Below are 56608 nucleotides of genomic sequence, written 5' to 3'. Positions count from 1 at the left end.
CCGCGCCTTTGCGTGTTCCGTTCCAATAAACACATTTACGTCCAGGCCATCGACGACTCCACCGGCGCCACCATCGCCCAGGCCAGCAGCCTGGACAAGGGTTACGCCAAGCCCGCCGATGAAAAGGGCAAGGTCGGTCAGGCCAAAACGGTGGGTAAACTCATTGCCGAACGGTTGCTGACGCAACAACACAAGGCCGTCGTGTTTGATCGCAATGGCTTTTTGTACCACGGACGGATCAAAGCGGTAGCCGATGCGGCCCGCGAGGCCGGCCTGGAGTTCTAGGGAGAGCGCGAATGCCCGAATTCAATCGTCCGTTCCGCGAAGAAGAGCAAGAATTTATTGATAAGGTGGTGCACATCAGCCGCGTGGCGAAAGTCGTCAAAGGCGGCCGGCGCTTCCACTTCTCGGCCTTGGTCGTCGTCGGCGACGGCAAGGGCCGGGTCGGCGTGGCGATCGGCAAGGCGGCGGAAGTGCCCGAAGCGATCCGCAAAGGCATCGACCGGGCCAAGAAGTCGATGTTCCGCGTCCCCATCGTGGACGGCGGAACCATCCCCTTCCCGGTGGTCGGTGACTTCTCCGCCGCGCACGTGCTGCTCAAGCCGGCCGGCGAAGGCACCGGCGTGATCGCCGGTGGTGCGGTGCGCGCCGTGCTCGAGGCGGCGGGCGTCTCGAACATTTTGACCAAGAGTCTCGGCTCGCGGAACGCCCACAACGTGGTCAAGGCCACGATCGACGGGCTGCAGCGCCTGCGCTGGCCCCAAGAGTACATGCGTTCCCGCGCGAGCCTGGACGACGAACCCAAGACGGAATAGCAGGAGAGCCTCGATGAGCGGCAAACTTCGCATTACGCAAACCGGCAGCGGCATCGCCTGTCCGCCAAAGCAGCGGGTCATCCTGCGGACCCTCGGCCTGGGCAAAATGCACCGGACCGTGGAACTGCCGGACAATCCTTGCGTCCGCGGCATGGTGAAGAAAATCATCCACTTGCTGAAAGTGGAGGAGGTGTCGGCATGACGACCAACCTGAGCAACCTGCATCCCCCCGCCGGGGCGACGAAAAACACCAAGCGTCGCGGCCGCGGCGAGGCGTCGGGTTTGGGCAAAACCGCCGGTAAAGGCAACAAGGGTCAGAACGCCCGCTCCGGCGGCCCCAAGGGCCCGTCGTTCGAAGGCGGCCAGATGCCCTTGATCCGCCGCTTGCCGAAGCGCGGCTTCCGCAACATTTACCGGAAGGAATACACGATCCTGCACCTGCGCGAGCTGGTGGAGAAGTTCCAGGCCGGCGAGGTGGTGGATCCGGAAAGTGTGCAGCAGCGGCAGCTCGTGAAAAAAATCGCAAAAGACGGGATCAAGATTTTGTCGGACGGCGAAATCACCATGGCGTTGACCGTCAAAGCGCATAAAGCCTCGAAAGAAGCCGTAGAGAAAATCCGGGCGGCCGGGGGCACTTTCGAACAACTCCAGTAATGGATTGAGGAGAATTCGGTGTTAGGCGCTTTCTCCAATATTTTCAAAATCCCGGAGCTGAAACGGCGCGTGCTGTTCTCCTTCGCGATGCTGGCCGTGTACCGTATCGGGTGCATGGTGCCGACTCCCGGTATCGACGGGGCGGCGATCTCGCGTTGGTTCGCCGAACGGCAAGGCACGATTTTCGGCATGTTCTCGATGTTCTCCGGGGGAGCCATGGAACACGGTTCCATCTTCTCCCTCGGCATCATGCCGTACATTTCGGCATCGATCATTCTGCAATTGCTCACCGTGGTGATTCCCTACCTGGAACGCCTGAGCAAGGAAGGCGAGCTGGGCCGGCGCAAGATTACCCAATATACGCGGTACGGCACGGTCGTTCTCTCGCTCTTCCAAGGCTATATGATCGCCTACGCGATGGAAAACGGCATGCTGGGCGCCGGCGCGGTCACCAATCCGGGCCTCGCGTTCCGGCTGATGACGATGATCACCATGACGTCGGGCACCGCGTTCATCATGTGGCTCGGCGAGCAAATCAGTGAACGCGGCATTGGCAACGGTATCAGTCTGATCATCTTCGGCGGCATCATCGCGCGCCTGCCCGTGGCGATCGTCCGCCTCGGCCAGCAGGCCTGGGAAGAAAGCCGCGGCGTTCTGAAGATGGTGCCGATCATCGTCGTGATGGTCGCCGTCATGGGCTTCATCATTTACGTCGAGCGCGCCCAGCGCAAAATTCCGATCCAGCACGCCAAGCGGGTGGTCGGACGCAAAATCTACGGCGGCGCGAGCACGTTTTTGCCCTTGCGCATCAACACCGCCGGCGTCATTCCGCCGATCTTCGCCAGCTCGATCCTGATGTTCCCGTCGACGATCCTGCAGTTCTTCGACAATCCGTGGCTGGTCAAACTGCACGAACTGTTGCAGCCGGCCGCGTTGCTCTACAACCTCATCTACGTCGGCTTGATCATCTTCTTCTGCTACTTCTACACCGCGGTTACCTTCAACCCGGTGGACGTGGCCGATAACCTGAAGAAGAGCGGGGCGTACATTCCGGGCCGCCGGCCGGGCAAACCGACCGCCGATTACATCGATCGGATTCTGACCCGGATCACCTTCGGCGGCTCCCTGTACATCTCCGCGATTTGCGTGTTGCCGACGATCCTGATCGCGCAGTTCAACGTGCCGTTTTATTTCGGCGGCACCTCGCTGCTGATCGTCGTCGGCGTGGCCCTGGATACCATTCAGCAGATCGAGTCGCACATGCTGACTCGGCATTACGAAGGTTTCCTGGGCGGTAAGGGCAAATTCAAGGGACGGAGAGGATAATTCCGATGCGGATGATTTTACTCGGTCCGCCGGGAGGCGGCAAAGGCACCCAGGCCAAGGCGTTGACGACTCGGTTCGGCATCCCGCAGATTTCCACCGGCGACATCTTGCGCGCCGCGGTGAAAGCCGGAACCGAAATGGGCAAACAGGCCAAATCCTTCATGGACGCCGGCAAGCTGGTCCCGGACGAGATCATCGTCGGCATCATCCGCGACCGGATTCAAGCGGCCGATTGCCGCAACGGCTATTTGTTCGACGGGTTCCCGCGCACCGTGGCCCAGGCCGAGGCGCTGGACAAGATGCTCGCGGAACGCGGCGAGAAGCTCGATCACGTGATCAGCATCGTCGTTCCCGACGAGGCGCTGGTCGCCCGGCTGACCGGCCGGCTGACCTGCACCAATTGCGGGGCGATGTATCACGTCAAAACCATGCCCCCCAAAGTGGCGGGCGTGTGCGATCGTTGCGGGCACCAGCCCCTGATCATTCGCGATGACGACAAGGAAGAGACGATTCGCCAGCGGCTGGCGACCTATCACAGCCAGACCGCGCCGCTGATCGTCTATTACGAAAAGAAAAACCTGCTCCGTTCGATCGACGGAGTAGGCGCTGTCGACGAAATCGGCAAGCGGATTGCGGCGGTCTTTGAATAGTCAGGTCATTACTCTCAAGACCCCCGACCAGGTGCGGCGCCTGCGCAAGGCCAACCGCATCGTGGCGGAGATTCTGGTGGCTTTGCGGGACGGCGCCGCCGCCGGCATGAGCACGTTGGATCTCGACCGGCAATCGGTGGACTTGTGCAAGCGGCACCAGGTGAAACCGGCCTTTTTGGGTTTGTACGGTTACCCGCGCAGCCTGTGCATTTCGCTCAACGAGGAGATCGTTCACGGAATTCCATCCGCGAAACGGATCTTGAAGGAAGGCGATCTGGTCAGCATCGATTACGGGGTGGTTTTCGAGGGTATGTATGGCGATGCGGCAATCAGCTTCGGCATCGGTCGGATGACCGACCAGGCGCTGTCGTTGATGCGCGTCACGGAAGAGTCCCTCTACCAGGGGATCGCCGAAGCGCACGTCGGCAACCGGGTGGGCGATATTTCGGCCGCCGTTCAGGCGCACGTGGAAACGCACGGATTTTCCGTGGTCCGGGATTTCGTCGGCCACGGAATCGGTGAGGCGCCGCACGAGCCGCCCCAAGTGCCGAATTACGGTCGGCGTGGCGCCGGTCCGCGGCTGAAAGCCGGCATGGTCCTGGCTTTGGAACCGATGGTCACCGCCGGCGATTGGTCGGTAGTGGTGTTGGATGACGGGTGGACGGCGGTAACGGAAGATGGTAGCCTTGCGGCCCATTTTGAACATTCGGTATTAATTACCGAAAATGGGCCCGAGATTTTATCTCAACTGGAGTTGTAAGGAACCGCATGGCGAAAGATGGCGCGATCGAAGTAGAAGGCCGGGTTATTGAACCCCTCCCGAACGCGATGTTTCGGGTCGAGCTGGAAAACGGCCATCAGGTGCTCGCCCACATTTCCGGTAAAATGCGGATGCACTACATCAAGATTTTACCGGGAGACAAGGTGACGGTGGAGCTTTCCCCGTACGATTTGAGCCGGGGCCGCATCACGTACCGGGCCAAATAGGTGAGATCGACGTTGCGGCGCCGCCGGCGGCGGGTGGCCGTTGAGGAGTAAGGTGATGAAAGTTCAGGCTTCGGTGAGAAAACGTTGCAACAAATGCAAGATCGTCAAGCGCAAGGGCGTATTGCGGGTGATTTGCGAAAATCCCAAGCATAAGCAGCGCCAAGGATAGCAGGAGGTTTGCTGTGCCACGTATAGCGGGTGTCGACATCCCCAACGAAAAACGGGTCGTCATTGCGTTGACGTACATTTACGGCATTGGCCGGACGACCGCGGAACGGATCCTTGAGGAAGCCGGAATCGACGAATCGATCCGCGCCGGTAAGTTGTCCGACGCGCAAGTCGCGCAGATCCGTCGCATCATCGATTCCAAGTTGAAGGTGGAAGGCGATTTGCGCAAGGACGTTCAGATGAACGTCAAGCGGCATATGGACCTGGGCACCTACCGCGGCCTGCGTCACCGCCGTGGTCTGCCGGTGCGCGGCCAGCGCACGCACACCAACGCCCGCACGCGCAAAGGGCCGCGCCGTGCGTTAGGTAAGAAGAAGTAATTTCTGGAGGGTTTTCGATGGCATCTCCCAAGCGCGGAGCGAAAAAGAAGCTGAAGAAAAACGTGCCGCAAGGCGTCGCGCACATCAAGAGCACGTTTAATAACACCGTGGTGACGATCACCGATCCGTCCGGCAATACGTTGGCCTGGGCCAGCAGCGGTTCGCAGGGCTTCAAGGGAAGCCGCAAAGGCACGCCGTATTCCGCCCAGATGGCCGCCGAGGACGTGGCGAAACGCGCCATCGAGCACGGCGTCCAACAACTCGCCATCCTCGTCAAGGGGCCGGGGCCCGGCCGCGAAGCCGCCCTGCGTAGTCTGCTGAACAGCGGCTTCAAAGTCATGCTGATTCGCGACGTGACCCCGATACCCCACAACGGCTGCCGGCCCCCGAAGCGTCGGCGCGTTTAAGGAGGACGACCTTGTCAAGATATACCGGACCTGCTTGCCGTCTCTGCCGCCGCGAAGGCGAGAAGCTGATGTTGAAGGGTGAACGCTGCTTTACCGATAAATGCGCCTTCGAACGGCGCAAGGAACAGATCCCGGGCGTGCATTGGCAACGCCGCGGCAAGACCAGCGATTACGGCACCCAGTTGCGTGAAAAACAAAAGGCCAAGCGGATTTACGGCCTGGTGGAGCGTCAATTTCAATTGCATTTCCAGCGCGCCGAACGGATGAAGGGCATCACCGGCGACAACCTGCTGGGCTTGCTCGAACGGCGCCTGGACAACACGGTGTACCGCATGGGCTTCGCCGCCAGCCGCCGCCAGGCGCGGTCGCTGGTTCGCCACGGCCATTTCCAAGTCAACGGTCGCAAAGTCAACATTCCCAGCTATGTCGTCAAACCGGGCGATGTGGTTGCAGTGCGCGAAGGTAGCCGGAAGATCCCGCATATCGCCGAAGCGTTGTCCGCGCTGCCTCGCCGTCCGATCCCGAACTGGCTGGAAATCCGTCCCGAAGCGTTCGAGGGCGAGATCAAGTCGATTCCGAGCCGCGAGGAAATCGGCGGCACGATCAACGAAAAGCTGATCGTCGAATTGTATTCGAAATAACACCGGAATCATCAACCCGAACTGGGAGTTGATACAATGTACCATGTGTGGCGTGATCTCATCCGTCCGAAACGGATCGTCGGCGAAGGCGTAGTCGCGAATTATGGCCGGTTCATCGTCGAGCCGCTGGAGCGGGGCTTCGGCACCACTCTGGGCAACGCGTTGCGGCGCGTGCTGCTCTCCACGTTGCAAGGCTGCGCCATCACCTCCGTGCAGATCGAGGGCGCGGCGCACGAATTCACGACGCTGCCGGGCATCAAGGAAGACATCACCGACATCTGCCTTAACCTCAAGCAGGTCCGCCTGGCGATGCCCACGCCGGAAACCCGGAAGCTGCGGCTCAACGTCAAAGGCGAGAAAAAAGTCACCGCCGGCGATATCAGCGGCGATCCCAACGTCCAGGTGCTTAACGCCAACCAGATCATCGCGACCCTCTCCAAGGGCGCGGTGCTCAACATGGAACTGGAAGTGCGCGCCGGTCGCGGCTACGTGCCGACCGAATACCTGGTCGAGGAAGAAGTGCCCATCGGCACGATCATGCTGGATGCGAACTTCAGCCCGATCGTCCGTTGCAACTATCAGGTGACCAACGCGCGCGTCGGCCGGCGCACGGACTACGACCGGTTGATCCTCGAAATCTGGACCGACGGCTCGATCAAACCGGAAGACGCCATCGCCGTGGCGGCCAAGGTGCTCAAGGAACAGTTCTCCGTCTTCATCAACTTCGACGAGGAAGAAGAAGTCTACGAGGAAATCATCGAGGAAGAAGACGAATCGCTGAACGAAAATCTCAATCGTTCGGTCGAGGAACTGGAGCTGTCGGTGCGCAGCGCCAATTGTCTGAAAAACGCCAACATCCGCTACATCGGCGAGTTGGTGCAGAAGACCGAAGCCGAAATGCTCAAGACGAAGAACTTCGGCCGGAAGTCGCTCAACGAAATCAAGGAAATTTTGTCGGAGATGGGTTTGGCCCTGGGGATGAAAATCCCGAGCTGGCAATATCCGGAAGAACCCGACGAAAAACAGGCGGAATAGCGATAACGAGGAAGGGGAACGATGCGTCACCTCAAACGCGGACGTAAATTCAGCCGGACGTCGGCCCATCGCACGGCGATGTGGCGCAACATGACGACCAGTCTGATTCTTCACGAGCGGATCAAGACGACGGACGAAAAAGCGAAAGAACTGCGTCGCTATGTCGAGCGGATGATTACCCTCGGCAAACGCGCCCGGGCCTTCGGCCTGGCCGGCGACCCGCACGCCGCGGTGAGGCAGTTGCATCTGCGCCGCCAGGCGTTGTCGTTCATTCGCGAAAGCGCGGCCGTCAAGAAGTTGTTCGAGGAACTGGCCGAACGCTTTGCCGAACGGCCCGGCGGTTACACCCGTATCATCAAGGTGGGTTATCGGCGGGGCGACGGCGCCGCGGTGAGCCTCATCGAATTGCTGGGTGCCGCCGAGGAAGGCGAAGCCGAAAAGAAGGGCGCGGCCAAAAAGAAGGCCAAACCCAAGGCCAAGCCCGCCGCGCGCCGCGGCAAGGCCAAGGCCGAAAAAGCCCCGGCCGAGGAAGCGGTAGCCGCGGAAACCGCCGAACCGGCGGCCGTGGAAGCTTCCGCGCCGGAAGAAGCGCCGGCCGAGAAGGAAGAAAAAACCGAATAGCGATTGTTGCGTGGGTTCGTGATAGAATAGCGGGGCAGGGATCTTTCAATCTCTGCCCTGTTTTTATTGGCGAAAGGCACGATCATGAACGAGCAACGAAATAAATCGGCTGGCGCGACGACGCCCTGGTACGCGGATTTTCGGCTCTACTTGCTGGTCTTCGCGGTGTTGGCGCTGTTCATGCTCAAGGCCGTGTTCGGCGGCGGCTACGGTTGCGGTAAAAGCGTCACCGGTAAAAATTCGGTGGCTCCCGATTTTCAGGTCACCGGCCTGGACGGCGCCAAGCTCTCGCTGGCCGATCTCAAGGGCAAGGTCGTTTTCCTGAACTTCTGGGCGACTTGGTGCAAACCGTGCGTCCAGGAATTGCCTAGCATCCAGGACCTGGCCAAGAAATTCGACGGCAATCCCGATTTTCGCGTCGTGGCCGTGTCGTGCGACGAGTCGGAAACCAAGGAAGTAAAGAAATTCGTCGAAGACTTCAATAAATCGCGCGCGGTCGAACCGCTCACTTTTTCGATCTTCCACGATCCGTCCCAAAAAACGGCGCTGGCTTACCAGATCACCGGATTTCCGACCACTTACCTGATCGACCGGCGGGGGATCATCCGGCAGGGTTTCATCGGCCCGCGCAACTGGGACGACAAACACTTCTATTCCATGGTCAACGAGTTGCTGGCCGAAAAACCGGCCGACTAGTCCGCCAACCCGATTTCCGCCACCTGAACGCCGAACCGCCGGGGATGCGGCAAGTCGTCGCCGTCGGCCGGGCTTGCCCCTTCCACCGTCAGCACAACGATCGCCGCTTCGCCGGTGATGTTTTTCGCGACCGGATAGGTCAGTCGATGCCAGCGCCCGTCGCCGGGCACCGGCTGGGCGCCCAGCGCGTCGCCGTCGAGCACGACCGCAAGCCGCCGCGGGGACAAACCGGCCGGCGTCAGCGCGTCCACGAACAGGCGGCCGGCCGCGGGGGCGAGCAGCAAATCCGCCCGCTCGCGGATCCAGCGGGCCGGTCGCCCGGCCGATGTTTCCAGATCCAACCAGCCTTGGCAAAGCTGCCCGCTCGACGAAGCCACGTTCGCGATCGAACGAAGCGTTGACGGTTCGACGGTCGCGCGCGCGCCGTAAACCAGCAGACCGAGGCGCCGCGGGCCGGCGATTCCCAGGTCGAGCGGATTCCAGGTGTCCGTCAATTCCCACTCGATGCGGACCAGGTCCGAGTCCGGTGGTCCAAGCGGCAGGCGCAACGGCCGGCCCCAGAAATCGTGGCGGTCGAACGGGAAGGTGCGATCGCCGACTTTGATCGCGCCGGTGAAATGCGGTGCCTGCGGGTGGGTAATGGCGTCGATTTCCAGGATGACGCCGTTTCCGGGCCGCAGAAAAAACGCGCCGCGGCCGCGCGACCAGCGGAACGATCGCCCGGCGGCGTCCGCTTCGGCCGGATGCCAACCCCAACCCAAAAGGCCGCTTTCGCGCGGGTCCATGGTCAGCGAGGGACCGCATTCCTTGAGCGGCAACGGTTCGCGCCAGCCGAAATAGCGGCAACGCCGGCACGGTAGTGGCGGGTCGCCGGCGGCCATGGCGAGGCGGAAACGCCGGTAGGCGTCGCCGCGCCAGATCGTGGCGAAGTCGGTGTCGCGCCAGTCGGCGAAGTCCAAATCCTCCCACACCATGGCGCACGCGGCGGCGCGGCCGTTGGCCTTGAGAAACGTATGGCGCCAGGGAAAAGCGCAATCCTTGATCAGGCCCGGCCGATAACCGTCGCCGCCTTGGCGCGGCGGATTGCGCAAGTCGAGCTCGATCCGCTGCGTCGCCGCGGTTTGGCGGGCTTCCTCCAGCCGGGCGATGACCAGGTCGTCGGTGAGCGACAAGCCGGCGCCGGCGCAATGCGGGCCCGTGAAAACGTGTTGGACGATGACCCGCTCGGCGCCAAGATCCGCAGCCAGGCGGATGAAGCGCGGCAATTCGTCGAGGTTGTCGCGCAGCGCCGCGAAACTCAACCAGAAACGCGGGTTGGCCGGCGTGCGGCGCTTTGCCAGGTAATCCAGGTTGGCGAGCAGGACGGCGAAATTGCCGCCGCGGCGGATCCGTTCGTAGGTAGGCGCGGTGGCCGCGTCCACGCTGACGCACAGAACGTCGAGCAGGTGTTCGGCCGTCAAGGCGTCGACGATCTCCCTCGTCAGACGGCTACCGTTGGTGGTCGCGTGTACGGCCAGCTTGCGCGCTCGCAACCAGCGCAGGCAAGCGAGCAGGCGCGGGTGGCACAGCATTTCGCCGAAACCGGTCAGTTCGACGCCGGAGGCCGCGGCCAGCGGCTGTCGCAGACGTTCCAGGTCGGCCGGTTCGATGGTCTCGCGTCCGGTGCCGTGCCGGTTTTCGTGCGGCAACGGGCACATGACGCAGCGCAGATCGCAGGCCGCCGTCAACTCGAGCTGCACCGTATCGGGAAACGGCAGATCGGACGCGCCGTGGTGCTCCAGCCAGAGCGGGTGCCGCTCCAGAAAATCCGTCGTCATCGCCGCCACCGCCGGCGCCGGAGCGACGCGCCGCGAAACAGCACGCCCAGGCGCCGCCGATCGCGCTCGCCGGGCTGCCACGTTTTTTCGCAGACGACTTGAACGGCATGCCAGAGGACCGGCGCGGCGAGGGGGACGCGCAGTTCGTGCGGGCCGGGCTTTTCCGGCAGCGTGAAACGACCGCACGATTCCCCGTTGTCGAAAACCGTCAGGGCGCTTCCGGCGGTCGCGGCCACGGTCTGGACGCCGAGGCGCAACTCGTTGCCGGCGCGCGGCAGAACGAAGGAGAACCGCCCGCCGGTCCAACGCGCGCCCGCGCCCAGCGCCGTTTCCGGCGGAAAGAAACCGCGCGCGAGTTGGTCGTCGGTTGTCGATATCCTCGATCGGCAAAGGTCCGGGTCGCCGGTCAGAGCGGCGCTATAGTACAGCAGGCCGAGCGGCCGGCGCGAGCCGCCGACGCCCAACTGGTCCGGCGTGTAGACCGCCGCCGGCTCGATGCCAATCGTCAGGATCTCTTCGGAAAACGGCGGCAACGCGAAGCGCGTCGGCAGATCGATCAGTTCGCGCGGCGTAAAGAGATCGATCGCGACCCCGTTGACGCGCAAGACAAAGGGCAGATCCGGCGCCTGGGGATGGGCGGCGAGACGCAGTTCCAGAAAAGGACGGTTGGTGTTGCGCAGGAAAAACGAACAGGCGCCGCTCGACCAGCGAAAGGCGCCGCCGGTTTCGTCGGTCTCCGGCTCGTAGAATCCCGTGCCGAGTTGGCTCGGCGTCGGATCGCCGAATTCGAGGTGTTCGGAAATTTCGAAGTCATACCGGGGCACGCGCCACGGTTTGGTCGGGCAGGGCCGGCATTCCGCGGGCGTCGCCGTGCCGCCCAGCCGCCCGCGCAATTCGCGGTAGCGGGGTCCGCGCCAGATTTCCTCGATGGTCGATTCCCGCAAGTTGCCCATGATCAGCTTTTCCCAAACCGTCGCGCAGGCTTGAACGGTCAGGTCGGATTTCACGAAAACCCGCTCCCACGGGTAACCGCACTGTTTGACGAGCGGGCGACGGGCGGCGGGCGGCGCGGTGATCTGCACTTTTTCAGCGGCGCCGGCCAGCGGTCGCGCGGCCTGGCTTTGATACCAGAATTCGAGCCGGACTTCGTTGGCGCGCGCCACGGCGGCGGCGGTGGCGAAGACCGGCTGTTCCTCGTCGGCGCCGGCGGTGCTCTGCCCGGTCATCGATTCGTTTTCGTACAAGCCTTGCACGATCACCTTCTCGGCGCCGACCCGTTTGGCCAGCCCGATCACCAGGGGCAGCTCGTTCAGATTTTCACGCGTGGAAATGAAGCTGAGGTGCAGGCGCGGCTTGTCCCGGCCCAGCCAGCGCTTGATCTTATCGAGTAGAAGCAGGTTGCCTAAAACCTTTTCCATATCGCCGCCCACCCGCAACCGGGCGTAGGTCTCGGGATAACCGGCATCCAGCGAAACGCAAATCAAATCGAGCAGCTCTTCGCCGACCAGCGCTTCCAGGATCTCCGCGGTCCACAAGGTCCCGTTGCTGGTGGCGTTGATCGTCAGCCGGTGGCTTTTCAATTGCCGGAGGATGTCCAGCAAACGCGGGTGACAGAAGATTTCGCCGAAGCCGGTCAACTCCGCCTCGTAGGCGTTTTCGAGCAGCGTTTTCAGATGCGTCCGCAGATCGTCCGGTTCGATGCGGCGGGCTTCGGCGCGCCGTTCGCGCGGTTCGCTTTGCAACGGGCAAAAGCGGCAGCGCAGATTGCAGTCGGCGGTGAGTTCCAGTTGCACGACGCGCGGCAAGGGCGGATCGGCTTCGCGTTGCCGCCGGCAAAGGGGGCTGTCTTCGAAAAAGTCGCTCATTTCTCCGGGCCCATCGTCGAAAGAAATTGCCGGAACCAGTGAACGCCTTCGCGCGCGATTCGCCGCCAGGAAACGCCGGTGTGCTGGCGGTAACTGTAAACGTAAAAAACGACGAATAAATAGTGAAACAGCCGGTTGGCGGGCAGCCGCGTGAGGGGCAGGACGATTTTTTCCAGCCACGGCCAGCGCGCCAGGGGATAGAAAAATTTGTGCAGATTGAAAATGCGGCGGCCATCCGGATTGCGCAGCGCATTGTCGGCGAAGGTGTTGAAGCCGACCATTGCGTCGTCGACGCGATCGAGCCGTCCGTCGGCGATCGCCCGTTCGGTGACCGGCAGCCCGGCGTACGGTTGAAAAACGCTGCACCAGGCATCGCGGACGCGAATCCGCTGATTGAGCCGCACGGTTTCCAGCGCGTTCTCCCAGGTTTCGCCGGGCAGCGCGAGGATGTTGGAGGTGAAGAAGTGCAGGTTGTAGCGCCGCAACAGCTCGGCGGTTTCGATGATTTGCCGGTTGGACACGCGCTTGTCCAGCAGGTCGTTACGGCGGTTTTCGTCGCCGGTTTCCACGCCGAACAGCACCGTCCGGCAACCCGTTTCCGCCAGTCGGCGGATCACCGCCTCGCTTTCGCCGGCTCGCAGATAAACCAGGTACGGCAGACGGATTTCGCGTGCATAGCGGTCGAGAATGGCGAACAGCCGCTCTTTGTCGAGGGTGAAAATGTCGTCCTCGAACCGCACCAGCTTCATCGGCCAATGGGCCTTGACCTCATGCAGTTCCATCAGCACCCGGTTGACCCCGTAATGCCGGACGTAACGCGCCTTGTTGGGATAGAGGTTCGCGAACGCCGCGTTGAAACAGAACGAGCAATGAAACGGGCACCCGCGGCCGGTGAAAAAATATTTGACCGGGTTGTCGCGCAGAAAAGAATAGCGGTAATAGCCCTCGCGCCAGGGCAGCGGCAGTTCGTCCAATTCTTCCAGCAGCGGCCGGACCGGATTGGCCACCAGAGCGCCGTCGCGTCCAAAAGCCAGGTTCGGCAGGTCGTCCGCCGCGGCGCCGCGTTCCAGCCGCGCGGCCAGTTCGACGATCGTCGCCTCGCCTTCGCCGCGGCACAGGTAATCGATTTCGGGTCGCCGCGCCAATTCGGGATGCAGGCTCGGATGCGGGCCGCCCGCGAGCGTCACGATCGAAGGATCGGCTCGTTTGACTGCCGCCGCCGCCGTCAGGGCGTATTGCTGCTCGCAGTGGGTGAAGGAAAATCCGACGACCCGCGGGCGCACTTCCGCGACGGCGCGCCGCACCCCGTCCGGAGTCGGTTCGATGCGCACGAAAACCTGATGGCCGGCGGCGCGCAGCGCGGCGCCCAGGTGCATGACGCCGAAATATTCCCGCCAGATGTTTTGTAAAAACAGGATCTTCATTTCGTTCTCGAATTGTTCATCATAGCGCAAAGTCCGGCGGGGCCAAAGGAAAGAAACGACCAATGAACAACGGCTCCTCCAATGAGCTCGAGGCTCAGTTATCGATCGAATGGCGGTGCAGGATTTCGGAGATGGCCGGCGATTGGAAAGCCGTGACGGCGTCGGCCTCGCTCTCGTAATGACAGAACACACAGTCCAGATGGCTGAGGTGGAGGATGTGCCGCATGATGGAATTCAGGCCGACCAATTTGATATCGCCGCAGGGGTACTTGAGCGATTCTTTCAAGGCGGAGGTGAGCACCCGCAGCAGGTTGGAATCGAACGAATTGAGCTGCGAAAAGTTGAACACCAGCCGCCCTTCGGCGATCTTGATCAGAGCCAATATTTCCTTCTCGAAACATTCGGGTTGGTGGGTGAAGAGATCTCTTTCGATCATCCGAATGATCAGTATGTTGTCTGGGTTTTCCTGGGTTGTGTACTTCATGGCGACCTCCTAGTGCATACGCCAAAATAATTAGCAAGTGGCATGCCAATTCGTAAGTAATTGATAATAATGAACTATTTTATTTTGCGGGGGTTTCGCACGCGCGGCCGGCGGGCGCTGGTGCGACAAAAGGCGCGCCTTTGTCGCAAATCCGCGCATTTATTATTGCAGGCACGCACTCGACTTTGCTTTATCCCTTCCCGGGTGCTGCCGACTTTAATCATATGAGACGGAGAGCGCTCGACGGATCTTGTGCATTCGATTCGCCGAGACGGAAGGTAGTGGTTGATGGCGATGAAAAACGACATTCTGGTCGTTGACGACGATTCCCAGATCCGGTCCGCATTGCTGCGGCTGTTTCGAAAAAGCGGCCATGAGATCGTCGCGGCCGAAAGCGGCGAGGCCGCGGTCAAGCTGCTGGAAAAACAGCCGTTCGATCTGCTGATTTCCGATTTGCGGATGCCCGGCATGGACGGCATCGCCCTGTTGCGCAAAGCCAAGCAATGGGATCCGGAAATCGACGTCATTATCCTGACCGGTTCCAATTCGGTGGCGGACGCGGTTCGCGCCATCAAATACGGGGCCTACGATTACCTCGAAAAACCCGTGCAGGGCGAGCGATTGCTGGCGATCGTCACCCATATTTTCGAGCGGCGGCAGTTGAAGCAGCAGGCGCGTGTCCTCGAGGCCTGGGAGAAGCAGAATTACCTTTACCACGGCATGGTCGGCAAAAGCCGGCCGATGCAGTTGGTCTTTCAAGCCGTCCAGCGCATGGCGCGTTACGACAGCCCGGTGCTCGTCGTCGGCGAAACCGGAACGGGCAAGGACCTGGTCGCCAAGGCGATCCACCAAATCAGTCCGCGGGCGGCGGGACCGTTCGTGGCCGTAAACGGTGCCGGACTGATCGACAGCCTGTTCGAGAGTCAGTTGTTCGGCCATCGCAAGGGTTCGTTCACCGGCGCGCTCAAGGATCAAATCGGTTTGATGGAAGCGGCGAACGGCGGCTCGTTGTTCATCGACGAGGTCGGCGATTTGTCGCTGGCGAGCCAGGCCAAACTGTTGCGCGCCCTGGAGACCGGCGAGATTTTGCCGGTAGGCGATACCCGCTCGCGCCAGGTCGACATCCGCCTGATCGCGGCCACCAATCGCAACCTGGCGCGGGACATGAAAGACGGCCGCTTTCGCGAGGATCTGTATTACCGCCTGCGCGGTTTTTTCATCCCGCTGCCGCCCCTGCGCGAACGCGAGGAGGATATCGCGCTGTTGGCCAAGTACTTCTTCCGGCAGACGGTTCGGGAAAACGGCCTGTCGGTGGAGGGCTTCGAGCCGCGCATCTACGAGGTTTTCGAGGCGTATTCCTGGCCGGGGAACGTGCGCGAGTTGAAGCAAGCCGTCACGGCCGCGGCGATCATGGCGTCGGACAAGCTGATCGTTATCGGCGATCTGACGCCGGAACTTCAAACCTTTGCCGGCTCCCTTCAGGAACCGCGTGTGCCGAGCGCGCCCGCGCCGATCACCGACCGGACGCAACCGGTCGTCCCGGTGGCGCCGGACCCGCGGCCGACGCTGTCCGCCGGCGACCTGTCGATCGCGCACTTCAACAAGGAACACGTCAAGCAGGTGCTGCAACTGGCGAAGGGCCGCAAAGGCAAGGCGGCGGTCCTGCTCGGCGTTTCCCGTCACACGCTCTACCGGATGTTGAAAAAATACGATTTGTAACCGTCGGCGATCGTCGCCCGAAGGCAAAATATCCGGCCGTCCATACCCTTGACAAGCGAAAGCCGGTCAATACAATCTTCGTTCTCTTGGTAGAGTAGCCCAGCTGGTTAGAGCGAGCGGCTCATAACCGCTAGGTCGAGGGTTCGAATCCCTCCTCTACCACCAAATTTCCGGCCGGTGTCATACCGGCCTTTTTTTTCGCCCGCGTCTGCCGTAAGTATCCATTACACACCTTTGCCGGAGCGGCGATGACCGAACCATCATTCGCGGGGCTGGCCTTGCCGAGGTTGCAAGAGCTGTTGGCGCGGATCGAGCGGACGCGCCTGGGCGTTCTCGGCGATTTCTGCCTGGACGTGTATTGGTTTCTCGATCCGAGCGCGGCGGAGCTTTCCCTGGAAACGGGTCTGCCCACGCAACCCGTGGCCGAACAGCGCTGCGAATTGGGCGGCGCAGGCAACGTGGTCAACAACTTGCGGGCCATCGGCTGCCGGCGCATCGAAGCCTTCGGCGTCGGCGGCGCGGACCCGTGGGGCCGCGAATTGCGCCGGCTGCTCGCCGAAGCCGGCACCGTCACGGACGGTTTGCTCGAGGAAGCGCGGCAGTGGGCCACACCGGCCTACATCAAGCCGCACCGCAACGACGAGGAAACCAACCGCCTGGATTTCGGCAACTTCAACCGGCTGCCGGACGAGACCGCCGCCCGGCTGATCGCGGCGCTCGCCGCCCGCCTGGACGAACTCGATCTGGTGGTGGTCAACGAGCAGGTCGCGCAGGGGATCCATACCGAACGCCTGCGGCGCGAACTCGCCGCGTTGATGCGGGCGCGGCCCGACAAACGGTTCATCGTCGACAGCCGGCATCACAGCGAGGCCTACCCGGACGCGTGGCTGAAGATCAACGATCGCGAGGCGGCGCACTTGATCGGCGCGGCGTATCCGGAGGGAGCGCGGATTCGGCTCGAGGACACGAAACGCGCGGCGGGCGAGTTGTTCGCGCGGCATCGCCGGCCGGTGTTCGTCACGCGCGGGCCGCGCGGCCTGGTGGTCGGCGACGAAACCGGGCTCGGCGAAATTCCCGGCATTCAGATTTTCGGGAAGGTGGACCCGGTCGGCGCTGGCGATTCGCTGCTGGCCGGCGTGGCCGCCGCGACGGCGGCTGGCGCGACGGTGCTCGAGGCGGCGACCTTCGGCAACCTCGTGGCGTCGGTCACCGTGCAGAAGTGGCGGCAGACCGGCACGGCGACGCCGGCGGAAATTCTGGCGGCCGGCGCCGATCCCGACTACGTTTATCGGCCCGAACTGGCGGAGGACATCCGGCGGGTTCGCTATCTGCCGGGGACGGAATTCGAGGTGGTCGGCGACCGCCGGCCCCCGGCGCGTGTCACGCATGTGATCTTCGACCACGACGGCACGATCTCGACCTTGCGCGAAGGTTGGGAACGGATCATGGAGCCGATGATGATCCGGGCGATTCTCGGCCCGCGTTACGAATCGGCCGACGATTCGCTCTATCATCGGGTCGTCGACCGCGTCCGCGATTTCATCGACAAATCGACCGGCATCCAGACGCTGGCCCAGATGCAGGGCCTGGCGCGCATGGTGCGCGAATTCGGCTGCGTGCCGGAAGCCGACGTGCTCGACGAACACGGCTACAAGAAAATCTACAACGACGCGCTGCTGGCGGTGGTGCGGCGGCGCATCGCCAAGTTCGACGCGGCGGAGCTTTCGCTGGCCGACTACACGGTGAAAAACGCCGTCCGCCTGCTGGAGGCCTTGCGCCGCGCCGGCGTCCGGCTCTACCTGGCCAGCGGTACGGACGAACAGGACGTCGTCGCGGAGGCCGAAGCGTTGGGTTACGCCGGCTTGTTCGCGGGCGCGATCTACGGCGCGGTCGGCGACGTGCGTCACGAGGCCAAGCGGTTGGTCATCGAACGGATCCTCGGCGAAATCGGCGATCCGGCGGGGCTGGTGGCGATCGGCGACGGGCCGGTGGAAATCCGTGAAACCCACAAGCGCGGGGGTTACGCGATCGGCGTCGCCACCGACGAACTGCGGCGCTTCGGCCTGAACGAGGCGAAACGAGCCCGCCTGGTGCGGGCCGGGGCCGACCTGATCATTCCCGATTATTCGCAACTGCCCGCGCTGCTCCGATTTCTCAACGTGGCGGAGTAAGGAGAAAGAACGTGCCGTACCCGCAATTCGATCGCTCGCTGGTGAAAATGAAACCGCTCGCCGAGCGGCGCAACAAGGTACTCATCCCCCGCGACGCCGTCACGCTCGATCGGCCGCCCGAGCTGTCGCCTGTCGCGCGTGAATTGGTCGGCGAGTCGGTAACGCGCATTCGCCGGGCCCTGGCGAACGGCCGGCCGGTGATGCTGTCGTTCGGCGCGCATACGATTAAAAACGGCCTGGCGCCGGTGCTCAACGAATTGCTGGAGCGGCGCTGGGTCACGCACCTGGCCACGAACGGGGCCGGCGTCATTCACGATTGGGAAATCGCTTTCCAGGGCGCGACCAGCGAGGACGTGCGCGGCGGCGTGTCGCGCGGCGAATTCGGCAACTGGCGCGAAACGGGTCTGTATCTGAACCTGGCGCTGGCGGTCGGCGCTTACGAGGGCATGGGCTACGGCGAATCGGTCGGCGCGCTGATCCACCACGAAGGCCTGTCGGTTCCGGCCGCCGAACAGTTGGCAACGGAAGCGCGGGCCCGGCTGCTGGACGATCCGGAGCGGGCGGCGGCGGCGCTGGATTTGCTGCAAATCGTGCGCCGGCTCGATCTCGCGCCGGGCCGCTGGGAGATTCCGCATCCCTTCCGTTCCTGGAGCGTGCAGGCCAAGGCCTTCGCGGCGGGGATTCCGTTCACCGGCCATCCGATGATCGGTCACGACATTATCTACAACCATCCGGCGAATCTGGGCGCCGCGATCGGCCGGACGGCGCAGCGCGATTTCTTGACCTTCGCCGCGGCGGTCGGCCGGATCGACGGCGGCGTCTACCTGTCGATCGGCAGCGCGGTAATGAGCCCGATGATTTTCGAAAAGTCGATGTCGATGGCCTACAACTTGGCCCGGCAGACCAGCGCGCCGTTCGGCGATCACTTCATCGCGGTGGTCGATCTGGCGCCTTCGCGCTGGGATTGGTCGCAAGGCGAACCGCCGGAAAACAATCCGGACTATTACCTGCGATACAACAAGAGTTTTTCGCGCCTGGGCGGGGAAATGCGCTATGCCCAGGCCGACAACCGCGATTTTCTGCTGGCGCTGATGCAAGGGTTGAACGCCGCCGGCGAGTAGCGGCCCGCGTTTTTTCATCCGGCGGGAAATCCCGCTTGGCGCGAAGCCGACTTCATCCTATACAATAGCCCGCATGGAAACGCACCGTTTCGCCGTGACCGCCGCGCTGGCCGGCCGGCGCCTGGACAACGCCCTGGCGCTGCTGTTGCCCGAGCTGTCGCGCAGCCGCGCGGCGCAGTTGATCAAGGATGGGTGCGTGACCGTCGACGGCCACGCCGCCAAACCCGCCGCCGCGCTACGCGAGGGGCAATGGATCGAGGCGGCGATCGCGCCGCGACCGACCATGGATCTGGTGCCGCAGGAACTGGCCCTCGATATCGTTTACGAGGACGAACATCTGCTGGTGGTGAACAAGGCGGCCGGCATGGTAGTGCATCCGGCGGCGGGAAATCCGGACGGCACCCTGGTGAACGCCTTGCTGTTTCACGTTCCCGAACTGGCCGATCAAAAGGTGGACGACCGGCCGGGCATCGTGCACCGGCTCGACAAAGGCACCAGCGGTCTGCTGGTGATCGGCAAAACCGGCCCCGCCACGCATTCACTGCAACGGCAGTTCGCCGGCCGCACGGTTACGAAAAAATACCTGGCGGTCGTCATCGGCGAACCTAAAACGAAAGAAGGGCGGATCGATCTGGCGATCGGCCGTCACGTCACCGAACGAAAAAAGATCAGCAGCCGCACGGCGAAGGCGCGTCCGGCGACGACCCTGTACCGGGTCGAGGCGAGCCGGGGCGGCGTCAGTCTGCTCACCTGCACCCTGTTGACTGGGCGCACGCACCAAATCCGCGTGCATTGTTCCGAAAGCGGCTGGCCGCTGGCCGGCGACGAAACCTACGGTGGTGGGCGCGTCGTCAAACACATCGCCGACGAGGATTTGCGGGCGGCGTGCCGGGCTCTGCAACGACCGGCGCTGCACGCGCGCCACCTGGAATTCGACCATCCGGCGACCGGAGCGCGGCTGGCGTTCACCGCGCCGGTCCCCATGGATTTGCAGCCGTTGTTGAATCTGATGGGATATCCACATGACTGAATTGTTGTCATGGAAAAGCGCCTTGCTGGAAGCCGCCGGCTTGACCGGCGTGTTTTACGGCCGCGTGGGCGGCGCCAGCTCGGGTGAATTGTCGTCGCTGAATCTGGGCGCTCAGGTGGGCGACTCCCCAGCGGCCCTGGCCGAAAACGAGCGGCGCGTGCTGGCCGATCTGCGGGCAGTCGGCCTGTATCTGCCGCAGCAGATTCACGGCGACCAAGTGTGTCGCGTGCGTCATCCGGTGGCGGGCGTGGTGCGCGGCGAGCCAGGCGACGCGGTGATTACCGACGAGGTCGGCCTGGCGATCGGCGTTTTGACCGCCGATTGCGTGCCGATTCTTTTCGGTTCGCGGGACGGTGGCGCGATCGGGGTCATTCATGCCGGTTGGCGCGGGTTGCGGGCCGGGTTGATCGGCCGGGCGATCGAACGGTTTACCGGCGCTTTCCGTTACCAACCGCGGGACATCGTGGCGGCGATCGGCCCGGCGATCGGTCCGCGAGCCTATGAAGTGGATCGCGCGCTGGCCGCCGAATTTCTCCGCGAACGACCCGAATTGGGCGGGGTGATCTGGCCGGACAGGCGCCGAAAACCGCATCTCGATTTGCGCCTGATGGCGCTAAACGATCTGCTTGGCGCGGGCTTGGAGTCCGAGGCGGTGGAGATAGTCGGTCCAACTACCGAAGATGAAAGGTTTTTTTCGCACCGGCGGTCGGGCGGACGCGCCGGACGGCAACTTTCCGCCGTGCTTCGCAACTCTTGACGGCACTACGAAAAAGTGCTTGACAAAATCCGCGAGCGATTACAATAATTCGCCATACAAGCCTGAAGTGTGCTTTTCCGATTAAGCTTGAACCCCTGATTGATTGATAAGCGAAACAGAAAAAACGGTTGATTCGCTCCTAGGCATCAGCTTCAAGCAAAGGCTTCAATAATTTGGTCTTGAATACCCAGGCCAATTACCATTGATCGCGGCGATGCCGGTGAAAGCTTTCGCCGAGTATTCGCAGGTAACAGCAAACGGAGTGACCAATGGCTGACGATCTGTTCGAAGATGGTCCGGATCTCGAGGAAAACCTGAAAGAGAAGATTGAGCCGCCGGCCGACGAAGCCGGTCCCAGCGAAAAAGAGGAAAAGGGCAAGGGTGAATCCTCGAGCAAGAAAGAGGAAATCAACCTCAAGACGCTCAAAAAGAAGAAGATCAACGAGCTGCTGAAACTCGCCCGGGAGCTGAACGTCGAGGGCGCCACGGGCATGCGCAAGCAAGACCTGATTTTCGCCTTGCTGCAAGCGCATACCGAGCGCAACGGCCTGATCTACGGCGAAGGCGTGCTCGAGATCCTACCGGACGGCTTCGGCTTCCTGCGCGCGCCCGACTACAACTATCTGCCCGGCCCCGACGATATTTACGTCAGCCCCAGCCAGATCCGGCGCTTCAACCTGCGCACCGGCGACACCATTGCCGGACAGATCCGGCCGCCGAAAGAGGGCGAACGCTATTTCGCGCTGCTCAAAGTCGAGGCGATGAACCACGAAGACCCCGACCAGGCGCGCAACAAAATCCTCTTCGACAACCTGACGCCCCTGTATCCGATGGAGCAGGTCCACCTCGAAACCGAGGCCGACAACTACTCCATGCGGATCATGGACCTCTTGTGCCCCATCGGCAAAGGCCAGCGCGGTTTGATCGTGTCGCCGCCCAAAGCCGGCAAAACGATGTTGCTGCAGGCGATCGCCAATTCGTTGGCGCGCAACCACAAGGAAGTCATTCTGATCGTGCTGCTCATCGACGAGCGCCCGGAAGAAGTGACCGACATGATGCGCAGCGTCCGCGGCGAAGTGATCTCCTCCACCTTCGACGAACCGGCGACCCGCCACGTGCAGGTGGCCGAAATGGTGCTGGAAAAGGCCAAGCGGCTGGTCGAGCACAAGCGCGATGTCGTCATTCTGCTCGATTCGATCACCCGCCTGGCGCGCGCCTACAACACCGTGGTGCCGCATTCCGGCAAGATCCTCTCCGGCGGCGTGGACGCTAACGCCCTGCACAAACCCAAGCGGTTCTTCGGCGCGGCGCGCAACATCGAGGAAGGCGGCAGCCTGACGGTCATCGCGACGGCCCTGGTCGATACCGGCAGCCGGATGGACGAAGTGATTTACGAGGAATTCAAGGGCACCGGAAACATGGAAATCCACCTGGATCGCAAGTTGGCCGACCGCCGCATTTTCCCGGCGATCGACATCAACCGCAGCGGCACCCGCAAGGAAGAGCTGCTGCTCGCGCAATCCACCTTGCAGCGGGTGTGGGTGCTCCGGCGCGTGTTGAGCCCGCTCAACACGATCGACAGCATGGAATTCCTGCTCGACAAGATGCAGGGCACCAAGTCGAACGCCGACTTCATGGAGCTGATGAATCAATAGCCCGGTGTAAGTCCTCCCGGCAAAAAGGATTTTCCCGCCCCGGCCCACGCCGGGGCTTTTTCAACGGGGTTGCAAAACCCGGACAAAACATGATATAGGGCTGCTTCGTTCGTGCGCCGTACAACGCCGGCGCCGGCTGGAAGGAGAGAGATCATGAAAGAGGGTATTCATCCGAAATACACGGAAACCAAGGTGAAGTGCGCCTGCGGCAACGAATTCATCACCAATTCGACCCGCGGCCCCGAGCTGAACATCGACATCTGCAACATGTGCCATCCGTTTTTCACCGGCAAGCAGAAGCTGATCGATACCGCCGGCCGCGTCGAACGGTTCAAGCAGAAGTACAAGGACTCGTACAAGTCCCAAAATCAATAGCGTCGCGACTTCATCGATCCGCGTGCCGGTTTGTGCGGCACGCGGGTTTTGTTTAATCAGCGTAGGGAGCGGCCGACATGGGAGCCAAGCAACCGGAGCCGATGCGCGCGGGCGGACAAGCGCTGTTGGAAGGCATCATGATGCGTTCGCCCAACAGCATGGCGGTGGTCTGCCGCCGCGAGGACGGCCGGATCGTTCTCAAGGAAGACCGCTGGATCAGCCTGTGGGACCGCTGGAAGTTTCTGCGCAAGCCGTTTCTGCGCGGCGCGATCGTGATGATCGAATCGATGTGGAACGGCATCGGCGCGCTGAGTTTCTCCGCGAAAATCTACGCCGAGGGCGAAGAGCTCAAGGAGCAGCAAAAGAAAACCGCGGCCGCCGGCGCGGCGGAGCCGCCCGCCGAGAAAGCCGCGCCGGAACCCGAAAAACCGCTCAGCAATCTGTCGATCGCCCTGACCGTGACGTTTTCGCTGGCCATGGCCATGGCGATGTTCGTCGTGCTGCCGCATTTGGCGACGGTTTACCTGGGCGTCCTGCTGGGCCGGGAACTGACCGTCGATATGGTCTCGTTCCACCTCGTGGACGGCGTAATCAAAATGGCGGTCTTTCTGCTCTACATCTGGGGCATCAGCTTTCTCAAGGACATCCGCCGCACGTTCATGTACCACGGCGCCGAACACATGGCGATCGCGACCTTCGACCAGGGCCAGGAATTGACGCTGGCGAACGTGCGGCCGCAATCGACGCTGCATCCGCGCTGCGGCACCAGCTTCCTGATCGTCGTGCTCTTGTCGAGCATTCTGCTGTTTTCGCTGCTCTTCCCGTTCATGCCGAAATTGGCGGAGTTGCCCAAGATCGTTCGCCATTTGGTGTACATCGCCATCAAGCTGCCGCTCCTCTTGCCGATCTCCGGCGTTTCCTACGAGTTGATCCGGCTGGCGGCCAAGTACCCGCGCAATCCGCTGCTCCACGCCGCCGTCTGGCCCGGACTGATGACGCAGAAAATCACCACCCGCCGGCCGACCGACGACATGCTGGAAATTTCGATTCTCAGCCTGAAAAAATGCCTCTGGCGCGAAAAGCAACTGCAGGACGGCGCGCCGGTGGGCGAGAGCAGCGAAATCGTTTTTGACGATTTTTCCGCGGCGGTCGCCGATCTCGGAACGCCCGAATTGTTTTTCCGCGGCGGTTCGTGCGAAATCCAATAGCCGGCCGGCCGGCCGGCCGGAATGAGGGACGAACCCGATGTTCACTAAATTGAACGAGGTTGAGGAACGCTACGAGGAACTCAACCGGCTGGTCGCCGACCCGGAAGTCTACGGCAATCAAGCCAAGTACGCGCAGCTCAACAAAGAACGGGTCGAACTCGAAAAAATCGTCACGGTTTACCGCCTCTATAAAAAAACCACCGCGAATCTCGCGGGCGCGCGCGAAATCCTCGAACAGGAAACGGACGAGGAGTTGCGCGAAATGGCAAAATCAGAGTTGGAACCGCTCGAACAGGAAGTCGAGAAACTCACCGCCGACCTGAAAATTCTCCTGCTGCCCAAAGACCCGTACGACGAAAAGAACATCCTGCTGGAAATCCGCGCCGGCACGGGCGGCGAGGAAGCGGCGCTCTTTGCCGGGGAACTCTTCCGCCTCTACAGCCGTTACGCGGAAGAGCAGGGCTGGAAAATCGAAGAGCTGTCGTCGCACGCCACCGGCCTGGGTGGCATCAAGGAAATCATCTGCCAGGTCAGCGGCGAAAAAGTGTACAGCCGCCTGAAGTTCGAATCGGGCGTACACCGCGTGCAGCGCGTGCCGGAAACCGAGGCGCAGGGGCGCATTCACACCAGCGCGGTCACGGTGGCGGTTTTGCCGGAGCCGGACGAGGTGGAAGTCTCCGTGCCGGAAAAGGATTTGCGCATCGACGTCATGCGGGCCGGGGGGCCGGGCGGACAGAGCGTCAACACCACCGACAGCGCGGTGCGCGTGACGCACCTGCCGACCGGGCTGGTCGTCATCTGCCAGGACGAAAAATCGCAGCATAAAAACAAGGCGAAGGCCCTGATGATTCTGAAGGCGCGCCTGCTCGATAAAATGCGCGCCGAACAGGACGCGAAAATGTCCGCCGAGCGCCGCTCGCAGGTCGGTAGCGGCGATCGCTCCGAGCGCATCCGCACGTACAATTTTCCGCAGAACCGCCTGACCGATCACCGCATCAACCTGACCCTCTACAATCTCGATCGCATCATGGAAGGCAGTCTGAATCCCGTGATCGATCCGTTGATCGCCCACTTCCAAGCCGAAGCGCTCAAAGGCGCCGCAAAAGCTTGACAGCGACCGCACTAAAAAAGGTATAGTGACCTTCAACCCCGAGGTATGGGGATAGAAGGAGATTCGTCGTGAAAAAAGAAACCAACGAAAAACTGTATCGCATTCGTCACAGCCTCTCCCACGTGCTGGCCACCGCGGTGAAGGAACTCTATCCGCAGGCCCGACTCGGCATCGGCCCGCCGGTCGATACCGGTTTTTATTACGATTTCGTCTTTCCCGAGCCGATCACCGCGGAGGAACTGCCGAAGATCGAAAAGAAGATGAAGCACCTGGTGAAGCAGAACATCGCCTTCCAACGCTTTGAGCTGCCCGGCGAGGAAGCCCTGCAAAAACTGGAGAGCGGCAACGAACCGTACAAGGTGGAAATGTGCCGCGAGTACATCGCCGCGGGCGAAGCCATCAGCTTCTACCAGTCGGGCGCGTTCACCGATATGTGCGAGGGCCCGCACGTCGAAAACACGAACCAGATCGATCCGCAGTCCTTCGAACTCGATACGATCGCCGGCGCTTATTGGCGGGGCGACGAAAACAACATCATGATGACCCGCATCTACGGGTTGGCCTTTGAAACCCGCGAGGAACTGGAACTGTTCAAGAAGCGGCGGGCGCTCGCCCAGGAACGGGATCACCGCAAACTGGGCAAGGAACTGCAGATCTACACCATCGCCGAGGAAGTGGGCAAAGGCTTGCCGCTCTGGCTGCCGAACGGCGGCATCCTGCGGCGCGAACTGGAGAAATTGGCGTACGAGGCGGAATTCAAGCAGGGCTACAGCTTCGTCAACACCCCGCACCTGGCCAACGCCGCGTTGTACCGGACGTCGGGGCACCTGGCGCACTACAAAGACTCGATGTACCCGCCGATGATCCTCGACGACGAAGAATACTACATGAAGCCGATGAACTGTCCGCACCATCACATGATCTATCGGCAGGTGGCTCGCTCGTATCGCGACCTGCCGCTGCGGTTGACGGAATACGGCAGTGTTTACCGGTTTGAAAAATCCGGCGAGCTGGCGGGACTGCTGCGGGTGCGCGGCATGACGATGAACGACGCGCACCTGTACGTCGACGAGGAAAGACTGCTCGAGGAACTGATCAAGGTCATGGAGCTGCACAAGTACTATTACAACTTGTTCGGCATGGACAACTATTGGGTGCGGCTGTCGATCCACGACATCAACAAGGACAAGTTCGTCGACAACATCGAATTGTGGGAACGGACCATCGCCATCATGCGGGAAATGCTCAAGCAGATCGGTCTGCCCTACGAGGAAGTGGCCGGCGAAGCGGCTTTCTACGGTCCGAAGGTCGATTTCCAGGTCAGCAACGTGATCGGCCGCGAGGAAACGGCTTCGACCAACCAACTCGATTTCACCAGCGCCTTCCGATTCGATCTGAAGTACGTCGACCGCGACGGCCAGGAAAAACGCCCCTATATCATCCACCGCGCGCCGTTGGGCACGCACGAGCGGTTCATCAGCTTTTTGATCGAGCATTACGGCGGCGCCTTCCCCACCTGGCTGGCGCCGGTGCAGGTGCGGCTGGTGCCCGTGGCGCCGGATTTGTACGAGTACGCCCATCGGCTGGAAGCCGAACTGCACGAACGCCTGGTGCGCGTGCAGGTCGACGATTCGAGCGACTCGTTCAATAAAAAAATCCGCAACGCCGCCACCGAAAAAGTGCCGAACGTGCTGGTGCTCGGGGCGCGTGAAAAAGAGGCGGAAGCGGTCACCCATCGCCGGTACGGCATCAAGGAACAGCAGACCCTGCCGTTCCGCGAGTTCGCCGCCTGGCTGGACGACGAAATCCGCTTGCGCCGCAATTCGCGGCCGCTCAATCCGCTGGATAAATTGTAAGGCAGGCGAAAGCGGGAGGCGCGACGGCGATGGACCTGTTGACCTATGCCCATCAAGGCGCGGATTTGCGAATCCGCTTCTTTGCCGCGAACGAAGCCCGGATTTTGCAGGCGGCGGCCTGGCTGGAAACCGCGCTCACCGGCGGAGGCAAGGTGCTGGCTTTCGGCAACGGCGGCAGCGCCGCGGATGCCCAGCACCTGGCCGGCGAATTGGTCGGTCGGTTTCGGGACAATCGGGCGCCCTTGGCCGCCGTCGCGCTTTCGACCGATCCTTCGGTCGTCACCTGCATCGCCAACGACTACGGCTACGAGGAAATCTTCGCCCGGCAGATCGAGGCGCTGGCCAAGCCGGGCGATATCGCCTGGGCGATCTCGACCAGCGGCAATTCACCGAACGTGCTGGCCGGGGCGCGCGTCGCCAAAGCCAAGGGCCTGAAAGTCATCGGCCTGTTGGGCCGCGACGGCGGCCGCCTCGCGGAACTTTGCGACCTGCCGCTCGTGGTCGGCGTCAAGGAAACCTACCTGGTGCAGGAAGTGCATACGGCGATCATGCACGCCGTCTGCGCGCTATTGGAAGAAAACTTCGCGCGGCGCGGCTGATTCTACTTTTCGATGATCGGGTAAATGTTCAGCAGCCACTGATCGAGATTGTTGTGCCCCGGTTGCGGCGCGAACGGCCCACCGGTGTATTTGTCGTCGTGCATCATGATGAGTTGGTAGGTGTCGTAGGTTTTGACGTAACTTACGGTTACGCCGAGGCCATAGCCGGAATAGACGAATTCCAACCCCGCTTCCGGGCGCGCAAAGGCCGTCCAACCGTCGCCATAACCCAGAAAGCCGGGGCCGTTGACCTGATCGTACCATTGGCCGGCGCCGGCGGTGAAACGCGCCACCGGCCGGACGATCCCGCCGAGAATCCCGTTGTAGCGATAAGCCAGAGTCGAACTGAATTGCCCGGTGCTCAGATCGCCGCCGAAGTTGAGCCGATCCTGCCAACTGGTCAGACCGCCGGTCAGCAGCAGGTCGTGTTCGCCGGTCAGGAAGGTGCCTTGGAAAGCCGACCACTGCACGTTGCCGCCGTGTTGGGCGAACGAATCGACCGCCCACGGGGAATTGACCAGTACCGGATTGCTCAGGGTGAATTGCGCGTCCTGCTCGGTCGCCAGCGGCTCGGGGGAATCGTCGTCCTGCGCAAACGCGAAAAACGGCTGTCCAAGGAAGAAACAGCAGACAATCACTATCCAACCGGCAATCGATCGCTTGGCCATCGGCATACCCTTCCGCGTTCAACATACTCCATTCGCGGCCGGATCGGAAGCGGTCGGCTCAAGCCAGAATGTACCGGGCCACCGTATTGGCGAATTCCAGGGCGTCGATGGGTTTGGTGATGTACCCGTTGCACCCGGCGGCCAGGGCCTTCTCCTTATCGCCGAGCATGGCATGCGCGGTCATGGCCACGATCGGGATGTGGTTGGTCTCGGGCTCTGCCTTCAAAACGCGCGTCGCGGAAAGACCGTCCATTCCCGGCAGGGCGATGTCCATCAGAATCAAATCCGGCCGGTTTTGCTTCGCCAGCCGAATCCCTTCCTCGGCCGTTCCGGCTTGGAGCACGGCAAATCCGGCAAACTGCAATAATTCGGTTGCCAGCAGCATGTTGAGTTCGTTGTCTTCGATGAGTAAAACTTGTTTGCCCGGCATGGCGGCTTCCCCCCCGGCGGTATCACACTCTCGCTTTTTTTATCTCGCTGATTTTATCCAATTCATCCAACAAACGGTCCCGCCCGGCCTTGGTGCTGATGTTCTGAACGTGGCGGCTGATCCGGCGCTTGTCCGCGACGGTCAATTCCTCCATCGTGTAAATCATGACCGGTATCTCTTTGGTGTTCTCATCATCTCTTAATTGTCCGGCGATTTCCAATCCTTTCATCATGGGTGGCGCCAATTCCATGATGATGAAATCGGGATGCCTTTCCCTAGCCAGCCGGATGCCGGTGCCGCCGTCCGCGGCATGGATGATCTGCATCCGATACGGTTGCAACAGACTGACGATGTGATTCACGATTTGCGGGTTGTGATCGATGATCAACAGGGATTGATTCTTGCGATGGCGTCCTTCGCGAAAACTGTTGATGATCCGGACGAACTGTTCGCGATCGACCGGTTTGACCAGCCAATCGATGGCGCCCAGGGTATAAGCGCGCTGCTGCCGCTCGGAAATCGAAACGATGACCACCGGAATGTCCTTGACCTCGGGCAACGATTTGAGCTTGGCCAGCACCTGCAGGCCGTCCTTGTTGGGCAGAAAAATATCCAGCGTGATCGCCATCGGCCGTAGCCGGCGGGCCAGTTCGAGCGCCTGGTTGCCGTCGAAGGCACGGGCCACGGCGTAGCCGGCATCCTCGAGATATTCGGCCAGCAGATCGCTCGCCGGACGGTTGTCCTCGACGACGAGAATCAGGGGGCGCGAACCGTCGGCCGCCTCGGGCGACAGTTCGTAGGTCGCCGGCTCCAGAACGACCTCCTCGATCTCGTCCAGCTTGACGACCGGCGGCGGCAGCAAAGGTATCGAGAACGTGAAAATGCTTCCCTTGCCTTCGCCGTCGCTGCTGACTTGAATCTGGCCGCCGTGCAGTTCGACCAGCTTTTTGGTCACCGCCAGGCCCAATCCCGTGCCGCGTTGATCGCGAACCGTGGCGTTTTTGACCTGTTCGAATTCCTCGAAAATCCGCGCCTGATCCTCGCGCCGGATGCCGATGCCGGTATCGATCACGCTGACGATCAGGTCCGTGCCCCGCTGTGCGGCGCGCAAGGTGATTTCGCCGCCGTCCGGGGTGAATTTCACCGCGTTGGAGAGCAGGTTGTACAGAATTTGTTTGATCTTTCTTTCGTCGGCGAAAATCCGCAGGGCGACGATCTCCGGCTGGAAATCCAGATTGAGGGTAATGTGATGTTTCAGCACACGTTCGCGGAACATGACCATGGCGCTTTCCATCAGCTCGGCAAGGCTGACGACGCCGCGTTGTAGTTCCATTTTGCCGGCCTCGACCTTCGAGAGGTCGAGAATATCGTCGATCAACCGCAGCAAATGTTGCCCGGCTTTTTTGATGTTGTGGGAATACCAGCGTTGTTTTTCCGACAATTTCCCGCCCATTTCGGCTTCCATGATTTCCGAAAAACCGATGATCGAGTTGAGCGGCGTGCGCAATTCGTGGCTCATGTTGGCTAAAAATTCGCTCTTGGCGCGGCTGGCCGATTCCGCCGTTTCCTTGGCGTGCAACACCTCGGTTTCCTGCTCTTTTCGCGCGGAAATGTCGCGGGCGATCGCCTGGAATCCGGTTCGCCGCCCTTCGTTGAGCAGCAATTGGACGTTTTGGGCGATCCAGATTCGCCGGCCGTTTTTCGTCAGGCAAGAAAATTCAAAATAGGTGTTGGTGATTTTTTCGCGGCCCTGGCGCAGGTAAAAATCCCGGACTTTTTCTTTCTCGTCCGGATGGACCAAAGTCAGATAGCCGCGGCCGAGTATCTCGGATTTGTCGAAACCGAACAGCCGCTCGGTCATCGGATTGACGTAGGTAAACCGGCCGTCGGCGTCGGTGCGGTAGATCACGTCGGTGCTGTACTCGACGAGCTGGCGGTAGCGCTCCTCGCTTTCCCGGAACGCCTGTTCGTTTTTCTTGCGGTCGGTGATGTCGCGGGCGATGCTGAGGACGGCGGGCTGCCCGTGATAGTCGAATAGTTGGGCATTGACTTCGACGGCGATCGCCCGCCCGTCGCGGCACCGATGTTCGGTGACGAAAACGGCCGTGCCGGTCTGGCGGACCAGTTCCAGGCGCTCCGGTATTTCCGTGGCGAAAGCGGACGCGTTGAGGTCGGCGATGTTCAGGCGCAGCAATTCCTCCCGCGGGTAACCCAAACGCTCGCAGGCGACGCGGTTGACTTCCAGGATTTGTCCCGCCAGGTCGTAAAAGAAAATGGCGTCGCCGGCGTTGTCGAAAAGGGCACGATAGAGATGTTCCGATTCGCGGAGCGCGTTTTCCGTTTCCTGCAATTGGGTGATGTCGAACAAAATGGCGATACAATTGGCCTGATCGCCATGCAGGTCCTTGGAGCGCGTCAGGATCACCGAAAAGTAATGTTGTTGCCGGCCGAGGAGAACCGAAACGGTCGACATGCCGGTGTCGCGCTCGCTTTGCCGGAATTCATCCACCAGCGGGCGCAGCCACGGCCAGAGCTCGCCGACTCCCCGGCCGATCGTAGATCTTTCAACCGGCTCCGGCGATTCATTTTTCGGGCCGGCCGCCCGGGTGCGCTCGCGTCGTTTTTTTTCTTTGACCGGCAAGGCGGCGTATTTGATCAACTCGGTCGCGGCTTGATTCAGGCTTTCGATCCGATTTCCGGCGTCGATCAGCAGAATCGGGTGGGGCAGGCTTTCGAATAAGGCCGAGTACTTGCTTTTTTCGCCGGCCAGTTGCCGGTTGACGGTTTGCAGCTCGCGCAGTTTTTCTTCCTCCGAATGCTGTACCCATTCGGAAACGAATCCCAATTCGATGTGATCGAAGCAACGCTTCACGAAATAGCGATACCGCTCTTCCGTTTCCCGGGGAAAATCGGCCTGGCGCATCAGATCCAGGTAGCTTTGCCGGACGTACATGAACATCCCGAGAAACATACGCAATTCCACGCCCCGTTCGCGATGCTTTCGCGCTTCGCGAATGCCGATCGCGGCGATTCCCTGGTTGTTCGATTGGTCGGGGCCGAATTCGGGCGCTTCTTCCGAAAGCGCGACTGCCTCCAGAATGGCGCCGGTGATGCTTTGCACCAATTGCCGCCAGGCCATAGGAAGGCTGGGCATAGAGGAAAAATAATGTTGCTGCTTGGCGTATTGAATGATGTGCTCGATCAGCCAATTTTCATGGCTGATCAACAACTCGGACATCGCTTTCATGGCCGCCCCCCGCTCCCAAACGGTCCGGCTGATCGCGACGCTGTAGAAACCTTAGATGTTACTGAAAAAAACATAACACGCCTGAGCGAGGAAATCCAAGGAAAATGAACGTATTTATTTTAACAATTTCAATGGTAGAACTCTATGAAATGAAAAGAAATTTAGGGGACAGCCGGGGCCGGAAGCCGGTGTTTGGCGGCCAATTCGAGCGTATTGCGAATAAATCCGGGGCTGGTGCCGCCGATGACCAGGCGCGCGTTCATTTGTGGGGTGACTTCTGAAAATGGCCGGATCGGTACGTTGAAAAGCTGGTCGACCCCTCCGAATAGACCGTCGTCCGGTTCGTAGATCGCCTCGACCTTCAATCCGGCATTGCGGGCGGCGCGAATCAAGCCGGGAATTTCCTTGCCGGCGCGCAGGAAGGCGATTTGCGTCGTACCGGCGGTATGCAATTCGTAAAAAGCCCGCGCGGTGTCGCGGTGCGGCAGGATGAAATCCAAGGCCCGCTCCGGCAAAGGATGCGGCTGGGCTTGTCCCCGCAGAATTTTTTCCGGCAAGGATTCCATGGCCCGCCGAAATCCGGTCTGCGCCTCGCGCTTCGCGGCAAAAACACTGTAGCGATATACGGTCCAGGCGATGAACGACACCGCTTCGTCCCAGGGATAGAACCGGGTCGCCAGATAGGCGTTGTTGGCGGTCAGCTTTTCGACCATGTAATCGTAGGAGGCTCGCGCCGCGGGCTCATGCCAGACGGCCGCGCCATCCAGGTATTCCACCCGCAGATCGGCGGCGAGCACCCGATAGGCCAGATCGTATTCCTCGACGTAGGTTTCGTATTCGTTCGGATACCCGCCCAGGTCCAGAAAGATGCGGCGCCGCATGGCCGCCCCGCAACCGATATGAACGTGCCGGCTGCCGCCTTCTTCCCAGACGCCGTTCGGCAGGCGGACCGGGCAGGCGGCGATGCCGAGCGATGGGTCGCGCAAGGCCGCGATCAGTTTTTCCAGCGTGCCGGGCGCCGGGCCGCTGTCGTCGTCGAGCAGGACGATAATGGGCGATTCGGCATGACGGACGCCGTCGTTGCGGCCGGCCGTGCCGTGGTTTTTCGATTGGGTGATCACCTTGACCTGAGGATAATCGGCGGCCAGCCGCTGGGGCGTGCCGTCGACGCTGGCGTTGTCGATCACGATGATTTCGACGGCGGGTCCGTCGGTCGCGGCGATGCGCGATAGCGTATCAAGCAGGCGCAGGGCCCGATCGCGGGTCGGAATGATCAAGGCGCAATCCGCCGCTCCCGACACGAACCGCATGCGCGTTCCTTTCCTGACTGCTTGAGTAAAAAATTAGCATGCCGGGGCGGTAAAAGCCAGAACCGCCGCGCCGCATTACCCGAGGCTGAACGAATTCGATTGGGCGACAACCCGGTTCCGGCCCAGCTTTTTGGCTTCATACAGGGCCAGGTCGGCGGATTCGATCATCAGGCTCGGTTCGGGGATTTGCCGGTCGAAGTCAGCGACGCCGAACGTCGCGGAAAGGGAGCAGGTCCGGCCGTCGGGAAGGTTGAACACTTCCTGGGCGAATTGTTCGCGAATGCGCTCCAGCACCAGTTGCGCGGAACCGGCATCGGTGTTCGGGAACAGGATGACGAATTCGTCGCCCCCGTAGCGGCCGGCAATGTCTTCCCGGCGGATTTGCAGCGAAATGATTTGCGCAAAACGCCGCAACACTTCGTCGCCGACGACGTGGCCGTAGGTATCGTTGATTTTTTTAAAATGATCGAGGTCACAGAGGCAGAGGCTGACGTCGTAACCGTAACGCAGCGAGCCGTTGAGCATTTCGGCCAGCCGGGAAATGAAATGCCGGCGATTGTACAGGCCGGTCAGCGGGTCGTGAATCGCCAGGAATTCCAGCTTGGACTGCGCCCGGTCTCTTTCCAGGATGATCCGGTTGATTTGCATCACCATCCACAAACCGATGACGAAGGTGAGCAAGGTGGCCAGGGCCTTGTTGCGGATCATGTCGCTTTCGTTGCGTAACACGCTGACCGAAGAAACCGTGGTCAGACTTTCGATTTCCGACAACATGTGGGTCAGGGCTTTCTGCAGCTCGTTCTTTTCGGCGGTCGCCAGCGCATAGCGCTTTTCGGTCTCCGGTCGGTCGTCGCGGTCGATGGCGTCGATCATCCTTCCGGCTTCCTGCTCGAATTGCAAATGCTTCTTTTCCAGGACGTTCAACAGGGTCAACAGGCGCGAGTGCCGGCGGCTGCCGCGGTAGCTTTCCACCGTCAGAATCGAGCGCTTCAGGCGATTGCGGCTGGAATTGACGGTAAAGCGGAAAGCCTTGCCGGACTGCTTCAAATCCTCGCGGAGCTGCGCCAGCAATTGATGCTCGTCGCCGGGAGTCAGGCTAAAGGAAAGGCCGTGCGCCTTTTCCAGCAGCAGCGACGATTCCAAGTTGGTGAGCGTGATCTGCGTGATCACCGTGGACATCGGCAGATCGTTGTCGGCGACGAGTTGGAACTCGGTTTTGATCTGCTCGATTTGATAGATGGAATAGATACCGTTCACCAGGACGAGCAAGGCGATGGAAGTCACCATGATGAATATTTTCGTCCGGCTGGGAATCTCGCGCAGCATTTCAATCTCCAGGCAGTGGACGAATCAAAGTTCCGCGGTTTTTTCCTGACGCGCCAGCCGCCGTTTGACGATTTTCCAGGAGTCGGTGGTCAAAAAGCTCTCGTCGAGATTGGCGGCCATCTCCCGCAGAAGAGCGGCCGGGATCGTGTAGCTCAGGACTTCCGGCGGAACGGTCGGCCGGGCGGAGATGTCGAACATTCCCAAGACCGCTCGCGGATGCGGCCGCGCGGCTTCGGCGATTGGCCAGGCGACCAGATGGCCGCAGCCGGAGGCGAAGTGAACCGCCGTATTCGATTCGTTCTCGGGATTGGCGAAATCGGCCAGGATGACCAGGGCCGATAGAATGTCGGGCGGCACCAGAAAAATCACCGCCAGGGGTTCCGTTCCGGCGGGAATTTGCTCGAGCGGCTGAAAGATGCAATAGGGCGCCGGTGCGGCGAAGGACGGCATTCCGTCCAGGCGAACGCGGGCCAGTTCGGGCGTTTTGATGTACCGCTCGCCTTCCATTTTGCCTGCGATGCCGCAGGAAAGGAAATAATGCAGGTCGGGTCGCTCGGACATCTTCCGATAGCCCAGATACAAACCCGCGCCGGGACAACCATGATTGGCAAGGTCGAAGGCGGCGGCGCAATTTTTACGGGCGGCGCGGTAAACCAGCGAGACGATGCATTTGCCGCGGCCGATACCTTCGTAACCGAGAGCGTCCGCCGGTTTCTCGGCGGCATAGTAGAGGGCGAGCGGTTTCAACGGCAGCAGCAGTTCGTCTTGAAAACGACGGGATATTTCAGCCCAGTGGGTCATGGCCGGATCCTTTACGGTATTTTTGCGCAGTATAGCAGAATTGTATCGGAGCACACCTGGGTTATCGCCACCGGGTGACCGATTCGCAGGGGTGTTGGGGCCGGTTCGCGTCCGGAAGAATTTTACAGACGCCGACTCACTTCTTTGACGATGCCGAGAACCAGACATCGTCTTTCCAACGGCTGCGGCGGGTATTCCGGGTTGTCGAAGGATAGCAGGCGTTTTCCGCCGGCCAGCGGTTGAAAGCGGCCGACCAGCGTCTGGTCGCGGTTCTGCACGTACAGGACCTGTCCGGCCTGAGACGGCGAGTCTGGAATGACCAGCAGGAAAGAACCGGGCTGAATGAACGGCATCATGCGCTGATAATCGTCGGGAACGGTCAGGATGAAGCCGTGGGAATCGGCCGATTGGAGAAGCCGCGGTATTTCGGTTTGCCGATTCGATGAGGCGGAGTCGTTGCGCGAAGGGACGTGCCAGGGGCGTAAGGCGGGTTTGGTTGGCGAATCGGCGGAAGGCGGTTTGCCGAATAAAAGCCAATCGGCGCTGACCCCGGTGGCGCGACAAATCCGTAAGATACTGGTGGCGGTCAAATTGGCGTCGCGCCGGTTGAACCAGGCGCGGATCGCCGCATCCTTCAGTCCGGTCAACCGGGCGAATTGCGCAATGTGACCGTTGGCGAAACGATCAATTAATTCGGTGATTCGCGATAAAATGTTTTCCATGATTCCGTTCAATTAATTAATAAATATTAATTGGGTATATTTTGCTTGACAAAATCGTACTATAGTACGATAATAAGTCAACGTCCTTTTCTTTATTGTCAGGCGAAAAATCGCCATTTGTCGGAAATGTCGCGGCCGCAGGTGCGGAAATGCGCCTCTTTCGGCCCATCTCGACAGTTTTGGATTCCCTCGCTTGGGAGGAGACAGTTGTTTTTGGCCAGGCCGGCCGCGAGCAAAGAATTTCTCAGTCTGATCGAGTTTCAATCGAAATTTCAACGAAAAGTGAATTTTCGCCCAAACAAATTCGCGGAATTGGGATATCAGCCGTATCGCATTGATATTCAGGACGTTCGATCCATTCATCGTCAGCATTGTGCGCCGTCCGAATTTGTATCCGATTTGACGATTGTAACTTACACAAGGTCACCCGTTTGAGCAAGCGGTGTGTAAAAAGCGACGATTTTTCTGAAAGAAACGAATGATTGGGCGGTTCACTGAATCGTGAAAGGAGGCGGTTTTGACGACTGATTCGTTTTTACCAAAGAAGATTGCCCTGCCAACCTCCGAAATCGCGTTTCTAATCGAGGTCTTGACGGCAATGGTCAACAGCGAGGCTTTGGATCAGACGGTAAAAAGCAAAGCGCAAGGGTTGTTGTCGGTTTTGAAAATTTCGCTGTTTACCCGGTCGGGGGAGGGGAATTAATCAATAAAGGGGACTCGGAGTCATGAATCGCGGCAAGATTTTGGAATACCTGTTGCGACAAAGCGGATATTGCGGTTCGGGATGGCCGAACAAAACGGCGGCGTTGGGCGGTCGGGTCGATCACCGGGGTAATCACCGGAACGATCAGGCGGAGAGCGAGGGACTCGGCCTGGTGGCGATTGGTCAGGTATTGGAGGGGGCGCTGTTGCCGCTCGAACGCCAGGCTTATGTTGGTTTCCTCCTCGCTCGCAAAGGGGAGGAAATATCAACAATGCAGCACATTCTGACCTGCAGTCGGGCGACCGCTTATCGGCAAGTGCGGCAAATCGAATGGCGATTGCGCGAGGAATTCCGCAAGCGCGGAATATTTTTCTAATGTTGATAAATTAAATTGACAAGGTGAGACAAACATGATATAAAAAAGGTAACCTCGAAGTGGTCGATGCGACCGAATATCCAATATCACTAATGCGTTGATCGGCAAAAACCGGGTACGCCGGGTGCTCAGGCGTTCGCGCGATAGGCGGAATAGAATGGAGATATCCGGACCGGAGGATTTGGCGCCGATCCTGATCGAAACGCTGGAACGCTTGAAAAACGGCGAAATCCAAGCGCCGGCAGCCAATGCGATCGGCTACCTGGTCAGTCATTTGTTGAAAGTCTACGAATACAATTGGCAGAAAGCCGGAAAGCAAACCGCGCCGATTATCAATATTCCGGCCGCATTGCTGCCGACCGACGGGAAAACCAACACCGGTGCCGGTTGATCGGAAACGGCCCTGGAGCGGAGAGACGATGATTCGATATCACTATTTATCCGGCGATTTGTTGCACGACCGCGATTTCGGACTCTGGGGGCGGATCGTCGAAATCGAAGGCGAGCGGGTACGGGTGCGCTGGCAGGACGGCACGAGCGATTGGCTGATCCCGGATCGCAAAACAAAATTGTTCGCCGCTTACGAGGCGCTGCTGAACGATCTTACCGTCAATTAGGAGCCAAAACGATGAACATCGAACCGTTGATCGGCACCGTCGTGAAAAAATACCTCCCGCTTTTCGATGGCGAACGGGACAAAGCCGCCAAGGATCCGTCCTATCCGTCGCTCATCTTTCATCTGCGGCCCTTGACCGAAGGCGAAGCGGAAAAATACGACGAATTCAAAACCCGCTACGATCCCGCCACGGGACAGGTTACCGTTGACGCCAACCCGACGATCGACGCGGCGATCTTCGGCGCCCACGTGCTGAAAATCGAAAACCTCTGGGTCGGGCAAAAAGCCGTGAAAAACGGCGCGGATTATTTGGCGGTCCGCGATCAACTGCCGTTGCGGTTCCGCGGGCTTTACCGGGAAATCCTGAACGCGGTACGCGAAATCAGCCTGCTCAACGAGGGCGAAATAAAAAACTGATTTTCGCCGCGCGATTTTTCCAGGATAAAAAGTCGCGCGGAATTTCCTGCCGCCAATGCAACACAAAGCTGCGCGAACTGCGCAATTGCAACGGCGAAGGCAAACGGCCGTACCGCGACACTTTCGGCGGCCAGATCGTGAACCGCTGCCCCTGGCGGCTCATCGAACGCGAAACGATTCTGGCGATCAAGCATTACCGGCGCTATCGCGAACACAGTTTACTGCCGCGGGCGGGCGGCACCCTCGACCAGGACGCGCGTCTCCTGCAGGCGTTCGATTTATTGGACGCGGAACTTTCGGTCAACCAGACGGCCGAAGACGAACACTGACGCAGGGCCGGCGCGAAAACCGATCAACAGATCCACGGCGGAATGAATGGGAACTCATGCTATTCGATGGATATCGACCGCATCCGCACCAATTGCGTTTTCACCGCGAGAGTCGGCGTTTTGCGGCGCTGGCCGCCGGAGTGCGCGGCGGCAAGACCTACGCGGCGGCGCGGGAATTCATCAAACGGGTATATCTGGATCGCCTGCGGAAAAACGGGCGATTGCACTATTGGTGCGCGGCGCCGACCTATGCGATCGGCAAGGTCCAGACGTATGAACTTTTCGACGTGCTCGGCGGCCTGGGCGGAACGCCGGTCAGCGAGTATCACGCCGGCGACCGTGAACTGTGGCTCAAGGGCGATATCCTGATCGAATTCAAAACCACCGAGCGCCCCGAGGCTTTGGTCGCGGCCGGCCTGGACGGGCTTTGGCTCGACGAGGCGGCGCGCGCCAAGGAAGAGGCTTGGCTGGGCGGTTTGCGGCACCGGCTGATCGACCGTCGGGGCTGGGCCGTCTTTTCGACGACGCCGCTCGGCCACAACTGGTTTTATCGCTACATCGTGCAAAAAGCCTGGACCGGCGAGCCGGATTTCAGCGTTCATTCCTGGCGCACGCTGGACAACCTGCTGATTCCCGGCTTGGCGCAGGAAGTGGCGCAGGCGGCGCGGGAACTGCCCGAGATTTACTTCCGCCGCGAATACGAGGCGAGCTTCGACGCGTTCGTCGGCCAGATCTACGGCGAATTTGATCCGGCCTTGCACATCGTGGACCGGGAACCGGACGAGGCGGTCGAGACGCGTTACGGCGTGGATTGGGGTTTTCGCCATCCGGGCGCGATTCTCTGCCTGCAACGCGACGCCTTGGGAAGTTGGATGGTCGTCGAGGAAGTCGTCGCCCGGCAGGTGTTGATCGCGTCGCCCGGCGAGACGAGCTGGGCGAAGTGGGCGCGGGAACTGACGGCGCGGCGAGGCGCGGGCACTTTTTACTGCGACCCCTCGGCGCCGGCGTACATCCGCCATTTTCGCCAGGCGGGATTGCCGGCCCGGGCCGCGAACAACGATCTGGCGGGCGGTATTCAAACGGTCGCCAAGGCGCTGCACTCGATTGCCGGCCGGCCGGGTCTGGTCGTCCATCGCCGCTGCCGGACGGTCATCGAGGAATTGCTCAACTATCGGTGGGATCCCGACGCGGACGGCGAAACTCCGCTAAAGGAAAACGATCACACCTGCGACGCCCTGCGGTACGCCTTGCACGTGACCGCGCACCGGCCGGCGTTTTGGTGAGCGGCAGGGGCCGGGCCACGGAGCGACGACGGAAACAATCAACATTTTTTGGAGGTGTTCGATGGGTGACGACCCGAAAACGGTGGACTACGGCCCCGGGCCGGTGCGATTGCCGGAACTGCTGGAACAGTACCCGGAATTGCAGGAACAGATCGAGAACATCGTCATTCGGCGCCTGGCGCGCGACCGCAAGACCCGCGGCGAGGCGGAATCGCGAATGACGGCGCTCGAACAGGAACTGGCGGCGGCGCGGGAGCGGCAGCAGGCCGCCGATGTGAACCGGTCCGAATTGGACGGACTGCGCCAGGAAAACGCCCGCTTGGCGGCGGACGTCGGCAGCTGGAAAAACCGGTACGCCAAAACGTTGGCCACGCGGCAGATCGCCGAGCGATTGGACGCGGCGAACGTGGTGCGCGGCGCGCGCGATCTGCTGGTCGATTACCTGTTGTCGCGCGCCCAGCCGGTTGCCGGCGAGAACGACGAAATCAGTTTTCAATTCGACGGACAACCGCTGGCGGATGCGGTGACCGCGCTGCTGGCCGAACGGCCGGACATTCTTTCCGCGCCGGCCGGCGGCGGCACGGGCAGCGGCGGTTCGCCGCTCTCCGGCGACCAGACGGCGAATCCCCCGGTCAGTTACGCCCAGGTGGCCTTGGCCAAACGGCAGGGAAAACTGGCCGAGCGCATGGCCGATCCCGGTTTTGCCCGGCAAGCCCATCAGGCTTTGCTCGAGCACCTGGGCGCCGGACGCAATTCGCCGCTGGCGAAACAAAAGGAGCAATGACGAATGGCAAACGAACCGTTCACGATCGCGGAAGCGGAACTGTACATTCCCGAGTTGTGGTCGCCGACGCTGCTGGACGCGGTGAAATGCAAGCTGGTGATGGCGGATCTCACCGTCGATCGCAGCGCCCAGTTGCAAGGCGGCGACCGGTTGAAGATCCCGCGCCTCGGCGCCATGGCGGCCAATCCCAAGCAGCCGAAACAAAATGTCACGCTGCAGCAGCCGGCCGGTGATGCGGTGTCGCTGGAAATCGACCAACACGTCGAAGCCTCGATTCTGGTCGAGGACGCGGCCGCCGCGGTGACCAAATACAACCTGATCGACGAGTTCATCCGCGTCGAGGGCGCGGCGGCGATCGCCAAGAAATTCGACGCCGATCTGCTGACCCTTTACAGCGAAGCCCAGGGGGCGGTGCAGGCGGGCGGCCACACCGGCGACGACCTGAAAGCCGACCTGTTGCGGATGCTGCGGCAGCTCAACGAGGCCGACGCGCCGGAGGAAGAGCGCTTCTTCGTGATTCACCCGGCGACCCTGGAACGGCTGCTGGCGTTGGATCCGGTGATCAGCCGTGATTACAACCCGATGGCCGACGGCATCGTTTCGGGCCAGCTCAACATGCTGCTCGGGGCGAAGATCTTCGTGACGACCAACGTGCCGGCCACGGTCGACAGCGGCGTGACCACGTACCACAACCTGTACTTCCAGAAAAACGCGTTCACCTACGCGGTGGCCCTGGGGCCGCGCGTCCAGTTCGCCTACTTGCAGGACAAGCTCGGCACGCTGGCCACGGCGGACATGGCGTACGGCGTGGCCGCGCAACGGCCGTCCTTCGCCGTCGAATTTTCGATCAGCGAATAGCGGACGGGTCGGCGGCGGCAACGGCCTGACCGCTGTCGCCGGAAAATATTTCGTCGGGGGAGGGCATGGATACGGTTTGGGTTGTCAACGCGCGCGGCCGCCGGACGCAAGTGCCGGCGGGCTGGTGGCGCGAGCGGCGGCCGGCGCTGTTACGCAAAGGCTGGCAAGAAAGCCGCGACGCCGCGAACCGGCTTTTCCGGCCCGCGGGAAGAAATCGGATTCTTCCCGCTCCCCCGGCGCCTGTTTTGACGGCGGTGACGGACGCATTGCGCGAAATCAAGCCGCTGCTTGCTCATGTCATGCCCTGGCCGCTGTCGGTCGGCGGGGCGCAACGAATGATTCACGAATGGTGCGGGCATTGCGGCCACCATTGGCGGACGGTGGTGATCGCACCGGGCGGCGAGCGCGTGTTTGCGTTCCCCGGCGCAGAGGTGTTCGCGGATGCTTCGGCCGGCCAGGCGGCGGATTTGCTGCGGCGATTGGCGCCGGAGGTGGTCGTTCATCACGGCCCGCAATTCGAGTACGGCCGGTACGTTCCCGTGAGCGGCGTGCTTTTTTGGGTGATCCACGGCGAATACGTTTTGCGGTCACTGCGGCCGGCGTGGGGCGAGCCGGTGGCGGTGTTCGCCAATTCGCCTTCGCGGGCGACCCACGATAGCTGGCCGGCGCTACGCATCCTGCCGCTTGGAGTCGATCTGCAACGGTTCCGGCCGGGCGTCGTCCGGCAAGAGCCGCCGCTGGTCGCCGGGGTGATCGGCCGGCTCAGCATGGAAAAATTACCGCTTGGTTTTCTGACGGCGTTGAAAGGTTGGGCGCCTGGCGCCTGGCGGTTGCGGTTTATCGGAAAGGGGCGCTGGAACCCATGGGTTGAAAGGGTGCGCCGGGAGATCGGGTCGCTGCCGTTCGTCGAATTTCAAGGCGATGTATCGCCGGCGGACATGCCCGGCGAATATCGGCGATTGGACGCCGTTCTGGTGCCCAGTGAGGAGGAAACGGGCAGTTACGCGCTGGTGGAAGCCATGGCGTCGGGTTTGCCGGTCGTGGCGCGGGCGGTCGGCGGGATCCCGTTCACGAGCGACGGCGCGGCGATTCTCGGGCGGACCGACTGGCAATTGCTCGACGCCTTGCGTTCGTTGGATTCGGCGGCGGCACGGGAGTTTTGGGGGCGACGGGCGCGGGAAATGGCGGTGCGACGGCATGACGGCGCGTGGCATGCCGAGGCGCAACACGCGGCGTTCGCGGCCGCTTTGCCGCCTTGGATTTCCATTGTCTGCCCGGTGCGCGATACCCCGGCGGACTACCTGCGGCAGATGTGGGAGTCGGTGCGCCGGCAGACGATGGTTCGTTGGGAGCTGATTCTCGTGGACGACGGCAGTCGGAACGAGGCCACGTTGAGCGTGCTGGCGGAAATCGCCGGCGATCCCCGTGCGCGGTTGATTCGCTTTCCGATGCCGCGTGGCATCTCGGCGGCGCTCAACGCCGGCATCGAAATCGGACGCGCGGCATGGATCGCCCGCATGGACGGCGACGACGTGATGACGGCCGACCGCTTGGAGCGGCAGTGGGTGTATCTCGCCGACCATCCCGAAGTGGATGTGCTGGGCGGGCAACTGGTGCATTGGGACGGGCGTTCGTTCGGCGATGCGACGGCGCATCCGCCGGTGATCGACGACGAAACGGTGCGGCGCGGCAATTGGTTCCTCAATCATCCGACGGTTTTGATTCGCAAAGAAAAATGGCGCGAGGTCGGCGGTTACGATACCAGCCTGCCGGTCGCGGAGGATTTGGACCTCTGGCTGCGCCTGTGGCGAGCCGGCGCGACGATGCGCAATCTGCGCGAGGTTGTGTTGTGGTATCGGACTCATCCGGGGCAAGCGACCCGCCGGGGAAACGTCGGCGATTGGGTCAAGCGGATACGTGACCGGTGGAACGGCGAATGCGCCAGAGCGGAGAACCGAGCATGAACGATGCGACTCCGGCCGGGATGTTCCCGGCCGATGCGAGCGCCGATCCGAAGGCCTGGGGCCAACGCGCGGCGCAGGTGCTGGGCGAACGGCTGCGGAACCTGGAATTGGGAACGATTCGCGCCCAGGTTCTGGAAGTTAAAAGCCTGTTTCCGGCGGGTTCGGGCGGGAGCGCTCCGGCGGGCGGACAAGCCCAGGCGACAGCGCCCAATTGGCCCGGCGCGGTGTCCGGCGTGATGCCGGTCGGCGACACCGACTGGCAGGAAGTGGAACGCAACTATCGGCGGGCGAGCGAGTTGACCGAACAGTTGACCGGCCAGTGGCTGGCGCTGCGCAACGTCATCCAGGCCGGCGTCGGCGGCGCCATTTCGACGATCGGCGACGGGATCGCCGGCCAGTTGGTCGACGGCACCTACGACTGGGAGCGCGCCTGGAAGAACGTCTTGAAGCAGGTCATTTCGGTCACCGCCCAGATGCTGATCATCCAGGGCATCAACGCCGCGATCATGGCGATGACCTCGGGGGCGGGAGCGGGCGCCGGCAGCCTGCTGAAGGGGATGCCGTTCATTTTCCACGGCGGCGGAACGGTCGCGGGGGAGCGCCATCATGCCGGGGAACTGAAATCGGACGAAATCCCGGCGATTTTGCAGACCGGTGAATTCGTGCTGCGGCGGGAAGTCGTGCGTCGTCTGGGCGCGACATCGCTTTACGAACTGAATCGAACGGGCGAACTGCCGGCGCCGGGCAACACCTTCCAGATTCAAATCAACGTGGAAGGCGCGGCCGAACGCAACCCGCGAGCGCTGGCCGAATCCATCGCCGAGCCGCTGATCGAAATCCTGCGGCGCGAGGAAGCGCGCAATCGGCGGATTTTTTAAGCCGCGGGCCGTCGAGAGACGGCGAATCGGAAGGGGTGAAAGATGTCGGAGGAAAGGCCAAGCCTGGTTCATGCCCTGCGCGAACAATTCCAAGCCGTGCTGGCCGGGATTCAGCCGCCGGTTTATCGGTCGGCGGTCCAGGTCGTTTATCCACACCTCGTTTGGCCGGAGACCGCGAAAAGTTTTCCGGCCGTGTGCTTTGAATTGCGCGAGAGCCGCGCCTTGCCTGAAAAGTCGGCGATGGGACGCGAGGAACGCGAGTTCGTTTACCGCCTGATCGCCTATGCCCGCGATTCGTGGCGCGCCTCGGCCCTGGAACAGACGGAGAATCTGGCGACGGATGTCGAGCGGGCGCTCGCCGCCGGTTTTTCCGCCGCCCGCGCCGCGCTGGCGCAGACCGTCCGGGCCGACCTGGTGGAATGGCGCGGGCCGGATTGGCAACGGTTGGAAACCAACTGGCGCAAGCCGTATGGCGTGGCGCTGGGGCTGGTCACGGCGCGCGTTCGTTACGATCACGGCGACTCGTAGGAGGATGTTGAAAAAGCCTTCCTGGACTTTTTCAACAGCGGAAAGCGAAAAGCGCGGTTTCCGCTTTCCTTCGTTTTTCGCGGGGTTGCGGCAACCCAGCTTTAAAACGGCGCCTCCTCCATGAGGCGCGCAGGGTGTTTTTCAACACCCTGCTAGACGACTTCCCATCCATTGAAGCGAAAACAGTTTCGCGCGGCCGCCATTCTGGCGGTCGGGCGAAGGAGGCCCTTCATGTCCGGTCAAAAGCTGATCGAATCGGTCCATCCGACCTATCGGGTCATGGCGGCGCGGTGGCAGCGGTGGCGGGCGGCGTATTTCGGCGGCGAGGATTACGTGCGGCAGACTCTGGAATCGCACCGCCTGGAAAACAACCGCGATTTCACCAGGCGCCTGGCGCGCGCCACGTTGCTCAATTATCTGCGGCCGATCTGCGATACCTATGCCAATTATCTGTTCCGCTCCCGTTGGACCCTGCGCCTGCCGGCCCGACTCGAGTTTTTGCAGACCGATGCCGACCATCGCGGCACGGGATTGCTCGACTTCTTCCGCGCCATGACGCCGCTCAGCGCCGCGCTCGGTTTCGTGCTGATCGGCGTGGACGAACCGGCGGTCACCGGCGATGACGAGCCGCGCAACTGGGCCGAGCGGCAGGCGATGGGAATGCGGCCGTACCTGTACTACATCGATCCGCTCGATTTGCGCGACTGGGAAACCGATGCCGACGGCTATCTGACCATGGCGCTGGTGCGCGAACGGGTCAGCCGCCGCCGGTTCGAGGGAGCAGAGATCGCCGACCGTGGCGGTGTGCTGTATCGCCTCTGGACGCCGGCATCCTGCCTGTTGTTCGACGGCAAGGGACAGGCGTGCGGCGAAACGCCCAATCGGGCCGGCCTCGTGCCGATTCTGCCGCTGAAATTCCGCGATGCGGGCGAACCGCTCACCGGCGAGGGGCTGGGGCAGGATCTCGAACCCATTCAAGCGTACATCCTAAACCTGTCTTCCCTGCTTTCCGAAATTTTCTACCGCCAGACGTTTTCGCAATTGGTCGCGGAGGGCAGCGCGGAGGAATACGCCGAGAACGGCGATATCGCGCACCTCGGCACGGCCAGCATCTTTTTGTATCCGGAAGGCCGCGCGGCGCCGCGGTACATCAGCCCGGACGCCACGCAGGCCCAGTTGCTGATGGAGCAGATCGACCGGGCGATCGACGAAATCTACCGGCTGGCGAACCTGTCGCGCGGCTCGGTCCGCGAAGGCCGCCTGCAGTCGGGCATCAGCAAGGCGTTCGATTTTCTCGACACCAATCAGGCCCTGTCGGACGTCGCGCGCAACGCCGCGAGCGCCATGCTCAAGACCTGCCGCCTGGCGGCACGGTGGTTGGGCGATGAGTCGCTCGCGGCGGAATGTCGCCTCGAACCGCCGCTCGATTTCGGAGTGGTGGATCTGGACGCCGACGTGTCGCGCCTGCGTCAGTTGGTGGAAGCGGGCGCCGGTAAAAACCTGGTGCAAACGATCGAGGAGCGGATCGCGCGGACTGTCGGGGCGGCCTCGTAACGCGACGCGAAACGTGGGATTCGCGTCACACGAAAGGAAGGCGAAATGAACTGCATCTTGGGCGCCAAGGAGCAAAACGCCTGGATCGACGCGGCGGAAGCGACGCGGCTGTTGGCCGGCACGCAACGCGCGGCGCTCTGGGCCGAGTTGTCCGGGGCCGAACAGGAACAAGCGATTCTGGACGTCACGCCGGACGTTCAAACCCTGACGTGGCGGGGCAAGGCGATTTTCGAGGATCAGCCCTGGGCCCTGCCCACCGATCAACTGGGCGGCATATTTTCCGTCACCGCCGAACGCGGCAGCACCGAAAACGTCCTGCCCCTGGCCGCGGCGGCTTCCTTGCTGACAACCGACATGGCTGGCGGGGCGGCGCACTTGATCGGTCCGACCGACGACGAAGAGTATCGCGGGGCCGCCGCGATTCTCGCCTTTGACCGGTCGGCGAGCCGGTTGCGGTTGGGCAAGGGATTTCGGACCCCGCTGGCGGGAAAAAGTCTGTTGTTGTTGGCGCCGCTGCCGATCGCGGTTCGCCGCGCTCTGGCGTTTCAGGCCGTGGATCGCGGCGCGGTTCGCCGGCACCGCGACCTGGCCGACGCCGTCCATCGCGGGGTCGAGAGTTTCGGCGAGGGGATTGCGGCCCGCGATCGGGCCGGGCGGATGCTGTGGAGCGTCGACGCTTATTGGCTGGTTGCGCCCTACCTTGAGCGCGGGCTGCGGATCGAGCGCGGTTGAACGAACCAATCAGACCGACCATTTCAGAGGAGAAAGCGAAATGTCCGATTACAGCCTTGGCTATCGGCAAAGAATGTTCGCCGTCGCGGAAACGGGCGGCTACGGCGCGGCGTGCCCGCCGACGGCCGGCGCGTTTCAGGCCCGCGAAGCCGTGATCAATCTGAGCGAAGAACGACGGGTTCGCCGCGACCGGAAGAATCATCGCAGCGTTGGCGAGCGTCTGCGCGGCAAACGGGAAGTCAAATGGTCGATTACCTTGGCGGATGCGCCGGTCTCAGCGGCTGCCGGCAGCCGGTCGTCGGCTTCCTCGGAACTGGATCCGCTGTACGGCGCGACTTTCGAAATCCGGACCACGCCGGCGGCCACGGTCTTAGCCGGTGGCGAACAAAACGCGACGGCGCCCACGACGTCCGGTTGCGACGTGGCGTTGGCGAGTGGCAGTTACGGTTCGTTTTCCCCGGGAAGCCTGATTGGCATCGAAACGGCCGACGGACGCCAGGCGGTGGTGATCTCCGAGGTGCAATCGTTCGCCACGGATCATCGTGTTCGCCTTTCCTGGGAGCCGGCGTTGCCGGCCGCGCCCGCGGCGGGAACCCGGCTGGAACCGTCGCAGTGCTACTTTTTGCTGACGAACCCGCAGGGCAGCGTCACGCTGCATCGGGCGCTGGATCGCCACGGCGAATGCGTGTCGGGCGCGATTCCGAACAGTTGGACCTTTACGGCGTCGGCGGGCGAGGAGGCGTTGATCGAAGTGGCCGGCCTGGGCCAGGATCTGGCGCGGTTCGGTCCGCTGGCGTTGTCCCGGGATGTCGGTGCCGACGCGACTATTTTTCCCGTGGAGGAATTGCACGCCGCGATCTTGAAAAACGGCGCGGCGTTTTATCAGGTCGCCCCGCAGAGTCTGTCGCCGGAAATCGTCACGGTCGTCGGGACCACTCCGGGCGAAGGCGAGGAAGACCCCGGCCTGTCGGTCATCCGCGGCGTCGCGTCAACGACGGCGAAGGATTATCCAGCCGGCACCGCATTGACCCCTTATTACCCCGACCTGACGACGTGCTGCGCGGCGATCGCCGGGATTTTCGGCCAGGTCCGGTTGAACGACCGCGTGTTTGAGGTGACCCGCGCCAAGATCGCGTTGACCGAAAACGTCAAACTGCGCAACGAAAGTTTCGGTTCGGCCGTCGCCACCGGCTACCTGTATCCGACCGATCGCGAAGTGAAAGTGGAATTGGACGGCTTTTTGAAAACCGGCGAAGCGCCGTGGGCCGCCGCGGCCCGGCAGGAATCGGTCGGCATTCTTTTGCAAATCGGCACGGAGGGCGGCCGGATCCACGCGTTCTACCTGCCCCGGGTCGAATTGGACGTGCCGGGAATCGAGGCGCCGGCGGATGCCGAGATCCCGCTTTCGCTGGCCGGAACGGCTTTGACGTTGAACGAAGCCGGACCGAATTACGAGCTGTTCCACGCGTATCTGTAATCCCGCCACTCGAGTGAAAGGAGCGGTTTCGTGGAAACCAATGGATGGGTGCTGACGCGCGGTTATCGAACAACCGCCGAACCGGCCTGGGTCGATCCGTTCTTGCACGTGACCGACGGCCCCGAGTCCAATGTCGTGCGGGACGTTCAGGTCTGGCGCCTGATGACCGGCGAATATCTGGCCGCCTACCTGACCGACGTTCACGTGGTTCTCATCAACCTGACGGCGAATCGGCGGCTTGGCTATGCCTTTTCTCCGAACGCCGGCGGCTTTCATCAAACGACGGAATTGAACGGCTACCTGTATCTCGCCGACGAAGGCCGGGGAGTGTACCGCCTGAATTGGCGGACGATGCAGGAGAACAGTACGCCGTCGGACTGGGAGCCGTTTCTGTCGCTGACGACGCAGCCGGCTTTGCTGGCCGATGAAGTGACCGGTATCTACGGCTTCAACGGCGACGGTCTGGCCGGAGATGGCGGCGAACATGCGGGGTTCCTGGCGGTCTGTTCCCGCGTCAGCGGGCGGCCGGGTATTTACCAGGCGGAAATCGTCGATCTGGAAACCGGCATTTCGCATCGGGCGGCGCCCTGGTGGCGGCATCTGTCGCCGCGGAAAGTGTCCGGTCTGGGTTCGCGGCTGTATTTTGTTTGCGGCAACACGGTCGCCGTCAAATACGACGGGACCGAACTGTCCGCGGGTAAAAACGGCTGGCTCGCCGATGCCACGGTCTGCGGTACCGTGTCCGAGGATTTCGCCGACGGCGAACTGTCCGCGGGATGGCTGCTGGACGATCGCCACGGCGCGTCCGCCTGCCGGATTTACGAATTGCAGATGCAAACCGCCGCCGAGGAAGACGGCACTCCCGGCTATGTGTTTCTACGCCGCAACGCGCTCATCGCCGGGGAGTTGACGGCCTACGTTTCGCTCGAAACCGCCTGGCCGGTCGACGCGAACGATCACGTCGGCCAGGTGTCGCTGCAGATTCATTTTCCGCACGGCGACGAGCAGGTGATCGCCCTGCAACGGCGGCGCGAAATGGTGAACGGCGTCGTGACGGACCGGTTGTCGGCGCTGCAAAACGGCGTGGAAATCGGTTCGATCGACTTTCCGATTGATCGTTATTGGCTGCGGTTCGATCGCACCATGGAACCGGCGGCCGAAACGTCGTCGTTGCGGCTCTCCGGCGGCGGCTTCGGTTACGGCGCGGGACAGACGGTGGCGACCCTCGACGGCTTGCCGGCCGGCCCTCTTGCCTTGAACCTCTATGTCCGCAACGACAGTCCGGCGGTCATGGATTGCCGGTTTCATGTTTTGGACGATCATCAGGAATTCAACACGGCCTATCGGGGGATGCCCCGATCGAATATCACCGCCTTGGCGTTGGCAACTACGGCGACGGAAGACGCGACCGTGGTGTTCGCCGGTTTTCGCTCGGGCCTGTGGGCGTGCCAGACCGATGAAAGCCGGCCCGGCCTCGGCGAGAGCAACGGCCGGTGCCGCGGCGGCTATGCGGCGAATCAGGCGAATTTCAATGTGCTGCCCGGCGGGGTGAACGCCGTCGACGCCTTGTCCTGCACGGCCTTGGCGGGCCTTCGTCAGGACACTTACGGTATCGAGGAGATCGCGGGGTACGGCCGCGTGGCGGTCGGGACGGCCGCCGGTCTGACCGAGATTGATTTGACGAACGATTCGGTGGCGTTTTCGGCCGATCCGGGCACGGTGCAGCCGCTGGTCGATCCGCGCGTGCAAAGTTTGTCGTCGGCGAACGGCTATGCCTACGGCACGCCCGACGGCGGCGGCTTCGTCAATCCGGACGAGGAAGCGCCGGATGATACCGAGGTCTATTTTCAGGAATTCGGCCAACGGATCCTGCTCGGCTGGCGGTTGCCGACCAATTCCGATTACCTGGGCAGCCGGCTTTATCAGGCCGCCAAAATCGGCTCGGACAATAATACCGAGGAATGGCTCGTCTTGCGCCGCGATGGTTTCGGCGGTGCCGGCAAGGAAGTTTTGTTCGGCGCCAATCACGCGTTTTTCGACGAGACGCTCGAAGCGTACGGGTGCTACCTCTACAAGGTTACCCACCTGGATCAGATGGGCCATGAATCGGCCGGGACGGTGATCACCGCCTATGTCGACGAACCGGTCATCAGCAGCGTGATCGTGAATAACGGCGAGCCGGCGGTTTATCGCCGGGGCATCGAACTGGCGATCATCGGCAATTCCGGGCCGGCATCCGGCGCGGCAACCGGGCAAATCGGCTGGATCAAGATACGGGAAATCGGCCACGACCAGCATACCGCGCCGCTGATCCGCTACGAGGACGACAAGATTTATCCGTTCGTTCTCTCGCCGGGACAGGCGGGTCAGTTCGTGACGCGCGCCCTAGAGGTGGTGCCGTATTCGCATGGGCTGATCCAGGGCCGGCCGTATCAATTGCTCGTCCGGTTCCAGGACTGCGATACGCCGGAAACGGCGGACGTCATGACGCCCACGGCGTCCTTCGTGCTGGCCTACGAATTCAGCGGCGACACGGCCGCGGTCAGCGATGTCGGGGGGCAGACGGATTATCCGGCGGCCAATGTGCTGGACCCGCGATTGGGCGTCAAATGGCGGTCCGCGCAAACCGGCTTCGCCTCGCTCACCTTGGACTTCGGCCGCTTCGTGCCGCTGCGGTATCTGGCCTTGCTGGGGCACAATTTCGATTCCTTCGCGCGATCGTCCGGCGAATTGCGGTTGAACCTGATTTGCACGGAATCGGCGAACGGCGTCGAATCGGTCGGCCGGTACAACCTGACGCGATTGGCCGGTCAGCCGACGCTCGTGGCCGATCTGGCGGGAAAAAACGTCAGCCGGCTGACGCTGGAAATGAGCTTCGGCCCGGAAGGGTTCGGCAGCTGCCCGGCGTTTTTCCAGCTCGGTCGCCTGCTGGCGATCGGTGAGGGCGCGGGGTTCGTGCAACCGGCCTACAACTTCGCCGCCGACTTTTCCTGGGGCGTCAAGGAATATGCCCGCCTGTTCGCCGCACCCGGCGCGCGCTACGCCGCCAATCCGGTCTACGTGCGCACCGCCGAAATCCGGCTCGAGGATTTCCGTCCCGACCAGCGCGAACCGCTGCTGCAGGCTTTCCGGCAGGCCGGCCGGCACGATCCGGTGTTCGTTTTGTTGAAGCCGGAACAAGTGCAATCGGTGGAGGCGCTGTCGTCGAGCGAAGCGGCGCCGACCGAGGATTGCCTGGCCGTGTACGGCTATTTCGGCGACGAGCAGCAAAATTGGCGCATGCGCGGCGATGATTACGGCACGACGGTGCTGCGCATCGAGGAGGCCGGAGAATGAAACCTTCGGACGAGGCGAATCATGACTGAACCGCGACCGCCGGCGTTGATCAAAATCGGGCCGTTCGTCTACGAGGTCCGGTTGTCGGCCAACCTCGACGGCTATCTCGGCCGGGCCGACCACGACCAGGGCCGGATCGAACTGGATACCGGCCAGGGTTTTTGCTGTCTGGCGGCGACCTTGCTGCACGAGGTGCTGCACGGCATTTGGAACGCCGCCGGCGAAACGGATTTGCACGACGACGATGCGGTTGTCGACCGCACCGCCAATCTGTTGCTGGCGACCCTGCTCGAATCGCCGGATTTGCTGGAATACCTGGCGGCGGTTCGGGCGAGGTCGCGCGCGGCCGGGCGATCCGCGCCGGTTTCGACCGGGGCGGCGAAAAGGAGGGTCAGGCATGGCATGGCGGCCGTTGCTCTTTGACGTGGAGGCCGAGCCCGCGGAACCGGCGTTGCTGCCTGGGGAGCAATGGGCGCGGCTGGCCGGCGCCGACATCACGGAGGTCTCGCGGGAACGCTTCCTGGTGAAGCTGGGTTTTCATTACCCGGCCACGGCCTGGCGTCGTTTCGCCGTGGGGCCGTCGTCGGTGTTCATCCGACAGGGGCCGGCGGCAAGCGATGCCGGCGTTTACGAATGCCGGATTGTCACGCAGGCGATGATTCGCGAATCGGTGGGCGATCGGGTGCAGCCCTCGGTGGTGCTGCCCGATTTCAGTTTCGAAATCGCCCGTCATCATCTGGGCCGGCAACAAGTCGAGGAACTGCTCGTTTTGTTGCACGCGAATTTGACCGGGGGCGAATCCTTCCGGCCCGTCGAGGTCTGGCTGTATCGCACGACGAGCGACACCCTCGACGAGGACTCGCTGCTTTTCCGGGGCCAGGTGCTGCAGGACGGCGTCGAGATCACCGCCGAGGTCTTCCGTTTTCGGGCGACAACCTACCTGGCGCGGCACGATCGTCTCGTGCCGTTTCGTTCCTTCGATCAGGCGACGGACGAACACGAGCAGGATTTGCTCGATCCCAACCTGCTCGGCGAACCCGTGCCGATTCTTTACGGCGATTGGAGCGACCGGCCCAGCTACTTTGCCTTGCCCGCGGCGGTGGTGGATCGCCGGGTCGCCATGGACGCCGGCAACCGATTGTTGGGCTGCCGGTTGGCCGATCCCGGCATCGGCGGGCAACTCGGGCTGCTTGGCGAGGTGGCCCAGTGGCAGGCTCCCGGCGGCATTTTGCGCGGTTCGCCGGCCTGGCGGGGAAAATTCCCGACCAAGGCGGAAACGGCCAACGGTCAGCCGAACGGCGCGTTTGCGCTCCTGCGGTCGAACGGCGAGGCGGACCCGGAAAACAACCATTGGGAGCGCGGCGATCAGGTTTTCGTGATCCGGGCGCGGGGCAATCTGGACGCGGCGGACGGCTATCTGCTCGAGGACCCTGTCGATCTGGTCCGCGACCTGTTGGTCCGTTACGGCGGGGTGGCCGCGGAGCAAATCGGCACGAGCTTTTCCCAGGTCACGACGCCGTTTCGCTTTCGCGCTTTCCTGGATCGTCGCCGCCGGTTGATCACCGATTGGATCGCCGACCTGTGTCGTGATGCAGGCCTGGTTCTGGCGGTGCGCGGCGATTGTTTTGAAATCGCGCCGTACAAATTGTTTGCCTGGGAAGACCCCGACAGCGAAACGGTGGCGGATTTGGACAGCCTGGTCGTGCAGGATTCGCAACGGCATCGCCTCGATCCGCCGAACTGGCGTTATGACGGCGTGGAACTGCGGTACCGCCGCAATCCCCGGACCGCCCGCTACGAACGCTGTCTGCGGCGCGGCAAAACGGGGATCGGCGCGGCGGTGCTGCAAATCGAAAGCGATTGGATCTGGCGCGAGATCGACGCGCTGGAGATTGCCGACCGCTATCTGGCGCTCGTCGAAAAACCCGCGGTGCTCCTCGAAGTCCGCTTGCCGATCGTCGGGCTTTCGCTGTTGCCGAACATGCGCGTGAGCTGGCAGGGCGACGGCTTTTCGCGATCGCTGTTTTACCTTCTGCAAAGCCAGCGCGATTTCGAGAGCGGCGCGGTCACGTTGCAGCTCGTCCGGCGCCAACTCGATTTTCACGGCGGCGTCTGGGCGACCAAAACGCTGCCGGACTTCGACGAAACGCTTCCCGAGGAAACCAAAATCGCTTACGGCTGGTGGTGTTCGCCTTACGACGGCGGCCGGATCAGCGACTACAGCCGGTGGAGGACGCAAACATGAGTTCGACTCCGTATCGGGACGGCGAGGGCTTGAGCTGGCAGGCCGATCCGGCGGCGGTCGCCAAACCGACTTACGCGTATTTGCACAACCGGTTGCTGAACGCGGCATCGTTTTTAAAAAACACCCGGAGTTCGATCCTGCCGGGCAACTGCACACGCGGCTTTGCGACAGCCGTCGCGGAGGGGGGCGCCTGTTTCTGGTTGTTGCTGCCGTTCGAGCCTGGTTCGTCGCACCGCATCGTGGACCCGCGTGATTATGAGGGGATTTTATCGCCCTTGTTTTGCGCTTCCGGATTTATCGGGCGGATCGTGTCGATTCATTGCTGGGCGCTGTTCAAAGGCGATATCTATTCGTACTTGCCGGGAATGGAGGACGACCACCTGAGCGGCGCGCCGGGAGTGGCGCACCTCTATTTGCCGCCCGACGGACCGGCCGAGCAGGTTAGCCGCGGCTGTTCCTTCGCGGACGGGCGGTTTGTTTTCACGTTTTCCGTCGGCAAGGCGGACGGCGGCGGCCTTTGGGCCGCCTTTGCCGACAACACGACCGATGCCGATGATTTGCTAGCCGCGGCGGTCAAATTTCTCGTCGAGTGCGGGCCGGTGTTCGCGCCGCCTTCTTTCTAAGTGGGTCGATTGGAGTTTAGCGAAAGCAGGTGAATCAACCATGGAATACGTCGATTACGAAGGCCAGCGGTTGCGCGAGACCGAGGTGGCGGTCGGGCAGGGGATCCGGCTCCAACATCTGAGCGCCTTGGCCGACAATTGCCACTTCCTGCGAAATGTCAAAGCCGCCAGCCTGCCCGGCAATTGGATTCATCCGTGCCTCACCGAAATGGTCCACCACAGCGGCGCGGTGTTCTGGACCTGGCAGGCGTTCGGCACGAGCGTCGGTACGCGCGTGCTGGTGGATCGGCGCGATTACGCGGGCGCGCTTGCCGCCGATTTCGGCGAGCGCGGATTTTTCGCCTGTATGGTGCGGGTCAAATTGTGGTGCCGCGCGCTGGCGAACGGCCAGAATTATCCGCCGTTCATGCCCGGCGGCGCGAACGACCACGAGGTCGGCTCCCCTGGGTTCACTCCCGCCGAGGGATTCGTCTACATCGGGGACGGTTCGTCGGATCACGAGTTGTCCAGCCGGCACGTCATTGTCCTCGCCGCGCAGGGGTGCGATTTCATTTTTCACGTGCCGCGCAACGGTGATTATCGCGGCAGTCTGTTGTTGGATTTCCGCAAAAACGCCAACGACGGCGCGGTGGCGGTCATCCGCGTGGAAAGCTCGCCGCGCTTGCCGACCGAATTGTCCCTCTGACGCCTCCCGGCGCGATACGGAAAGGGTTTGCGCATGACGCTCTATTACGATCGGAACGGTTGCCGCTTTTTTTCGGGAACGGTCGGCAGCGGGGCGCCGGTGCGGGCGCGGCATTACAATCGGCAATACCTGACGGCCCGGTTGCTGCAGTCCAGCAAGGCGGTTTCGCTTCCCGGCGCCTATCAAGCCGAACGGCTGCCGCACGGAATTCATCCGGATAGCGGCACCGCGTTCGTCTCCTGGCTGTGCCTTTACCATGAGCAACCGGTTTTGTTGTTCGATCCGGACGATTACGTGGGCGCGGTGTCGGCGTCCTTTCAGGATTATGGGGTCAATGGACGGTTCGTGCGGATCGTCGTTTGGGATTATTGCGCGCCGGCGGCGGATATCGGCCGGTACGGACCGGGCGGGGCGAATGTGGCGCGGCTTTTCGACCGGTCGTCCGAGGCGACGTTTTACACTGGCGACGGCGGCGCGGCGCACAACCTGGATTTGTCGGTCGGCGTCTTTCAATACTCGTTTGCGCTGCTGAACGGCCGGTTGCGGGTGACGTTTCGCGATTCGGCCCATCAGCCGTCCTACCGCGCCTCGGCGATTTTTCACGTCGAATGCAGTCCGTTGTTTCCGTGGAAGGATCTGACGTGAAGCGGCGCAACGGGTAAGCGGGTTGCTTCTTGGGCGGTCGAAACCATCGCGCCGGGCGCGGGAAGGGGAGCGGATGGCGATGAAAGAGACGTTGTCGTCGCACGATCACAACGGGTTGTACGTGCGGAAGGCCGAATGCGGGTTGATGCGGGAGAACTTCGACCTGCAATTGCGGTCGATCAAGCGCCTGACGTGGTTCGTGCTGGGCTTTCAAGTGATGACGATCGGCGGCGCGGTCGTTAAATGGGTGTTTTCATGATAAAGTATGGAAATAACTGATCTACGCTCGCTCCGGACGCCGGTACGACGGCCCGTTTGCCGACCCGCCGAACGAATGAAAAGAACGGTTAAAAAACCCTTGTTTATACTTAGGCAATATGTCCCCTCAACTGTGCAGCAAAAATGTCCCCTTGGTTACGTAGAGTTCGGAGCCGAGGCCTGATAGACCCACGTCCAGTTGGTTGTTCCCTTTCGATTTTCCGTTTTGCATCGGGCTTTG

General features: G+C 61.8%; 59 protein-coding genes and 1 tRNA gene (1 of these 60 cut by a window edge). 49 read left to right on the top strand and 11 right to left on the bottom strand.

Features of this window, described 5'->3' with window-relative positions; all coding sequences use genetic code 11:
- The 15 genes from rplR to GX444_08425 all read left to right on the top strand — a co-directional run.
- Window positions 1–285: the 3' portion of a 50S ribosomal protein L18 gene (rplR, locus tag GX444_08495; GenBank protein NLH48629.1), read on the top strand. It extends 84 nt beyond the left edge of the window; 285 of the gene's 369 nt are visible here — the last part of the coding sequence; the start codon falls outside the window, past its left edge; it ends in the stop codon at window positions 283–285.
- 11 nt (window positions 286–296) lie between these two features.
- Entirely contained in the window at window positions 297–815 is a 519-nt protein-coding gene (rpsE, locus tag GX444_08490) for a 30S ribosomal protein S5 (protein NLH48628.1), read from the top strand.
- 13 nt (window positions 816–828) lie between these two features.
- Window positions 829–1017 carry a 50S ribosomal protein L30 gene (gene rpmD / locus GX444_08485; GenBank protein ID NLH48627.1) on the top strand — a complete coding sequence of 63 codons (189 nt, stop codon included), beginning with the start codon at window positions 829–831 and terminating at the stop codon, window positions 1015–1017.
- Window positions 1014–1469 carry a 50S ribosomal protein L15 gene (rplO, locus tag GX444_08480; protein ID NLH48626.1) on the top strand — a complete coding sequence of 152 codons (456 nt, stop codon included), beginning with the start codon at window positions 1014–1016 and terminating at the stop codon, window positions 1467–1469. The genes rpmD and rplO overlap by 4 nt, the downstream gene beginning before the upstream one ends.
- An 18-nt stretch (window positions 1470–1487) precedes the next feature.
- Window positions 1488–2795: a preprotein translocase subunit SecY gene (gene secY, locus GX444_08475; protein NLH48625.1), complete on the top strand. Its 1308-nt coding sequence runs from the start codon at window positions 1488–1490 to the stop codon at window positions 2793–2795.
- A gap of 5 nt (window positions 2796–2800) precedes the next feature.
- Entirely contained in the window at window positions 2801–3445 is a 645-nt protein-coding gene (locus GX444_08470) for an adenylate kinase (protein NLH48624.1), read from the top strand.
- A complete protein-coding gene (gene map, locus GX444_08465; GenBank protein NLH48623.1) occupies window positions 3438–4205 on the top strand; it encodes a type I methionyl aminopeptidase in 768 nt (255 codons plus the stop codon). The genes GX444_08470 and map overlap by 8 nt, the downstream gene beginning before the upstream one ends.
- Before the next feature lie 8 nt (window positions 4206–4213).
- Window positions 4214–4432, top strand: a complete 219-nt coding sequence (gene infA, locus GX444_08460) for a translation initiation factor IF-1 (GenBank protein ID NLH48622.1) — start codon at window positions 4214–4216, stop codon at window positions 4430–4432.
- Window positions 4433–4487: 55 nt separating this feature from the next.
- A complete protein-coding gene (gene rpmJ, locus GX444_08455) occupies window positions 4488–4601 on the top strand; it encodes a 50S ribosomal protein L36 (protein ID NLH48621.1) in 114 nt (37 codons plus the stop codon).
- 13 nt (window positions 4602–4614) lie between these two features.
- Window positions 4615–4980 carry a 30S ribosomal protein S13 gene (gene rpsM / locus GX444_08450; GenBank protein ID NLH48620.1) on the top strand — a complete coding sequence of 122 codons (366 nt, stop codon included), beginning with the start codon at window positions 4615–4617 and terminating at the stop codon, window positions 4978–4980.
- Window positions 4981–4997: 17 nt separating this feature from the next.
- Window positions 4998–5387: a 30S ribosomal protein S11 gene (gene rpsK / locus GX444_08445; protein NLH48619.1), complete on the top strand. Its 390-nt coding sequence runs from the start codon at window positions 4998–5000 to the stop codon at window positions 5385–5387.
- Between the two features lie 11 nt (window positions 5388–5398).
- Window positions 5399–6028: a 30S ribosomal protein S4 gene (rpsD, locus tag GX444_08440; protein ID NLH48618.1), complete on the top strand. Its 630-nt coding sequence runs from the start codon at window positions 5399–5401 to the stop codon at window positions 6026–6028.
- A gap of 36 nt (window positions 6029–6064) precedes the next feature.
- Window positions 6065–7063 carry a DNA-directed RNA polymerase subunit alpha gene (locus tag GX444_08435; protein ID NLH48617.1) on the top strand — a complete coding sequence of 333 codons (999 nt, stop codon included), beginning with the start codon at window positions 6065–6067 and terminating at the stop codon, window positions 7061–7063.
- Between the two features lie 21 nt (window positions 7064–7084).
- Window positions 7085–7684 (top strand): 50S ribosomal protein L17, encoded by a 600-nt coding sequence (gene rplQ / locus GX444_08430; protein NLH48616.1) that lies wholly within the window; start codon window positions 7085–7087, stop codon window positions 7682–7684.
- Window positions 7685–7768: 84 nt separating this feature from the next.
- Window positions 7769–8380 carry a TlpA family protein disulfide reductase gene (locus GX444_08425; GenBank protein ID NLH48615.1) on the top strand — a complete coding sequence of 204 codons (612 nt, stop codon included), beginning with the start codon at window positions 7769–7771 and terminating at the stop codon, window positions 8378–8380.
- Here GX444_08425 and GX444_08420 read toward each other — a convergent pair.
- From GX444_08420 to GX444_08405, 4 genes are all read right to left on the bottom strand, one after another.
- Entirely contained in the window at window positions 8377–10197 is a 1821-nt protein-coding gene (locus tag GX444_08420; GenBank protein ID NLH48614.1) for a radical SAM protein, read from the bottom strand. The genes GX444_08425 and GX444_08420 overlap by 4 nt on opposite strands.
- Window positions 10194–12062, bottom strand: coding sequence for a radical SAM protein (locus GX444_08415; protein ID NLH48613.1), 1869 nt, complete (start codon window positions 12060–12062; stop codon window positions 10194–10196). The genes GX444_08420 and GX444_08415 overlap by 4 nt, the downstream gene beginning before the upstream one ends.
- A complete protein-coding gene (locus tag GX444_08410; GenBank protein ID NLH48612.1) occupies window positions 12059–13486 on the bottom strand; it encodes a B12-binding domain-containing radical SAM protein in 1428 nt (475 codons plus the stop codon). Before GX444_08410 ends, GX444_08415 begins: the two co-directional genes overlap by 4 nt.
- Window positions 13487–13580: 94 nt before the next feature.
- Complete coding sequence (locus tag GX444_08405) at window positions 13581–13970, bottom strand: STAS domain-containing protein (GenBank protein ID NLH48611.1); 390 nt, start codon at window positions 13968–13970, stop codon at window positions 13581–13583.
- 288 nt (window positions 13971–14258) lie between these two features.
- Here GX444_08405 and GX444_08400 point away from each other — a divergent pair, with 288 nt between their 5' ends.
- From GX444_08400 to GX444_08345, 12 genes are all read left to right on the top strand, one after another.
- Window positions 14259–15689: a sigma-54-dependent Fis family transcriptional regulator gene (locus GX444_08400; protein ID NLH48610.1), complete on the top strand. Its 1431-nt coding sequence runs from the start codon at window positions 14259–14261 to the stop codon at window positions 15687–15689.
- 88 nt (window positions 15690–15777) lie between these two features.
- Window positions 15778–15854 (top strand) — tRNA-Met (locus GX444_08395).
- An 83-nt stretch (window positions 15855–15937) separates the two neighbouring features.
- A complete protein-coding gene (locus GX444_08390) occupies window positions 15938–17860 on the top strand; it encodes an HAD family hydrolase (protein NLH48609.1) in 1923 nt (640 codons plus the stop codon).
- A gap of 11 nt (window positions 17861–17871) precedes the next feature.
- Complete coding sequence (locus tag GX444_08385; GenBank protein NLH48608.1) at window positions 17872–18981, top strand: hypothetical protein; 1110 nt, start codon at window positions 17872–17874, stop codon at window positions 18979–18981.
- Window positions 18982–19054: 73 nt separating this feature from the next.
- On the top strand, window positions 19055–20011 hold the full coding sequence (locus GX444_08380; protein NLH48607.1) for an RluA family pseudouridine synthase: 957 nt from the start codon (window positions 19055–19057) through the stop codon (window positions 20009–20011).
- Complete coding sequence (pgeF, locus tag GX444_08375; GenBank protein ID NLH48606.1) at window positions 20004–20768, top strand: peptidoglycan editing factor PgeF; 765 nt, start codon at window positions 20004–20006, stop codon at window positions 20766–20768. The genes GX444_08380 and pgeF overlap by 8 nt, the downstream gene beginning before the upstream one ends.
- Window positions 20769–21037: 269 nt before the next feature.
- Window positions 21038–22423 carry a transcription termination factor Rho gene (rho, locus tag GX444_08370; protein ID NLH48605.1) on the top strand — a complete coding sequence of 462 codons (1386 nt, stop codon included), beginning with the start codon at window positions 21038–21040 and terminating at the stop codon, window positions 22421–22423.
- 153 nt (window positions 22424–22576) lie between these two features.
- Window positions 22577–22798 carry a 50S ribosomal protein L31 gene (rpmE, locus tag GX444_08365; GenBank protein NLH48604.1) on the top strand — a complete coding sequence of 74 codons (222 nt, stop codon included), beginning with the start codon at window positions 22577–22579 and terminating at the stop codon, window positions 22796–22798.
- 77 nt (window positions 22799–22875) lie between these two features.
- Entirely contained in the window at window positions 22876–24006 is a 1131-nt protein-coding gene (locus GX444_08360; GenBank protein NLH48603.1) for a DUF1385 domain-containing protein, read from the top strand.
- A 37-nt stretch (window positions 24007–24043) separates the two neighbouring features.
- Window positions 24044–25117: a peptide chain release factor 1 gene (gene prfA, locus GX444_08355; protein ID NLH48602.1), complete on the top strand. Its 1074-nt coding sequence runs from the start codon at window positions 24044–24046 to the stop codon at window positions 25115–25117.
- A gap of 68 nt (window positions 25118–25185) precedes the next feature.
- Window positions 25186–26973 carry a threonine--tRNA ligase gene (locus GX444_08350; GenBank protein NLH48601.1) on the top strand — a complete coding sequence of 596 codons (1788 nt, stop codon included), beginning with the start codon at window positions 25186–25188 and terminating at the stop codon, window positions 26971–26973.
- A gap of 29 nt (window positions 26974–27002) precedes the next feature.
- Window positions 27003–27572, top strand: coding sequence for an SIS domain-containing protein (locus tag GX444_08345; protein NLH48600.1), 570 nt, complete (start codon window positions 27003–27005; stop codon window positions 27570–27572).
- A gap of 2 nt (window positions 27573–27574) precedes the next feature.
- On the opposite strand, the gene GX444_08340 is transcribed toward GX444_08345, so the two are convergent.
- The 7 genes from GX444_08340 to GX444_08310 all read right to left on the bottom strand — a co-directional run bounded on the left by GX444_08340 (window position 27575) and on the right by GX444_08310 (window position 36076).
- Complete coding sequence (locus tag GX444_08340) at window positions 27575–28240, bottom strand: hypothetical protein (GenBank protein NLH48599.1); 666 nt, start codon at window positions 28238–28240, stop codon at window positions 27575–27577.
- Window positions 28241–28298: 58 nt separating this feature from the next.
- A complete protein-coding gene (locus GX444_08335; protein ID NLH48598.1) occupies window positions 28299–28670 on the bottom strand; it encodes a response regulator in 372 nt (123 codons plus the stop codon).
- A gap of 22 nt (window positions 28671–28692) precedes the next feature.
- On the bottom strand, window positions 28693–31917 hold the full coding sequence (locus GX444_08330) for a PAS domain S-box protein (GenBank protein ID NLH48597.1): 3225 nt from the start codon (window positions 31915–31917) through the stop codon (window positions 28693–28695).
- A 161-nt stretch (window positions 31918–32078) separates the two neighbouring features.
- Window positions 32079–33227, bottom strand: a complete 1149-nt coding sequence (locus GX444_08325; protein ID NLH48596.1) for a glycosyltransferase — start codon at window positions 33225–33227, stop codon at window positions 32079–32081.
- 75 nt (window positions 33228–33302) lie between these two features.
- Window positions 33303–34553 carry a diguanylate cyclase gene (locus GX444_08320; GenBank protein ID NLH48595.1) on the bottom strand — a complete coding sequence of 417 codons (1251 nt, stop codon included), beginning with the start codon at window positions 34551–34553 and terminating at the stop codon, window positions 33303–33305.
- A 24-nt stretch (window positions 34554–34577) separates the two neighbouring features.
- The gene (locus GX444_08315; GenBank protein ID NLH48594.1) at window positions 34578–35354 is read right to left on the bottom strand and encodes a DUF169 domain-containing protein; all 777 of its coding nucleotides are present in this window, start codon (window positions 35352–35354) and stop codon (window positions 34578–34580) included.
- 122 nt (window positions 35355–35476) lie between these two features.
- On the bottom strand, window positions 35477–36076 hold the full coding sequence (locus tag GX444_08310) for a helix-turn-helix domain-containing protein (GenBank protein ID NLH48593.1): 600 nt from the start codon (window positions 36074–36076) through the stop codon (window positions 35477–35479).
- 517 nt (window positions 36077–36593) lie between these two features.
- On the opposite strand from GX444_08310, the gene GX444_08305 reads away from it, so the two are divergent.
- From GX444_08305 to GX444_08200, 22 genes are all read left to right on the top strand, one after another.
- Window positions 36594–36779 (top strand): hypothetical protein, encoded by a 186-nt coding sequence (locus GX444_08305; protein ID NLH48592.1) that lies wholly within the window; start codon window positions 36594–36596, stop codon window positions 36777–36779.
- A gap of 22 nt (window positions 36780–36801) precedes the next feature.
- Window positions 36802–37155, top strand: a complete 354-nt coding sequence (locus GX444_08300) for a hypothetical protein (protein ID NLH48591.1) — start codon at window positions 36802–36804, stop codon at window positions 37153–37155.
- A 157-nt stretch (window positions 37156–37312) separates the two neighbouring features.
- Window positions 37313–37546, top strand: coding sequence for a hypothetical protein (locus GX444_08295; protein ID NLH48590.1), 234 nt, complete (start codon window positions 37313–37315; stop codon window positions 37544–37546).
- A gap of 28 nt (window positions 37547–37574) precedes the next feature.
- A complete protein-coding gene (locus GX444_08290) occupies window positions 37575–37772 on the top strand; it encodes a hypothetical protein (protein NLH48589.1) in 198 nt (65 codons plus the stop codon).
- Between the two features lie 11 nt (window positions 37773–37783).
- Window positions 37784–38188 carry a hypothetical protein gene (locus tag GX444_08285; GenBank protein ID NLH48588.1) on the top strand — a complete coding sequence of 135 codons (405 nt, stop codon included), beginning with the start codon at window positions 37784–37786 and terminating at the stop codon, window positions 38186–38188.
- Between the two features lie 137 nt (window positions 38189–38325).
- Window positions 38326–38517: a hypothetical protein gene (locus GX444_08280; protein NLH48587.1), complete on the top strand. Its 192-nt coding sequence runs from the start codon at window positions 38326–38328 to the stop codon at window positions 38515–38517.
- 56 nt (window positions 38518–38573) lie between these two features.
- A complete protein-coding gene (locus tag GX444_08275; GenBank protein NLH48586.1) occupies window positions 38574–39800 on the top strand; it encodes a hypothetical protein in 1227 nt (408 codons plus the stop codon).
- A gap of 61 nt (window positions 39801–39861) precedes the next feature.
- Entirely contained in the window at window positions 39862–40584 is a 723-nt protein-coding gene (locus GX444_08270; GenBank protein NLH48585.1) for a hypothetical protein, read from the top strand.
- A gap of 3 nt (window positions 40585–40587) precedes the next feature.
- A complete protein-coding gene (locus tag GX444_08265; protein NLH48584.1) occupies window positions 40588–41442 on the top strand; it encodes a hypothetical protein in 855 nt (284 codons plus the stop codon).
- Between the two features lie 65 nt (window positions 41443–41507).
- Window positions 41508–43406 carry a glycosyltransferase gene (locus tag GX444_08260; GenBank protein NLH48583.1) on the top strand — a complete coding sequence of 633 codons (1899 nt, stop codon included), beginning with the start codon at window positions 41508–41510 and terminating at the stop codon, window positions 43404–43406.
- A complete protein-coding gene (locus GX444_08255) occupies window positions 43403–44284 on the top strand; it encodes a hypothetical protein (GenBank protein ID NLH48582.1) in 882 nt (293 codons plus the stop codon). Before GX444_08260 ends, GX444_08255 begins: the two co-directional genes overlap by 4 nt.
- Window positions 44285–44326: 42 nt before the next feature.
- Window positions 44327–44812 carry a hypothetical protein gene (locus tag GX444_08250; GenBank protein ID NLH48581.1) on the top strand — a complete coding sequence of 162 codons (486 nt, stop codon included), beginning with the start codon at window positions 44327–44329 and terminating at the stop codon, window positions 44810–44812.
- 231 nt (window positions 44813–45043) lie between these two features.
- Window positions 45044–46366 carry a hypothetical protein gene (locus GX444_08245; protein NLH48580.1) on the top strand — a complete coding sequence of 441 codons (1323 nt, stop codon included), beginning with the start codon at window positions 45044–45046 and terminating at the stop codon, window positions 46364–46366.
- Window positions 46367–46411: 45 nt separating this feature from the next.
- The gene (locus GX444_08240) at window positions 46412–47098 is read left to right on the top strand and encodes a hypothetical protein (GenBank protein ID NLH48579.1); all 687 of its coding nucleotides are present in this window, start codon (window positions 46412–46414) and stop codon (window positions 47096–47098) included.
- 40 nt (window positions 47099–47138) lie between these two features.
- On the top strand, window positions 47139–48575 hold the full coding sequence (locus GX444_08235; GenBank protein ID NLH48578.1) for a hypothetical protein: 1437 nt from the start codon (window positions 47139–47141) through the stop codon (window positions 48573–48575).
- A 30-nt stretch (window positions 48576–48605) separates the two neighbouring features.
- Window positions 48606–51911, top strand: coding sequence for a hypothetical protein (locus GX444_08230; protein NLH48577.1), 3306 nt, complete (start codon window positions 48606–48608; stop codon window positions 51909–51911).
- 21 nt (window positions 51912–51932) lie between these two features.
- Window positions 51933–52334 (top strand): hypothetical protein, encoded by a 402-nt coding sequence (locus tag GX444_08225; protein NLH48576.1) that lies wholly within the window; start codon window positions 51933–51935, stop codon window positions 52332–52334.
- Window positions 52309–54156 (top strand): hypothetical protein, encoded by a 1848-nt coding sequence (locus GX444_08220; GenBank protein ID NLH48575.1) that lies wholly within the window; start codon window positions 52309–52311, stop codon window positions 54154–54156. The genes GX444_08225 and GX444_08220 overlap by 26 nt, the downstream gene beginning before the upstream one ends.
- The gene (locus GX444_08215) at window positions 54153–54779 is read left to right on the top strand and encodes a hypothetical protein (protein ID NLH48574.1); all 627 of its coding nucleotides are present in this window, start codon (window positions 54153–54155) and stop codon (window positions 54777–54779) included. Before GX444_08220 ends, GX444_08215 begins: the two co-directional genes overlap by 4 nt.
- Before the next feature lie 40 nt (window positions 54780–54819).
- Window positions 54820–55464, top strand: a complete 645-nt coding sequence (locus GX444_08210) for a hypothetical protein (GenBank protein ID NLH48573.1) — start codon at window positions 54820–54822, stop codon at window positions 55462–55464.
- A gap of 33 nt (window positions 55465–55497) precedes the next feature.
- A complete protein-coding gene (locus GX444_08205; protein ID NLH48572.1) occupies window positions 55498–56109 on the top strand; it encodes a hypothetical protein in 612 nt (203 codons plus the stop codon).
- A gap of 79 nt (window positions 56110–56188) precedes the next feature.
- A complete protein-coding gene (locus GX444_08200; GenBank protein NLH48571.1) occupies window positions 56189–56368 on the top strand; it encodes a hypothetical protein in 180 nt (59 codons plus the stop codon).
- Window positions 56369–56608 lie beyond the last annotated feature (240 nt).

The sequence above is a fragment of the Myxococcales bacterium genome (assembly GCA_012517325.1).
GTDB lineage: Bacteria > Lernaellota > Lernaellaia > Lernaellales > Lernaellaceae > JAAYVF01.
The sequence above is the reverse complement of the archived record's forward strand: the minus strand, read 5'-3'. Positions and strand labels throughout refer to the sequence as shown.

What these genes read in the sequence shown, in the direction of transcription:
- rpsE (NLH48628.1), top strand. Translation starts at nt 297, where the DNA reads ATGCCCGAATTCAATCGTCCGTTCCGCGAAGAAGAGCAAGAATTTATT.
- rpmD (NLH48627.1), top strand. Translation starts at nt 829, where the DNA reads ATGAGCGGCAAACTTCGCATTACGCAAACCGGCAGCGGCATCGCCTGT.
- rplO (NLH48626.1), top strand. Translation starts at nt 1,014, where the DNA reads ATGACGACCAACCTGAGCAACCTGCATCCCCCCGCCGGGGCGACGAAA.
- GX444_08470 (NLH48624.1), top strand. Translation starts at nt 2,801, where the DNA reads ATGCGGATGATTTTACTCGGTCCGCCGGGAGGCGGCAAAGGCACCCAG.
- infA (NLH48622.1), top strand. Translation starts at nt 4,214, where the DNA reads ATGGCGAAAGATGGCGCGATCGAAGTAGAAGGCCGGGTTATTGAACCC.
- rpmJ (NLH48621.1), top strand. Translation starts at nt 4,488, where the DNA reads ATGAAAGTTCAGGCTTCGGTGAGAAAACGTTGCAACAAATGCAAGATC.
- rpsK (NLH48619.1), top strand. Translation starts at nt 4,998, where the DNA reads ATGGCATCTCCCAAGCGCGGAGCGAAAAAGAAGCTGAAGAAAAACGTG.
- GX444_08435 (NLH48617.1), top strand. Translation starts at nt 6,065, where the DNA reads ATGTACCATGTGTGGCGTGATCTCATCCGTCCGAAACGGATCGTCGGC.
- rplQ (NLH48616.1), top strand. Translation starts at nt 7,085, where the DNA reads ATGCGTCACCTCAAACGCGGACGTAAATTCAGCCGGACGTCGGCCCAT.
- GX444_08425 (NLH48615.1), top strand. Translation starts at nt 7,769, where the DNA reads ATGAACGAGCAACGAAATAAATCGGCTGGCGCGACGACGCCCTGGTAC.
- GX444_08420 (NLH48614.1), bottom strand. Translation starts at nt 10,197, where the DNA reads ATGACGACGGATTTTCTGGAGCGGCACCCGCTCTGGCTGGAGCACCAC.
- GX444_08415 (NLH48613.1), bottom strand. Translation starts at nt 12,062, where the DNA reads ATGAGCGACTTTTTCGAAGACAGCCCCCTTTGCCGGCGGCAACGCGAA.
- GX444_08410 (NLH48612.1), bottom strand. Translation starts at nt 13,486, where the DNA reads ATGAAGATCCTGTTTTTACAAAACATCTGGCGGGAATATTTCGGCGTC.
- GX444_08405 (NLH48611.1), bottom strand. Translation starts at nt 13,970, where the DNA reads ATGAAGTACACAACCCAGGAAAACCCAGACAACATACTGATCATTCGG.
- GX444_08400 (NLH48610.1), top strand. Translation starts at nt 14,259, where the DNA reads ATGGCGATGAAAAACGACATTCTGGTCGTTGACGACGATTCCCAGATC.
- GX444_08390 (NLH48609.1), top strand. Translation starts at nt 15,938, where the DNA reads ATGACCGAACCATCATTCGCGGGGCTGGCCTTGCCGAGGTTGCAAGAG.
- GX444_08380 (NLH48607.1), top strand. Translation starts at nt 19,055, where the DNA reads ATGGAAACGCACCGTTTCGCCGTGACCGCCGCGCTGGCCGGCCGGCGC.
- pgeF (NLH48606.1), top strand. Translation starts at nt 20,004, where the DNA reads ATGACTGAATTGTTGTCATGGAAAAGCGCCTTGCTGGAAGCCGCCGGC.
- rho (NLH48605.1), top strand. Translation starts at nt 21,038, where the DNA reads ATGGCTGACGATCTGTTCGAAGATGGTCCGGATCTCGAGGAAAACCTG.
- rpmE (NLH48604.1), top strand. Translation starts at nt 22,577, where the DNA reads ATGAAAGAGGGTATTCATCCGAAATACACGGAAACCAAGGTGAAGTGC.
- GX444_08360 (NLH48603.1), top strand. Translation starts at nt 22,876, where the DNA reads ATGGGAGCCAAGCAACCGGAGCCGATGCGCGCGGGCGGACAAGCGCTG.
- prfA (NLH48602.1), top strand. Translation starts at nt 24,044, where the DNA reads ATGTTCACTAAATTGAACGAGGTTGAGGAACGCTACGAGGAACTCAAC.
- GX444_08345 (NLH48600.1), top strand. Translation starts at nt 27,003, where the DNA reads ATGGACCTGTTGACCTATGCCCATCAAGGCGCGGATTTGCGAATCCGC.
- GX444_08340 (NLH48599.1), bottom strand. Translation starts at nt 28,240, where the DNA reads ATGGCCAAGCGATCGATTGCCGGTTGGATAGTGATTGTCTGCTGTTTC.
- GX444_08335 (NLH48598.1), bottom strand. Translation starts at nt 28,670, where the DNA reads ATGCCGGGCAAACAAGTTTTACTCATCGAAGACAACGAACTCAACATG.
- GX444_08330 (NLH48597.1), bottom strand. Translation starts at nt 31,917, where the DNA reads ATGAAAGCGATGTCCGAGTTGTTGATCAGCCATGAAAATTGGCTGATC.
- GX444_08325 (NLH48596.1), bottom strand. Translation starts at nt 33,227, where the DNA reads ATGCGGTTCGTGTCGGGAGCGGCGGATTGCGCCTTGATCATTCCGACC.
- GX444_08320 (NLH48595.1), bottom strand. Translation starts at nt 34,553, where the DNA reads ATGCTGCGCGAGATTCCCAGCCGGACGAAAATATTCATCATGGTGACT.
- GX444_08315 (NLH48594.1), bottom strand. Translation starts at nt 35,354, where the DNA reads ATGACCCACTGGGCTGAAATATCCCGTCGTTTTCAAGACGAACTGCTG.
- GX444_08310 (NLH48593.1), bottom strand. Translation starts at nt 36,076, where the DNA reads ATGGAAAACATTTTATCGCGAATCACCGAATTAATTGATCGTTTCGCC.
- GX444_08300 (NLH48591.1), top strand. Translation starts at nt 36,802, where the DNA reads ATGAATCGCGGCAAGATTTTGGAATACCTGTTGCGACAAAGCGGATAT.
- GX444_08295 (NLH48590.1), top strand. Translation starts at nt 37,313, where the DNA reads ATGGAGATATCCGGACCGGAGGATTTGGCGCCGATCCTGATCGAAACG.
- GX444_08290 (NLH48589.1), top strand. Translation starts at nt 37,575, where the DNA reads ATGATTCGATATCACTATTTATCCGGCGATTTGTTGCACGACCGCGAT.
- GX444_08285 (NLH48588.1), top strand. Translation starts at nt 37,784, where the DNA reads ATGAACATCGAACCGTTGATCGGCACCGTCGTGAAAAAATACCTCCCG.
- GX444_08275 (NLH48586.1), top strand. Translation starts at nt 38,574, where the DNA reads ATGCTATTCGATGGATATCGACCGCATCCGCACCAATTGCGTTTTCAC.
- GX444_08270 (NLH48585.1), top strand. Translation starts at nt 39,862, where the DNA reads ATGGGTGACGACCCGAAAACGGTGGACTACGGCCCCGGGCCGGTGCGA.
- GX444_08265 (NLH48584.1), top strand. Translation starts at nt 40,588, where the DNA reads ATGGCAAACGAACCGTTCACGATCGCGGAAGCGGAACTGTACATTCCC.
- GX444_08260 (NLH48583.1), top strand. Translation starts at nt 41,508, where the DNA reads ATGGATACGGTTTGGGTTGTCAACGCGCGCGGCCGCCGGACGCAAGTG.
- GX444_08255 (NLH48582.1), top strand. Translation starts at nt 43,403, where the DNA reads ATGAACGATGCGACTCCGGCCGGGATGTTCCCGGCCGATGCGAGCGCC.
- GX444_08250 (NLH48581.1), top strand. Translation starts at nt 44,327, where the DNA reads ATGTCGGAGGAAAGGCCAAGCCTGGTTCATGCCCTGCGCGAACAATTC.
- GX444_08245 (NLH48580.1), top strand. Translation starts at nt 45,044, where the DNA reads ATGTCCGGTCAAAAGCTGATCGAATCGGTCCATCCGACCTATCGGGTC.
- GX444_08240 (NLH48579.1), top strand. Translation starts at nt 46,412, where the DNA reads ATGAACTGCATCTTGGGCGCCAAGGAGCAAAACGCCTGGATCGACGCG.
- GX444_08235 (NLH48578.1), top strand. Translation starts at nt 47,139, where the DNA reads ATGTCCGATTACAGCCTTGGCTATCGGCAAAGAATGTTCGCCGTCGCG.
- GX444_08225 (NLH48576.1), top strand. Translation starts at nt 51,933, where the DNA reads ATGACTGAACCGCGACCGCCGGCGTTGATCAAAATCGGGCCGTTCGTC.
- GX444_08220 (NLH48575.1), top strand. Translation starts at nt 52,309, where the DNA reads ATGGCATGGCGGCCGTTGCTCTTTGACGTGGAGGCCGAGCCCGCGGAA.
- GX444_08215 (NLH48574.1), top strand. Translation starts at nt 54,153, where the DNA reads ATGAGTTCGACTCCGTATCGGGACGGCGAGGGCTTGAGCTGGCAGGCC.
- GX444_08210 (NLH48573.1), top strand. Translation starts at nt 54,820, where the DNA reads ATGGAATACGTCGATTACGAAGGCCAGCGGTTGCGCGAGACCGAGGTG.
- GX444_08205 (NLH48572.1), top strand. Translation starts at nt 55,498, where the DNA reads ATGACGCTCTATTACGATCGGAACGGTTGCCGCTTTTTTTCGGGAACG.
- GX444_08200 (NLH48571.1), top strand. Translation starts at nt 56,189, where the DNA reads ATGAAAGAGACGTTGTCGTCGCACGATCACAACGGGTTGTACGTGCGG.